Source organism: Actinokineospora globicatena (genome assembly GCF_024171945.1).
GTDB lineage: Bacteria > Actinomycetota > Actinomycetes > Mycobacteriales > Pseudonocardiaceae > Actinokineospora > Actinokineospora globicatena.
The window spans coordinates 516062-573732 of the sequence record NZ_JAMTCR010000005.1; the positions used below are offsets into that span (position 1 = coordinate 516062).

The 57671-nt window shown below is 71.6% G+C and carries 48 protein-coding genes (1 of these 48 cut by a window edge); 29 read left to right on the forward strand and 19 right to left on the reverse strand.

What is annotated here, in order from left to right; genetic code table 11:
* Nucleotides 1-14 precede the first annotated feature (14 nt).
* A complete protein-coding gene (mce, locus tag LV79_RS26115; protein WP_253840877.1) occupies nt 15-461 on the reverse strand; it encodes a methylmalonyl-CoA epimerase in 447 nt (148 codons plus the stop codon).
* Between the two features lie 132 nt (nt 462-593).
* Here mce and LV79_RS26120 point away from each other — a divergent pair, with 132 nt between their 5' ends.
* From LV79_RS26120 to LV79_RS26140, 5 genes are all read left to right on the forward strand, one after another.
* Nucleotides 594-1781, forward strand: coding sequence for an acetyl-CoA C-acetyltransferase (locus LV79_RS26120; protein WP_253840878.1), 1188 nt, complete (start codon nt 594-596; stop codon nt 1779-1781).
* A 3-nt stretch (nt 1782-1784) separates the two neighbouring features.
* Entirely contained in the window at nt 1785-2777 is a 993-nt protein-coding gene (gene meaB, locus LV79_RS26125; protein ID WP_253840879.1) for a methylmalonyl Co-A mutase-associated GTPase MeaB, read from the forward strand.
* A gap of 10 nt (nt 2778-2787) precedes the next feature.
* Nucleotides 2788-3702, forward strand: coding sequence for an ABC transporter ATP-binding protein (locus tag LV79_RS26130; RefSeq protein ID WP_253840880.1), 915 nt, complete (start codon nt 2788-2790; stop codon nt 3700-3702).
* On the forward strand, nt 3699-4748 hold the full coding sequence (locus tag LV79_RS26135) for an ABC transporter permease (protein ID WP_253840881.1): 1050 nt from the start codon (nt 3699-3701) through the stop codon (nt 4746-4748). The genes LV79_RS26130 and LV79_RS26135 overlap by 4 nt, the downstream gene beginning before the upstream one ends.
* A 174-nt stretch (nt 4749-4922) precedes the next feature.
* Nucleotides 4923-5273: a DUF3817 domain-containing protein gene (locus tag LV79_RS26140; RefSeq protein WP_253840882.1), complete on the forward strand. Its 351-nt coding sequence runs from the start codon at nt 4923-4925 to the stop codon at nt 5271-5273.
* A 111-nt stretch (nt 5274-5384) separates the two neighbouring features.
* On the opposite strand, the gene LV79_RS26145 is transcribed toward LV79_RS26140, so the two are convergent.
* Nucleotides 5385-5888, reverse strand: coding sequence for a MarR family winged helix-turn-helix transcriptional regulator (locus LV79_RS26145; RefSeq protein ID WP_253840883.1), 504 nt, complete (start codon nt 5886-5888; stop codon nt 5385-5387).
* A 79-nt stretch (nt 5889-5967) separates the two neighbouring features.
* Here LV79_RS26145 and LV79_RS26150 point away from each other — a divergent pair, with 79 nt between their 5' ends.
* From LV79_RS26150 to LV79_RS26160, 3 genes are all read left to right on the forward strand, one after another.
* Nucleotides 5968-6264, forward strand: a complete 297-nt coding sequence (locus LV79_RS26150) for an MTH1187 family thiamine-binding protein (RefSeq protein ID WP_253840884.1) — start codon at nt 5968-5970, stop codon at nt 6262-6264.
* A 50-nt stretch (nt 6265-6314) separates the two neighbouring features.
* Complete coding sequence (locus LV79_RS26155) at nt 6315-7223, forward strand: SCO6745 family protein (RefSeq protein WP_253840885.1); 909 nt, start codon at nt 6315-6317, stop codon at nt 7221-7223.
* Between the two features lie 97 nt (nt 7224-7320).
* On the forward strand, nt 7321-8283 hold the full coding sequence (locus tag LV79_RS26160) for a tetratricopeptide repeat protein (RefSeq protein WP_253840886.1): 963 nt from the start codon (nt 7321-7323) through the stop codon (nt 8281-8283).
* Nucleotides 8284-8934: 651 nt separating this feature from the next.
* On the opposite strand, the gene LV79_RS26165 is transcribed toward LV79_RS26160, so the two are convergent.
* The 9 genes from LV79_RS26165 to LV79_RS26205 all read right to left on the reverse strand — a co-directional run bounded on the left by LV79_RS26165 (nt 8935) and on the right by LV79_RS26205 (nt 22551).
* On the reverse strand, nt 8935-10422 hold the full coding sequence (locus LV79_RS26165) for a neutral zinc metallopeptidase (protein WP_253840887.1): 1488 nt from the start codon (nt 10420-10422) through the stop codon (nt 8935-8937).
* 85 nt (nt 10423-10507) lie between these two features.
* On the reverse strand, nt 10508-11911 hold the full coding sequence (locus LV79_RS26170) for a neutral zinc metallopeptidase (protein ID WP_253840888.1): 1404 nt from the start codon (nt 11909-11911) through the stop codon (nt 10508-10510).
* A gap of 17 nt (nt 11912-11928) precedes the next feature.
* Nucleotides 11929-12936, reverse strand: a complete 1008-nt coding sequence (locus LV79_RS26175) for a ParA family protein (RefSeq protein ID WP_253840889.1) — start codon at nt 12934-12936, stop codon at nt 11929-11931.
* Nucleotides 12933-14123, reverse strand: coding sequence for an RNA/DNA-binding domain-containing protein (locus tag LV79_RS26180; protein ID WP_253840890.1), 1191 nt, complete (start codon nt 14121-14123; stop codon nt 12933-12935). Before LV79_RS26180 ends, LV79_RS26175 begins: the two co-directional genes overlap by 4 nt.
* Nucleotides 14124-14189: 66 nt before the next feature.
* Nucleotides 14190-16478 (reverse strand): 1,4-alpha-glucan branching protein GlgB, encoded by a 2289-nt coding sequence (gene glgB / locus LV79_RS26185; protein WP_253840891.1) that lies wholly within the window; start codon nt 16476-16478, stop codon nt 14190-14192.
* A gap of 9 nt (nt 16479-16487) precedes the next feature.
* A complete protein-coding gene (locus LV79_RS26190; RefSeq protein ID WP_253840892.1) occupies nt 16488-16928 on the reverse strand; it encodes a CBS domain-containing protein in 441 nt (146 codons plus the stop codon).
* 131 nt (nt 16929-17059) lie between these two features.
* The gene (locus LV79_RS26195) at nt 17060-18418 is read right to left on the reverse strand and encodes a maltokinase N-terminal cap-like domain-containing protein (protein WP_253840893.1); all 1359 of its coding nucleotides are present in this window, start codon (nt 18416-18418) and stop codon (nt 17060-17062) included.
* Nucleotides 18415-20214 (reverse strand): maltose alpha-D-glucosyltransferase, encoded by a 1800-nt coding sequence (treS, locus tag LV79_RS26200; protein ID WP_253840894.1) that lies wholly within the window; start codon nt 20212-20214, stop codon nt 18415-18417. Before treS ends, LV79_RS26195 begins: the two co-directional genes overlap by 4 nt.
* Nucleotides 20215-20583: 369 nt before the next feature.
* Nucleotides 20584-22551: an alpha-1,4-glucan--maltose-1-phosphate maltosyltransferase gene (locus LV79_RS26205; RefSeq protein ID WP_253840895.1), complete on the reverse strand. Its 1968-nt coding sequence runs from the start codon at nt 22549-22551 to the stop codon at nt 20584-20586.
* Nucleotides 22552-22931: 380 nt separating this feature from the next.
* Here LV79_RS26205 and glgP point away from each other — a divergent pair, with 380 nt between their 5' ends.
* Entirely contained in the window at nt 22932-25472 is a 2541-nt protein-coding gene (gene glgP / locus LV79_RS26210; RefSeq protein ID WP_253840896.1) for an alpha-glucan family phosphorylase, read from the forward strand.
* 222 nt (nt 25473-25694) lie between these two features.
* Here the strand turns inward: glgP and LV79_RS26215 are convergent, their stop codons facing one another.
* Nucleotides 25695-26846 (reverse strand): hypothetical protein, encoded by a 1152-nt coding sequence (locus LV79_RS26215; RefSeq protein ID WP_253840897.1) that lies wholly within the window; start codon nt 26844-26846, stop codon nt 25695-25697.
* Between the two features lie 80 nt (nt 26847-26926).
* On the opposite strand from LV79_RS26215, the gene LV79_RS26220 reads away from it, so the two are divergent.
* Nucleotides 26927-27520, forward strand: a complete 594-nt coding sequence (locus tag LV79_RS26220; RefSeq protein WP_253840898.1) for a phosphoribosylanthranilate isomerase — start codon at nt 26927-26929, stop codon at nt 27518-27520.
* A 91-nt stretch (nt 27521-27611) separates the two neighbouring features.
* Here the strand turns inward: LV79_RS26220 and LV79_RS26225 are convergent, their stop codons facing one another.
* From LV79_RS26225 to LV79_RS26250, 6 genes are all read right to left on the reverse strand, one after another.
* Nucleotides 27612-28010, reverse strand: a complete 399-nt coding sequence (locus LV79_RS26225) for a rhodanese-like domain-containing protein (protein WP_253840899.1) — start codon at nt 28008-28010, stop codon at nt 27612-27614.
* On the reverse strand, nt 28007-28567 hold the full coding sequence (locus LV79_RS26230) for a cysteine dioxygenase (RefSeq protein WP_253840900.1): 561 nt from the start codon (nt 28565-28567) through the stop codon (nt 28007-28009). Before LV79_RS26230 ends, LV79_RS26225 begins: the two co-directional genes overlap by 4 nt.
* A 242-nt stretch (nt 28568-28809) precedes the next feature.
* Nucleotides 28810-30930: a glycogen debranching protein GlgX gene (gene glgX, locus LV79_RS26235; RefSeq protein WP_372495460.1), complete on the reverse strand. Its 2121-nt coding sequence runs from the start codon at nt 30928-30930 to the stop codon at nt 28810-28812.
* 81 nt (nt 30931-31011) lie between these two features.
* Nucleotides 31012-31626, reverse strand: coding sequence for a hypothetical protein (locus LV79_RS26240; protein WP_253840902.1), 615 nt, complete (start codon nt 31624-31626; stop codon nt 31012-31014).
* A gap of 79 nt (nt 31627-31705) precedes the next feature.
* Nucleotides 31706-33040, reverse strand: coding sequence for a hypothetical protein (locus LV79_RS26245; RefSeq protein ID WP_253840903.1), 1335 nt, complete (start codon nt 33038-33040; stop codon nt 31706-31708).
* Nucleotides 33037-33420: a WXG100 family type VII secretion target gene (locus LV79_RS26250; RefSeq protein WP_253840904.1), complete on the reverse strand. Its 384-nt coding sequence runs from the start codon at nt 33418-33420 to the stop codon at nt 33037-33039. Before LV79_RS26250 ends, LV79_RS26245 begins: the two co-directional genes overlap by 4 nt.
* Nucleotides 33421-33522: 102 nt before the next feature.
* On the opposite strand from LV79_RS26250, the gene LV79_RS26255 reads away from it, so the two are divergent.
* From LV79_RS26255 to LV79_RS26285, 7 genes are all read left to right on the forward strand, one after another.
* The gene (locus LV79_RS26255; protein WP_253840905.1) at nt 33523-34371 is read left to right on the forward strand and encodes an ABC transporter ATP-binding protein; all 849 of its coding nucleotides are present in this window, start codon (nt 33523-33525) and stop codon (nt 34369-34371) included.
* A 70-nt stretch (nt 34372-34441) separates the two neighbouring features.
* Nucleotides 34442-35221 carry an enoyl-CoA hydratase/isomerase family protein gene (locus LV79_RS26260; protein ID WP_253840906.1) on the forward strand — a complete coding sequence of 260 codons (780 nt, stop codon included), beginning with the start codon at nt 34442-34444 and terminating at the stop codon, nt 35219-35221.
* Nucleotides 35211-36167 (forward strand): class I SAM-dependent methyltransferase, encoded by a 957-nt coding sequence (locus tag LV79_RS26265; protein WP_253840907.1) that lies wholly within the window; start codon nt 35211-35213, stop codon nt 36165-36167. The genes LV79_RS26260 and LV79_RS26265 overlap by 11 nt, the downstream gene beginning before the upstream one ends.
* Nucleotides 36168-36315: 148 nt before the next feature.
* Complete coding sequence (locus LV79_RS26270; protein WP_253840908.1) at nt 36316-37062, forward strand: acyltransferase; 747 nt, start codon at nt 36316-36318, stop codon at nt 37060-37062.
* Nucleotides 37063-37108: 46 nt separating this feature from the next.
* On the forward strand, nt 37109-37852 hold the full coding sequence (locus LV79_RS26275) for a class I SAM-dependent methyltransferase (protein WP_253840909.1): 744 nt from the start codon (nt 37109-37111) through the stop codon (nt 37850-37852).
* Nucleotides 37849-39381: a 1,4-alpha-glucan branching protein domain-containing protein gene (locus LV79_RS26280; RefSeq protein WP_253840910.1), complete on the forward strand. Its 1533-nt coding sequence runs from the start codon at nt 37849-37851 to the stop codon at nt 39379-39381. The genes LV79_RS26275 and LV79_RS26280 overlap by 4 nt, the downstream gene beginning before the upstream one ends.
* A gap of 12 nt (nt 39382-39393) precedes the next feature.
* Nucleotides 39394-40644 (forward strand): glycosyltransferase family 4 protein, encoded by a 1251-nt coding sequence (locus LV79_RS26285; RefSeq protein WP_253840911.1) that lies wholly within the window; start codon nt 39394-39396, stop codon nt 40642-40644.
* 611 nt (nt 40645-41255) lie between these two features.
* Here LV79_RS26285 and LV79_RS26290 read toward each other — a convergent pair.
* On the reverse strand, nt 41256-42071 hold the full coding sequence (locus tag LV79_RS26290; RefSeq protein ID WP_253840912.1) for an SAM-dependent methyltransferase: 816 nt from the start codon (nt 42069-42071) through the stop codon (nt 41256-41258).
* Between the two features lie 146 nt (nt 42072-42217).
* On the opposite strand from LV79_RS26290, the gene LV79_RS26295 reads away from it, so the two are divergent.
* From LV79_RS26295 to LV79_RS26355, 12 genes are all read left to right on the forward strand, one after another.
* Nucleotides 42218-43093, forward strand: a complete 876-nt coding sequence (locus LV79_RS26295; protein ID WP_253840913.1) for a Sco1979 family transcriptional regulator — start codon at nt 42218-42220, stop codon at nt 43091-43093.
* A gap of 217 nt (nt 43094-43310) precedes the next feature.
* On the forward strand, nt 43311-43928 hold the full coding sequence (locus LV79_RS34650; protein ID WP_308208963.1) for a DUF397 domain-containing protein: 618 nt from the start codon (nt 43311-43313) through the stop codon (nt 43926-43928).
* 297 nt (nt 43929-44225) lie between these two features.
* The gene (locus LV79_RS26310) at nt 44226-45011 is read left to right on the forward strand and encodes an electron transfer flavoprotein subunit beta/FixA family protein (RefSeq protein ID WP_253840914.1); all 786 of its coding nucleotides are present in this window, start codon (nt 44226-44228) and stop codon (nt 45009-45011) included.
* Nucleotides 45012-45034: 23 nt separating this feature from the next.
* Nucleotides 45035-46003, forward strand: coding sequence for an electron transfer flavoprotein subunit alpha/FixB family protein (locus LV79_RS26315; protein ID WP_253840915.1), 969 nt, complete (start codon nt 45035-45037; stop codon nt 46001-46003).
* Nucleotides 46004-46170: 167 nt separating this feature from the next.
* Nucleotides 46171-46935 (forward strand): GNAT family N-acetyltransferase, encoded by a 765-nt coding sequence (locus tag LV79_RS26320; RefSeq protein ID WP_253840916.1) that lies wholly within the window; start codon nt 46171-46173, stop codon nt 46933-46935.
* Between the two features lie 4 nt (nt 46936-46939).
* Complete coding sequence (locus LV79_RS26325; RefSeq protein ID WP_253840917.1) at nt 46940-47809, forward strand: lysophospholipid acyltransferase family protein; 870 nt, start codon at nt 46940-46942, stop codon at nt 47807-47809.
* A gap of 214 nt (nt 47810-48023) precedes the next feature.
* Nucleotides 48024-49400 (forward strand): MFS transporter, encoded by a 1377-nt coding sequence (locus LV79_RS26330; protein ID WP_253840918.1) that lies wholly within the window; start codon nt 48024-48026, stop codon nt 49398-49400.
* A 49-nt stretch (nt 49401-49449) separates the two neighbouring features.
* Complete coding sequence (locus LV79_RS26335; protein ID WP_253840919.1) at nt 49450-50670, forward strand: cysteine desulfurase family protein; 1221 nt, start codon at nt 49450-49452, stop codon at nt 50668-50670.
* A gap of 3 nt (nt 50671-50673) precedes the next feature.
* Nucleotides 50674-51765: a tRNA 2-thiouridine(34) synthase MnmA gene (gene mnmA, locus LV79_RS26340; RefSeq protein WP_253840920.1), complete on the forward strand. Its 1092-nt coding sequence runs from the start codon at nt 50674-50676 to the stop codon at nt 51763-51765.
* Between the two features lie 525 nt (nt 51766-52290).
* Complete coding sequence (locus LV79_RS26345) at nt 52291-53994, forward strand: S8 family peptidase (protein ID WP_253840921.1); 1704 nt, start codon at nt 52291-52293, stop codon at nt 53992-53994.
* Between the two features lie 92 nt (nt 53995-54086).
* Nucleotides 54087-56678 carry a CHAT domain-containing protein gene (locus LV79_RS26350; RefSeq protein WP_253840922.1) on the forward strand — a complete coding sequence of 864 codons (2592 nt, stop codon included), beginning with the start codon at nt 54087-54089 and terminating at the stop codon, nt 56676-56678.
* A 79-nt stretch (nt 56679-56757) separates the two neighbouring features.
* Nucleotides 56758-57671, forward strand: the 5' portion of a protein-coding gene (locus tag LV79_RS26355; RefSeq protein ID WP_285470609.1) for an AMP-dependent synthetase/ligase. The gene runs 868 nt beyond the window's last position; 914 of the gene's 1782 nt are visible here — the first part of the coding sequence; its start codon is at nt 56758-56760; the stop codon falls past the right edge of the window.

The following is a 57671-nucleotide window of genomic DNA, read 5'->3' on the forward strand; positions in this document are numbered from 1 at the left end:
CCCGCTCCTGGGACTCAGTGCCCGGGGGCGGGCTCCACCAGTTCGACCAGCACGCCGCCCGCGTCCTTCGGGTGCACGAAGTTGACCCGGCTGCCACCGGTGCCGTGCTTGGCCGCGTCGTAGAGCAGCCGCAACCCGGCTGCCCGCAGCGCCGCCGCCGCGGCCTCCACATCGGTCACCCGGTAGGCGAGCTGCTGCAGGCCAGGACCGCTGCGGCCGATGAACTTGGCGATGGTGGAGTTCTCGTCGAGCGGCGCCAGCAGCTGCACCGCGGTGCCGGACCCGTCGTCACCGGGGGCGCGCAGCATCGCCTCGCGCACGCCCTGCTCGGTGTTGACCTCCTCGTGCACCGACTCCAGTCCGAAGTGCTCTCGGTGGAAGGCGATGGCCGCGTCGAGATCCGGCACGGCGATCCCGACGTGGTCGACGGCTACGACAAAGGGAGCGACTGCATCGCGCATGACGGGAGGATACGCCCTCTCTACTGGCGGGTAATGACGGCCTGTGCGGCTGCTCACACCGACGCGTGGCAAACCGCCCGGCCGCGAGTATGGTCCACGTTAACGCCCGTTCGCATCGCTTAGGAGACCGCTGTGTCCGGATCCGTCATCGTCGCCGGGGCCCGCACCCCGATCGGTCGCCTGCTCGGCTCGCTCAAGGACTTCACCGGCGCGCAGCTCGGCGGTGTCGCGATCAAGGCCGCGCTGGAGCGCGCGGGCGTGCGACCGGACCAGGTGCAGTACACGATCATGGGCCAGGTCCTCACCGCGGGCGCGGGCCAGATCCCGGCCCGGCAGGCCGCCGTCGCCGCGGGCATCCCGATGGACGTCCCCGCGCTGACCATCAACAAGGTCTGCCTCTCCGGCCTCGACGCGATCGCGCTGGCCGACCAGCTGATCCGCGCGGGCGAGTTCGAGATCGTGGCCGCTGGCGGGCAGGAGTCGATGACCCAGGCGCCGCACCTGCTGCCCAAGTCCCGCTCCGGCTTCAAGTTCGGCGACGTGACGCTGCTCGACCACATGGCGCACGACGGCCTGTTCTGCGCCTTCGACCAGGTCGCGATGGGCGCCTCGACCGAGAAGCACAACTCCCGCTACGAGCTGACCCGCGAGGAGCAGGACGCCTTCGCCGCGGCCTCGCACCAGCGCGCCGCCGCCGCCATCGCCGAGGGCCGCTTCGCCGACGAGATCGCCCCGGTGAGCATCCCGCAGCGCAAGGGCGACCCGGTCGTGTTCGACACCGACGAGGGCGTGCGGTCGGACACCACCACCGAGGGCCTGGCCAAGCTGCGCCCCGCGTTCGCCAGCGACGGCACCATCACCGCCGGGTCCGCCTCGCAGATCTCCGACGGCGCCGCCGCGGTCGTGGTGATGAGCAAGGCCAAGGCCGAGGAGCTGGGCCTGAGCTGGATCGCCGAGATCGGTGCGCACGGCGTCGTCGCCGGGCCGGACGCCAGCCTGCACGAGCAGCCGTCCAACGCCATCAAGGCCGCGCTGGCCAAGCAGGGCATCGCCGCGGGCGACCTGGACCTGGTCGAGATCAACGAGGCGTTCGCCGCGGTCGGCGTGGTCTCCACCCGCCAGCTGGGCGTCGACCCGGAGATCGTCAACGTCAACGGCGGCGCCATCGCCCTCGGCCACCCGATCGGGGCGTCCGGCGCCCGCCTGGTCGTGCACCTGGCCTACGAGCTCAAGCGGCGCGGCGGCGGCATCGGCGCGGCCGGGCTGTGCGGCGGCGGTGGCCAGGGCGACGCCCTGATCATCAGCGTGCCGAAGGCCTAGCCCTTGGTCCGGGACCTTCCGGTCGCCGACCTGGTCGACCGCGCGCTCGCCCGTGAGCCGCGCGCGGTCGCCCGGTTGATCTCCCTGGTGGAGGACGACAGCCCGCGCCTGCGCGAGGTCGCGCGGGCCCTGGCCCCGCACACCGGTCGGGCCAGGGTCATCGGGCTCACCGGCCCGCCCGGCGTCGGCAAGTCCACCACCACCTCCGCCCTGGTGTCGGCCTACCGCGCCAAGGGCCAGCGGGTCGGCGTGCTCGCGGTCGACCCGTCCTCGCCGTTCTCCGGCGGCGCGCTGCTCGGCGACCGGGTCCGGATGGGCGCGCACGCGGCCGACCAGGACGTCTTCATCCGGTCGATGGCCACCCGGGGGCACCTCGGTGGTCTCGCCGTGGCCACCCCGCAGGCGGTGCGCGTGCTCGACGCCGCCGGGTTCGACGTCGTGCTCATCGAGACCGTCGGGGTTGGACAGTCCGAAGTGGACATCGTGGCGCTCGCCGACTGCGCGGTGGTGCTGCTGGCCCCCGGCGCGGGCGACGGTGTCCAGGCGGCCAAGGCGGGCATCCTGGAGATCGCCGACGTGTTCGCCGTCAACAAGGCCGACCGCGACGGCGCCGAGACCACCGCGCGCGAGCTCAAGCACGCGATCTCGTTGGGGCGCAGGGAGATCCGCGGCCCGAGCTGGCGCACCCCGGTGGTCATGACCGTCGCCGCGCGCGCCGAGGGCATCGACGGGCTGGTCGCGGCGATCGAGTCGCACCACGAGTGGGCGGCCGCCAGGGGCGAGTTCGCCGCGCGCCGCCTCGCCAGGGCCCGCGCCGAGGTCGAGTCCGTCGCGGTCCGGGAGCTGCGCGCCCGGCTCGGCGAGCTGCGCGGTGACCTGCTTGACCGCTTCGCCGCCGAAGTCCGATCCGGATCGCTCGACCCCTACCGCGCCGCGGACGAGGTCATCGCGGCCGTTACCGGGGAAGGGTGGTTGGACCACCGCCGGGGGTACTAGGTTCGGCGGCATGACCAGCTCCGGTGCCGAGGCGATCGTCGTCGACGACATCCACAAGTCCTACGGCGACCTGCGCGCCGTGGACGGTGTGTCGTTCACCGTCGACCACGGCGAGTTCTTCGGCATCCTCGGCCCCAACGGCGCGGGCAAGACCACCGCGCTGGAGATCATGGAGGGCCTGCGCGAACCGGACCGCGGTTCGGTGCGGCTGCTGGGCATCGACCCGTTCCCGCGCAAGGTCGCCCTGCTGCCCAGGATCGGCGTGCAACTCCAGGCGTCGGCGTTCTTCGACAAGCTCACCGCGCGCGAACAGCTGGAGACGTTCGCGGCGCTCTACGGCGTCGGCCCCGCCCGCGCGGCGGAGATGCTGGAGCTGGTCGGGCTCACCGACAAGGCGAACACCCGCGAGGACAAGCTCTCCGGCGGCCAGCGGCAGCGGCTGTCCATCGCCTGCGCGCTGGTGCACGACCCGGACGTGGTGTTCCTCGACGAGCCGACCGCCGCGCTCGACCCGCAGGCCAGGCGCAACCTGTGGGACGTGCTGCGGGCCATCCGCGAGCGCGGCAAGACGATCGTCTACACGACGCACTACCTCGACGAAGCCGAGATCCTGTGCGACCGGGTCGCCATCATGGACCACGGCAAGGTGCTCGCCATGGACACACCGGCCGCCCTGGTGCGCGGCCTGGACGCCCCGGCGCGGATCACCCTCGAACGCGGCGCCCTCACCGAGTCCGACGCCGCCGCGCTGCCCGGGGCCGACGACGTCAGCGCCGACGAGCAGTCGCTGACCATCACCACCCGCACCCCGGCGCCGCTGCTGACCGCGCTCGCCGAGCGCGGCACCCTCGACGGCCTGCAGGTGCGGACCGCCACCCTGGAGGACGTCTTCCTCCACCTGACCGGACGGGAGTACCGCGCGTGAAGGGCCCCTTCAAGAGCCTGGCGATCGCGATGGCCAAGGGCTTCGTGCGCGACAAGGCCACCCTGTTCTTCGCCTTCGTCTTCCCGCTGATGTTCCTGGTCATCTTCGGCCTGCTCTTCCGCGACATCGGCGCCGAGAAGATGAAGCTCGGCGCGTACGGCGACGGCGAGGTGATCACCGCGCTGGAGCGCTCCGGGGTGGTGGAGCTGGAGCGCTTCGCCACCGCCGCCGAGGGCGAGGCCAAGGTCCGCGACGGTGACCTGCCCGGCCTGGTCGAGGCCACCGGCACCACCGTCGTGCTGCGCTTCGCTGCCAGCGACCAGGCCAAGGCGGGCACCGTCCAGGGACTGGTGGCGGGCGTCACCCAGCAGCTCAACGTGGCCGCCAGCGGTCAGCCGCCCAAGTACGACTTCCGGGCCGAGCAGGTGGAGGACTCCTCGCTCAAGTCCATCCAGTACCTGACCCCGGGCATCCTGAGCTGGGGCATCGCGGTCACCGCGGTGTTCGGCGCGGCGATCACCCTGGTCAACTGGCGGCGCAAGCAGGTGCTGCGCAGGCTGCGGCTGGCCCCCATCGGCATCACGCCGATCCTCACCTCGCGGGTCGTGGTCACCATCGGCGTCGCGGTCACCCAGGCGCTGCTGTTCATCGGGGTCGCGCTGCTGCCGGTGTTCGGGCTCACCCTCTCGGGCACCTGGTGGCTGTCGATCCCGGTGTTCCTCTCCGGCGTGCTCGCGTTCTTCGCCATCGGCATGCTGGTCGGCGCGTTCTGCAAGACCGAGGAGGCGGCCACCGGCGCGGCCAACATCGTCGTGCTGCCGATGGCGTTCCTGTCCGGCACGTTCTTCCCGATCGACCTGGCGCCCAAGTGGCTGCAGACGGTGTCGCAGGTGTTCCCGCTGCGGCACATGAACGACGGCGTGACCGACTTCCTGGTGCGCGGCAAGGGAGCCGAGGCCCTGCTGCTGCCCTGCGGCGTCCTGCTCGGCTTCACCCTCGTTGTGTCCTTCATCGCATCAAGGGTCTTCACCTGGGAAGAAAGTTAAGGGCACGCAACCTCAGGGGACCGTGACGGTAGCCGGCCACGGACGACCACGCGACGTGACTATTTCCCCGCTACGCCACCACACCAAAAATGCGGGGAGGCGGACATGTGGCTAGTGCCACTGTGGGGGTGGGGCTGACGGGGGGTGAGCGCGCTCACGCTCCACACTGGAGGCATGTTCACGCCAGCTGGTCGTTTCCGCGTCGTCGCGCTCGCCGAGGCCGTTTCCTGGATCGGTCTGCTCGTCGGCATGTTCTTCAAGTACGCCACCGGTCTCGGTGACATCGGGGTCAAGGTGTTCGGCCCCGTGCACGGTGTGGTGTTCGTCGCCTACCTCGTGGTGACCGCGGTCACCGCCCGGCAGCTGCGGTGGAGCCGCTGGACCGCCTTCTGGGCGCTGGCGGGCAGCGTCCCTCCATTCGCGACACTGGTCTTCGAGCGGTGGGCGCTGCGCACCGGCAAGCTCGACGACTCCGCCACCCCGGCGGGCATCGGCCTCGCGCTGCGCCTGCGCCCGGCCGCCTGACCCGGCCCTGATCCGCTTCTGATCCGTTCCTGATCCACCGCGGTGCGCCGGTCGGCGTGGCCCGGACACCGCTGGTGGATCCCCCCGGGACGTCCAGGGCCAGCCGTCGGTCTAGTCCTGGAAGTCGCCCGTCGCCCGGCGGACCTTGGCCAGCAGGTCGGTCAGCTGGGTGGTCTGGCGTTCGGTGAGCCCGCGCAGCCCGAAGTCCACCGCGGTCACCGCCTCGGTCGCCTCCGCCTGCCGCTGCCTGCCCGCGTCGGTGATCTCGGCCAGCGTGGTGCGCCGGTCGGTCGGGTGCGGGGTGCGCCGGACCAGCCCGTCGGCCTCCAGCCGGTCGACGATGTTGGTGACGCTGGTCGGGTGCAGCTGCAGCCGCTCACCCATCACCCGCATCGGCAGGCTGCCGCGCTTGGAGAAGGTCAGCAGCACCAGCGCCTCGTAGCGGGCGAAGGTCAGCCCGTGCGGCTTGAGCGCGGCGTCCACCGCGGACTGCAGGATCTGCTGCACGCGCATGACGCTGGTCACGGCCGCCATGGTGGTGGCGTCGCCGATGCGATCCCCCCACAGCTGCGCCGCGCGGGCGATCGGGTCGAACGGCAACGAGCGCGGCCTCATGGGAGTTGAAGCTACCAGTGGGGTTCGCCGGGGGTGCCCGGATAGTGTGCTGGCACCGCCCGCGTCCCGAGGAGTCCGCATGCTCATCGCGTTCAGCGTCAGCCCGCTCGGCGGGGAGTCCGAGACCGTCGGCCCCGCCGTAGCCGAGGCGGTGCGGGTGGTCCGCGAGTCCGGCCTGCCGCACCAGCTCACCGCCATGTACACCATCGTGGAGGGCGAGTGGGACGAGCTGATGGCGGTGGTGAAGCGGGCCACCGACGTGCTGCTCGCCGACTACCCCCGGGTCAGCCTGGTGCTCAAGGCCGACATCCGCCCCGGGCACACCGGCCAGCTCACCGCCAAGGTCGACCGGGTCGAGCAGTACCTCGCCGACTGAGGGTGACGCGCGATAGTCGGGCGTCCTACTATCGGACCACCTACGACTGGATGCCTACGACACGGGGAGCCGCTGTGGAGCCGCGCACGCTCTGGGAGTGCTTCGAGCCGTACCACGCCGTCACCTACTTCACCCCCGAGGCGATCGCCGAGACCGACGCGCTGGGCTGCAAGGGCCGGTGGATGGGCTACTTCGGCACCCGGGCCGCCCCGCTCGGCGCCGCGCCCGGGTGGTTGGCGACCAGCCTGTTCTACACGTTCCACCCCTCCCGGGTGCTGCGGCAGCTGCCCGCCGCCTGGTCGGTCGCCGAGCCCGCGGAGTTCCTCGCCGCCCGGCTGCGCGGGGTCGACGGGGCGCTGCGGCGGCTGCTCGGTGACGAGGTCGTCGAGGGGTCGGACGTGGCCGAGGCGGCCGAGTTGGCCCGCGCGGTCGTCGAGTGGATCCCGACCGCCGGTAGGCCGCTAGGGGCCGCCAACGCCGCTCTCGCGCTGCCGGAACAGCCGCACCTCGCGTTGTGGCAGGTCGCCACGACCCTGCGCGAGTCCCGGGGGGACGGGCACGTCGCCGCGCTGGTGACCGCCGGGCTGGACCCGGTCGAGGCCCTGGTGGCGTTCGCGGCGGACCGCGGTCTCACCGCCGGGTACCTGCAGGCCGCCCGGAACGTGCCGGAGGGGGAGTGGGCGGCGGCGGAGAACCGGCTGCTGGAACGCGACCTGCTGGCCGCGCCTGGGGTGCTGACCGAGTTCGGCGCCGAGCTGCGCCAGTCCGTTGAGGACCTCACCGACGAGGCCGCCGCCGCGCCGTGGCTCGAACTCGGCGACCAGGCCACCACCCGCTTCGCCACCCTGCTCGCCCCGCTCGCGCTGCGCATCACCCTGACCAACGACGTCATGCGCCCCAACCCGATGGCCCTCGCCCCGGAGCGGCGCCTGGCCGCGCTGGCCGGGGTCGAGCTGTAGGGCCGCCGGATCGGTCGCCACCAGGGCGGATGGCCCGGCCCGCCGGGGTTGGGCGGTAGGCCGGACGTGGTGCGGGCAGGCATGCCAGGATGAGGAGGTGACCAGGCCAGATCCACGCCAGACCGCCGCGCTGTCGGCCGCCCTGTCCAGGGCCGTAGACCTGTCCGCCCTCAAGGCGCGCGCCGACGCCGCGAAGACGTCCCCGCCCACGGCGGGCACCCACCCGTCCACCCCGGCCGCCACCAGCGCCGTCATCGACGTCACCGAGGCCAACTTCGAGTCCGAGGTCGTCGAGTACTCGACCCAGGTGCCGGTCGTCGTCGCCCTGGTCGCGGGCTGGTCGGCGCAGTCGACCCAACTGCTGGCCACCCTGGAGAAGCTCGCCGCCCAGGACAACGGCTCCTGGCGCCTGGCCAAGGTCGACGTCGAGACCAGCCCCCGCGTCGCCCAGCTCTTCGGCGCCCAGGCCGTGCCCATGGTGATCGCCATCGCGGGCCGCCAACCGGTCGACGCCTTCAACGACGTCCCCCCGGAAGACCGAGTCCGCCAGTGGGTCGACTCCATCCTCGACGCCCTCCGCGACCGCCTCCCCGGCATCCGCGCCGCCGAAGCCGCCGCCCCCGCTGGCGAAGAGCCCGTCGCCGAACCCGAGGACGAACGCTTCACCGTCGCCGAGAACGCCCTGGCCCTGGGTGACTTCACCGCCGCCGAAGCCGGCTACCAGGCCATCCTCGCCGCCGAACCGCACAACGCCGAGGCCAAGGCCGCCCTGGCCCAGGTCCAGTTCCTCGCCCGCGCCCAGGCCACGGACCCCTCCGTCATCGTCCGCGCCGACATCTCCCCGGACGACGTCGACGCCCAGCTGTCCGCCGCTGACCTGGAGGTCGCCGGCCAACAGGTGGAACAAGCCTTCACCCGCCTCATCGCCGCCGTCCGCCGCTCCGCAGGCCCCGACCGCGACAAGGCCCGAACCCACCTGGTCTCGTTGTTCGACCTCTTCGCCCCGGACGACCCCCGCGTGGCCAAGGCCCGCCGAGACCTAGCCAGCGCCCTGTTCTAACCCTCTCTCCACCCCCAGGCCCGCACCCTTCCCGGTGCGGGCCTTCGTCTTTCCCACCCCCCCCCCCACCAAGCCCAACCGCCTCCCCACGCCCCGCTCCACCAGGTCCCCACGCCCAGTCCCACCCCACCCGCCAACGACTGGCGAAGACCCCACAACGTTGGCCCCAGGACACCCGCCAACAACGTTGGCCCCCAAGCACCCGCCGACGACGTTGGCCCGCCCCGCGCTCCACCGAAGGCGCTGGTGCCAGGCCGGCTCGATGGGGTGGACTTGTTTTGTGTGGGGGAGGACCACCCGTAGCGTCGACAGGGGCAGGGGAGGGCCGCTCTGTGGCCCCCTGCTTTTAGCCCTTCCCAGGGTGGTCCAGGGGCCCCGCACAAAATAAGTTCACCCCATCGAGCTCTTCGCATTCTCGCGTCAAGTCGATGGCGCAGCCGAGGCGTCTACCGCAGCGAAGCGAAGGCCCGAAAGCCGGAGATCCCCAGCTCAACGCCTACCCGCCCACGGCAGCCAAGATCAACCCGCCCCAAAGACCCCCGAATACACAGCCTACCCAAGGGAACGCAAGGCAAGAGAGGCTGAAAGTCGACCCTGTGGACAAATCGGCCCGTTGTGGACAACCAGTCCGATGCCGGTGAAGCACACTGCCTAGCTGAACTGGTTCGCGCAGCCTTTGTCGCCTTCGAAGTAGCCGATGCGGAAGGCTTCTACTCGGGCGAAGCCGGAGGGGACCTGTTTGCCGTTGATGTCGGCCGCGATGAGGCTGTTGTCCTGCAAGAGTTCCGCGACCGCCTCGTCCAGGTCGCCCACCGCCAAGCGGAGTTTGCTCTGGTTGGAAGTCCCAGCGAGGTCAGTGAACTTCGCCCACGCCCCAGTCAGGCAAGCAGTCCGCAGCCCTGTCTTGTCGCCCTCCAGCGACACCCCCACCGCCTTCTGGATCGACAGCGAGTACCGCGAAGCGATTTCCGCGAACGCCGCGAAGTCCCCGATCCCGGCACCGTCCACACCGGGCTCCTGCCCGCGCTTCGGTGGGGTGGCGATCTTCTCCATGGCGTCCGGGTCGATGGCGACGGTGTTCGAGTCCGGGCAGAACGACACCGGTGGGGTGGAGTTGCCCTTCTTGCAGTTGGCGCCGTTGTAGGTGATGGCGGGCGGGTTGGCGCCGGTGCGCTTGAAGGCCTCGTCGAGGCTGGCCTTGAGGAGGTCCTGGACCTTCTCGTTGTCGAACTCCACGTCGCCGTTGCGGGAGTTCTCCATCTCGGTCTCGCCGCGTTCCTTCTCGGCGATGCGGGTGTTGATCTCGTCCTGGTTCATCCGCGCGCAGCGGGTGGGGCCCTCGGAGAACCCGGCCTGGAAGGCGAAGACCCGGTCGAAGGCCAGGCCGTGGGCGCCCTGCTTGCTGGCCGAGAGACCGGCGGGGTCGCGGATGAAGAACATGGTGGCCAGGACGTGGTTGAGGCCCTTGCCGGTGTTGACGTCGAAGTGCTCGGCCTTGCCCTCGGCGACCCAGCGGAAGAAGCCGCCCGCGTAGCAGTCGGCCTGCTGCTCCTTGATGATCGTCGGCGTCGTCTGGGTGATGCCGCTCTTGGCGCCGAGCCGGAACTGCACCGCGTGGCCCATCTCGTGGGCGAGCACCGCGACCACCGACATCGGGCCGAACTGCTTGTCCAGCATGGGCAGCAGCACGCCCCGGTCCCAGGCGACGCTGTCGTCGGCGTTGCAGTAGAACGCGTTCACCAGGTCCGCGGTGCTCTGGCCGCACAGCTTGATGGCCTTGCCCTTGGAGTCGTAGGACGCCAGCCGCTTGATCGGCTCGAACCGCTGGCCGTCGAAGTCGGCGGGCATCCGCTCGGACCAGTAGGCGTAGATGTCGGACAGGGCGTTGACCGCCAGCCGGTCCATCTCGCCGCCGTCGGCGTTCTCCACCTGCAGGGTCGCGTCCGCCGCGCCCTTCTTCGGGCCGGTCGGGCCGTCGTTGTTGACCGGGATCCCGGCCGCGGTGCCCGCGTCGATGTCGCCGACGCCGCGCGCCCTGCCCTGGATCGGCTGCCCAGCGCACCCGCCGAGCTGCACGAGGAGAACCCCGGCCACCGCAAGGGCGGCGACGACCCGCGCCCGCGCACCAAGAACCCGCACCGCAACCCCTACCCGAGCCGTCCGACCTGATCTCCGGGAGAGGGTAACCGGGCACCGGCCCGCCCCGTACGCGGTTCGCGCTAAGTCACGAAAGGCCGCACGTTTGAGCACCCTCCGTGAACCCCTGGCGGAACGCGCGCACCCGGTCGAAGCCCGCCGCAGGCGCCGCACCGTCCACGTCGCGGGCCGCGTAGTCGTAGTCCAGCAGCACCTGGACGGCCTCGTCGAGATCACCGGGGGACAGCAGCCGGGGCCGGGTGACGAACAGCGACAGGGTGAACGCGCCCGCCAGGCAATTCACCGAGCGCTGCGCGTCCGCGCCCTTGAGCGGCTTGCCCGCCGCGGCCAACGCGGCCAGCCCGTAGCGGCTCGCGATCAGCGTGCCGGTCGCGTAGTCGCCGATGTCCGCGTGCAGTTCCGGCAGTTCCTTGCGCACGTCGACCTGCACCGACTTGTCCACCGGGCAGTACGCCACCGGCCCCTGCTTGGTGCCGTCGCAGGTCGGCGGCCCGCTCGACTCGACCACCTTCGGCGCGGTCCACTGCTTGCCCAGCGTCGGCAGCAGCGCCGCGTAGAACCCGTCGAGGCCCAGCGTCACCGACTCCACCATCTGCGCGAACTCCAGGTTGCCGCCGCGCGCCTGGTCACCGGCGTCGATGAACCCGCTGAGGGTGAACACCCGGTTGTCCACGGTCATCTTCGAGCAGGTCGCCGCGCCCTGCTCGTAGCCGTCCTGGAAGGCCGAGACCCGGTCGAAGGCGTCGCCGTGCGCGCCCCGGTCCTGCTGCTCGGTGCCGATCGGGTCCCGGAAGCTGATCAGCGACTCCAGCGCGGTGTCCAGCCGGTCCTTGGCGATGGTCAGGTGCGCGGCCTTGCCGTCGACCACCCAGCGCACGAACGACCCGGCGTAGCAGTCGGCCATCGCCTCGATCAGGATCGTCGGGTACCTGGCCGGGTCCGCCTTGCGCTCGTCGATGCCGCTGCCGGTGCGGTCCTGCACCGCGTGCCCCATCTCGTGCGCCAGCACCAGCATCACCGCCGCCTCACCGAAGCGGTCCCGCAGCACCGGCAGCAGCGCCGCCCGGTCCCACGCGATCACGTCGGCGTCCGGGCAGTAGAACGCGTTGCCCTCGACCTCGGTGGCCTTGTTCGCGCACGGCGGCGCCTTGCTGTCGGCGTCGGCCGTGTCCACGGAGTAGAACCCGCCCTTGAGCGGCGCGTAGTCCTTGCCGAAGGTCGGCGGGAACGTCGCCGTCCAGTACGCCTGCACGTCGGTGACCACCGTCGCCGCCAGCCGATCGATGTCCCCACCGTCGGTGTTGTGCACGAAGGACACGTCGACACCGCTGCCGGTGCCCCCCTCGCCCTTGGCCACCCCGCCCTGGCCCACCGCCTGCCCCGGCACCGTCGTGGTGCACGCCAGCAGCGCGAACACCGCGATCAGGGCGGGCAACAACCGCGCCAGGTCCCCAGGGCTATGCGTGCGCACGGGACCAGTCTGCCCCCTCACGCCGGGTGCGTTTGGGTCACTTCGACAACCCGGTCCATGATGCGTTCGGCCATCATCGCGAAATCGCCGTGCGCGTCGCGCGCGGCCAGCAGGTGACCGCCGTACGCACCGTCGGCGTGGGTCAGGAAGAAGATCGGTTTGCGCGCCTCTTGAGCCAGTGGCACCAGGCTGCGGTAGTGCTTGAGTTGCCCGAGGCAGTACGGATCTTGGTCGATGTCGGGCACGGTGGGGTCGGGCGAACCGAGTACGGAGCCGCGGAACACCTCCGGGATCTGCCGAATCCACCGTTGGTACGCCTGGACCGGCCGATTGAGCCGGACACCGTGCTGGAGGACGACGTAGCCCAGGGCTGCCATCTCCCCCTCCGGCAAGGCGAGGTTCTCCGGGCGCATGTGCAGTCGTTGGCGCCACCCCGTGCGCCACTTCTGCAACGCGGGACCGAGGTTGCGCAATCCCTGCATGCTGAACAGGTCGGGAGCGACCGGGATCACCACGAAGTCCGAGGCCACGAGCGCCGCCCGGTTGATGGCACCGAGGCTGGGCCCGACGTCGACCAGCACGTAGTGCGCGTGGTGTTGCCTGGCCGCGTTCTGCAGCACTGACCAGAAGGCCGAGATGATGCGAAACGCCCGGGGATCACCATCCAGGCACTTGGGCCAGCTGGCGCTGAGGTCGTCCTCGAACGCCGACAGATCGAGATCACCCGCGAGCAGGCCGAGCCGGTCGTCGCCGGTGGGGGTGAGGGTGCTCGCACCGAGGCCGCCTTCGCCCTCCTGGAACGGCCGGATCGTGCCCCAGACCGTCAGTCGCGGACCACTTCCCGACCAGAGCCGCTCGATCTCGTCCTCGGTGAGGAACGCCGTGGTGAGGTTCGCCTGGGGGTCGAGATCGGCGACCACCACCCTCTTGCCGAGGTCAGCCATCATCCACGCGATGTGGTAGACGAGTGAGGTCTTGCCGACGCCGCCCTTGTTGTTGAAGAACGTGATGATCGGTGCGCTCACGACCTGCCTCGAATGGTCACGGCGACGTGCGATTCCGTCGCCTCGAACTCCGGTGGCGGGTTGCCGTTGTCGGCTAGGCCCTTGCGGGTGATCGGGATACCCGCGCCGAACCGCTGGACGTACCCAAGCCCGTGCATCATGTCCGCCAGGGTCGGATTGCGGTAGTCGGTGATCCCGTTGCCGAAAGTCGCGGTGGTGACCACGCCGAACGGACCGCCCGGGCTGACCACCTCGATCCGGTCCTGATACCACGTCATCCGGACCGGTGAGTGCGTGTACTCGTAGGTCCGGTGCATGACCGCGTTGCGGACGATCTGCTGGAGCGCGGCGACCGGGTAGTCTGGAGTTCGCGACTCCAGAGGCCCGCCGGTGATGTCGACAGCGACCCTGATGTTGATCGTGAGCAGTTCGTCGAGTCTGCTCAGCAAAGTAGGCAGTGGACCATCGAGCCGCTTCTCGTCGACGATCGGATCGGTGAGGTCCTGCCCGGCGACTCGGAGGAATTGGATGTAGGCGCCGGGAAGGAAGCCAAGAGGATCTCGCCCCACTGTGAGCAGACCAGCCGCGGTCGGCACCCCCTCCGCCGTGGTGAGCCTGAGCGCCGCCATGCGCTGTCCGGTCGTGCGACCGTTGGCCGCCAGCACCGCCGGTGGCACTAGCGACGGCACCAGGGTGTCAGTGAAGAGATCTTGATCGAGGTCGGTGAGGGTCGCGCCCGCCAGCGGTCGTACGTCGAACGGCGCGTCCAGTGAGCGTCGGCGTTCATTGAGCCTGCGCTCGTCATCCCCATTGGCCAAACCCCGGCGAGGGCCGACTCTGATCCAGATCTGCCCCTTGTAGCGGACCGGCGGGGCGGTGCTCGGCTCGACTTCCACCACCGCCAAGTCCCTGCCACCCAGTACGACCTTGCGCACGGTCAACGACGGTGGTGGGAGGAGATTTCCCTGGTCACGCAGCGAAGCGAGGTTCTGCAGCAGTTGGTCGGTGATGACGAGCCCCGCGTGGTCGCCGTTGTCCTTGACGCCGATGAAGAGCACACCACGCTGCCGGTGACCAGGAAGGTCGTTGGCGAAAGCGCACACTGCTTGGCCGATCTTGTCGACCGCGTGGGCTGACTCCTTGCGCTCCACTCGGTCCGATTCCAGGTCGGCGAACAGCCGTTCGAGTTCGTTGTCGGACAGCGGCATGCACTGATCCTACGGGCACGATCTCGCTGGACTACGAGATCGTGCCTGCCGCGTCGAGGGGCGCTGTCAGACCGCGGGCACGTCAGGGCCGACGTCCACCGCGTCACCCGGGAAGGGCTTGGGCGGGGTCGACTCCGCCTGGGCCGTGTCGGGCAGGGCGGCGTTGGGGAGAGCGCTGTCGGCCTCGGCGATGACCTGGTCGGCGGTGTCGCGGTCCGGGGTCAGCCAGACGACGCCCTGCGGGGGGAGTTGGAGGACGAGGGACGCGGGGCGGCCGTGCCAGGGCTTGTCGGTGGCGGTGACGCCGCCGAGGTTGCCGACGCCGGAGCCGCCGTAGGACTCGGCGTCGGTGTTGACGACCTCGCGCCACAGGCCGGTGCTGGGGACGCCCACCCGGTAGTCGTGGTGCGGGGAGCCGGAGAAGTTGGCGACGCAGAGCAGTTCGGTGTCGCCGCCCAGGCGCAGGAAGCTCAGGACGTTGCCCGCCGAGTCGTTGGCGTCGACCCAGGAGAAGCCTTCGGGGCGGCTGTCGTCGAGGTAGAGCGCGGGCTGCTCGCGGTAGACGCCGTTGAGGTCGCGCACCAGCGCCCCGATGCCCCGGTGCAGCGGCTGGTCGGTCAGCTCCCAGTCCAGCGACCGCGACTCCGACCACTCCCGGACCTGGCCGAACTCGCCGCCCATGAACAGCAGCTGCTTGCCCGGGTGCGCCCACATGAAGGCCAGCAGCGCGCGCAGGCCCGCCGCCTTGTTCCAGTCGTCGCCGGGCATCCGGGTCCACAGCGAGCCCTTGCCGTGCACCACCTCGTCGTGCGACAGCGGGAGGGTGAAGTTCTCACTCCACGCGTACACCAGCGAGAAGGTGATCTCGTTGTGGTGGTACGAGCGGTGGATCGGGTCGTGGCCGATGTAGCTGAGCGTGTCGTGCATCCAGCCCATGTTCCACTTGAAGCCGAACCCGAGGCCGCCAAGGTGCGTCGGCCGCGTCACCCCCGGCCACGCCGTCGACTCCTCGGCGACCATCACCACCCCCGGGTGGTGCTTGTAGACGGTCGCGTTCAGCTCCTGCAGGAACCGCACCGCGTCCAGGTTCTCCCGGCCGCCGTGCTCGTTGGGCAGCCACTCGCCGTCGTTGCGGGAGTAGTCCAGGTAGAGCATCGAGGCCACCGCGTCGACCCGCAGGCCGTCGATGTGGAACTCCTCGATCCAGTACAGCGCGTTGGCCACCAGGAAGTTGCGCACCTCGGAGCGGCCGAAGTCGAACACCAGGGTGCCCCAGTCGGGCTGCTCGCCGCGGCGCGGGTCGCCGTGCTCGTAGAGCGGGCTGCCGTCGAAGCGGGCCAGCGCCCACGAGTCGCGCGGGAAGTGCGCGGGCACCCAGTCCATGATCACGCCGATGCCGCGCCGGTGCAGCTCGTCGACCAGGTGCCGGAACTCGTCCGGGGAGCCGAAGCGCGCGGTCGGGGCGTAGTACGAGGTGACCTGGTAGCCCCACGACCCACCGAACGGGTGCTCGGCCACCGGCAGCAGTTCGACGTGGGTGAAGTTGTGCTCCACCAGGTAGTCACCGAGCTGGTCGGCCAGTTCCCGGTAGCCGAGGCCCTGGCGCCACGACCCGAGGTGCGCCTCGTAGACGCTCATCGGCGCCGCGCTCCACGACGTCGCGTCCCGGCGGGCCAGCCACTCGGCGTCCAGCCACCGGTACTCCGAAGTGGACACCACCGACGCGGTCGCGGGCGGCACCTCGGTGGCGCGGGCCATCGGGTCGGCCTTCTCGTGCCACGAACCGTCCGCGCCGTGGATGCGGAACTTGTACCGGGTACCCGGCGGTACCCCGGGCAAGAAGACCTCCCACACCCCGGACGAGCCCAGCGACCGCATCGGGTTCGCGCGCCCGTCCCAGCCGTCGAAGTCGCCGCACACCCGCACACCGCGCGCGGTGGGCGCCCACACCGCGAACGAGGTGCCCTCCACGACACCCTTGGCGGTGTCGTAGCGGCGCACGTGCGCGCCGAGGATCTCCCACAGCCGCTCGTGGCGGCCCTCGCGGAACAGGTGCAGGTCGAGCTCACCGAGCGTCGGCAACCAGCGGTACGGGTCCTCCACCAGTTCGGGACCCGCGCCGTAGTCGACCTCCAGGAGGTACTCCTCCGGAGCTTCCTTCAGGTCGACGGCGAACACGCTGTCGCCGACCTCGTCCATCTCGTGCCGCTGGTCGCCGAAGATCACCGCGACCGACTTGGCGTTGGGGCGCAGCGCCCGCACCACCGCCCCGCCCTTGCCCCTGGGGTGGATGCCCAGCAGGGAGTGCGGGTCGTGGTGCGCGCCTGCGATGAGCCGCTCGATCTCGTCAACCAACAAGAGGTATCAACCCTGGGATATGTAGGACTGGAGCTGGTCGCGGTCGGCTTCCAGCTGGCTTATGTGGCTCTTGACGACGTCACCGATGCTCACGATGCCCGCCAGCGCGCCCTGCTCGTCCAACACCGGCAGGTGCCGGATCCGGCGCTCGGTCATGGTGGCGGCCAGGCTGTCGACGCTGTCGGTCGGCAGGCAGGTCCGCACGTCCGCGGTCATGATGTCGGCGACGGTGACGCCGAGCAGCTCGGCACCGCGCGCGGTCAGACCCCGTACAACGTCCCGTTCGGACACGATGCCGACCACCTGGTCCCCGTCGAGCACCACGAGCGCGCCGACGTTGTACCTGGCGAGTTCGGCTATCAGGCCCTCGACAGTGGTACCCGGGTCCACCGTGGCCACGGCGGCGCCCTCAGCACCCTTGCCCCGCAACACATCCGCGATCCGCATGTCGCCACACCCCGATCCTTCAACCGGCGGCACCCCGAGAGCGGGCATTGTCGATCAGGTTAACCACGTTCTCGAATACCCGAAACTCGTGTTGCCCAAAAGTCGCAATGACGTCATGTCCGGATCCGGCGCTATCCGGCCGCGGCGACCCGGCTGATCGCGGCCAGCGGGATGGGCACCCAGTCGGGCCGGTTGCGGTGCTCGTAGCCCACCTCGTAGACGGCCTTGTCCAGCTCGAAAGCCCGCAGCAGCACCGCGTCCAACCGGGGGTCGGGACCCACGGTGGCGTACCCGTCGCAGAACGCGGAGCGGTTGCGGTCGGCCCATTCCGCGGCCCTGGTGAGCCGCTGGTGATCGGGTTCCTCGCCCGCCAGCAGGTGCAGCGCGGCGTAGTCGAACGAGCGCAACATCCCGGCCACGTCGCGCAGCGGCGACCGCGCCCTGACCCGTTCGGCCGGGGGCGCGTCCGGCTCGCCCTCGAAGTCGATGAGCACCCATCCGGTGGTCGTGCGCAGCACCTGGCCCAGGTGCAGGTCACCGTGCACCTGCTGGACCGTCGTCCCCGGCAGCCCGCGCACGGCGTCGAACGCCGCCCGCAGCACCGGTTCGTGCTCGGCCAGCGCGGGCACCTCGCGCACCGCCGCGTCCAGCCGGGCGTGCATCTCGTCGGCCCCGGCCATCATCTCCGCCGGGCCGACCGGCTCGGTGCCCAGCGCGGTGGCCAGCGCCGCGTGCACCTCGGCCACCGCGGCGCCCAACCGGTGCGCCTCGCCCGCGAAGTCACCGCCGACCTCGCCCGCGTGCAGATCGGCCTCCGCCAACAGGTCCCGCACGCTGGCGGTCGCCGTCGCCCAGCCCTCGGCGGCGTCACCGAGGAAGCGCTGGGCGAACCCGAGCACCGTGTCCTCCGTGCGCATCACCGCGACCGGCGCCGCGACCCGCGTGCTGCCCGCGCCTGCCAGCGCCCGGTGCAGCTCCACGTCCCGGCTCTCCCCGGGGACCGGGCGCCGGTAGACCTTGAGGATGTAGTGCTCGCCGAACACGATCGAGGTGTTGGACTGCTCCACCCCGATCGGCCGGGCGCGCAGCCCCGGGTGGATCTCCACCCCCGGCTCCGGCAGCCAGTCCACCCCGCCCGCCGCGGACCGGGTGGCGAACAGCTCGAGCAGCCCACCCATCAGCTCCGCGTCGTGCGTGGCGTCGTAGGCGAACGAGCCGTCCTCCAACCTGCCCACGGTCGCGCCGCGCAGGTGCTCCGGCACCTCCTCGACCACGCCGAGCAGCAGTTGGTAGCGCTCGCCGTCGGCGTCGACCAGGGCGTGCAGCAGGCTCGGGGCACCGGGGTCGGCGCCCTCCCACAGCACGGCCGCCCGCTCCACCTGCACGGTGCTGACGTCCCGGCCCTTGGCCGCGAACCAGCGCTGCGCGGGCAGCCAGGTCGGCAGGTCGTCGGCGAGGGAGGCCACCGCGGGCAGCGGTCGGGTGGTCACTGGAGCTCGCCCTCCTCGTGCGGTCGGGTGATCTGGAACCAGTAGAAGCCGTGCCCGGGCAGGGTCAGCAGGTACGGCAGCTCGCCGATCGCCGGGAACCGGACCCCGCCGGTCAGCTCCACCGGCACGTACCCGTCGTACTCCGACAGGTGCAGCTCCACCGGCTGCGGGAACCGGGACAGGTTGTTCACGCAGATCACCACGTCGTCGCCGTGCCTGCGCAGGTACGCCAGCACGCTCGGGTTCGACGAGCCCAGCTCGGTGAAGTCGCCGAGGCCGAACGCCGGGTGCTCGGTGCGCACCTGCAGCATCCGCCTGGTCCAGTGCAGCAGCGACGAGGTGTTGTTCATGTGCGCCTCGACGTTGACCGCCTGGAACCCGTACACCGGGTCGGCGATCGCGGGCAGGTACAGCCGACCCGGGTCGCAGCGGGAGAACCCGGCGTTGCGGTCCGGCGACCACTGCATCGGGGTGCGCACCGCGTCGCGGTCACCCAGCCAGATGTTGTCGCCCATGCCGATCTCGTCGCCGTAGTAGAGCACCGGCGACCCGGGCAGGCTCAGCAGCAGCGCGGTGAACAGCTCCTGCTGGTTGCGGTCGTTGTCCAGCAGCGGCGCCAACCGCCTGCGGATGCCGATGTTGGCCTTCATCCGCGGGTCCTTGGCGTACTCCGCGTACATGTAGTCGCGCTCCTCGTCGGTGACCATCTCCAGGGTCAGCTCGTCGTGGTTGCGCAGGAAGATGCCCCACTGGGCACCGGAGGGGATCGACGGCGTGTGCGCCAGGATCTCCGAGATCGGGAACCGCGACTCCCGGCGCACCGCCATGAAGATGCGCGGCATCAGCGGGAAGTGGAACGCCATGTGGCACTCGTCGCCGCCGATGGCCGGGTCGCCGAAGTACTCCACCACGTCCGCGGGCCACTGGTTCGCCTCGGCCAGCAGCACCCGGCCGGGGAACTCGTCGTCGACGACCTTGCGGCAGCGCTTGAGGAACTCGTGCGTGCGCGGCAGGTTCTCGCAGTTGGTGCCCTCCTCCTCGAACAGGTAGGGCACCGCGTCGAGCCGGAAGCCGTCGATGCCGATGTCGAGCCAGAACCGCAGCACGTCGAGCATCGCGTCCTGGACCTCGGGGTTCTCGTAGTTGAGGTCCGGCTGGTGGGAGAAGAACCGGTGCCAGTAGAACTGGCCGCGCACCGGGTCGTAGGTCCAGTTCGAGGTCTCGGTGTCGACGAAGATGATCCGCGCGTCGGCGTAGGCCTCGTCGGTGTCGGACCAGACGTAGTAGTCGCCGTAGGGGCCGTCCGGGTGCTGGCGCGACTCCTGGAACCAGGGGTGCGCGTCGGAGGTGTGGTTGAGCACCAGGTCGGTGATCACCCGGATGCCGCGCTTGTGCGCCTGGTCGAGCAGGTAGCTGAAGTCGTCGACGGTGCCGAACTCGGGCAGCACCGCGCGGAAGTCGCTGATGTCGTAGCCGCCGTCGCGCAGCGGCGAGGCGTAGAACGGGGGCAGCCAGAGGCAGTCGATGCCCAACCACTGCAGGTAGTCGAGCTTGTCGGCCAACCCGCGCAGGTCGCCGGTGCCGTTGCCGTCGGAGTCGTTGAACGCCCGGACGAGCACCTCGTAGAAGACCGCGCTCTTGTACCACTCCGTCTGCGGCGGCGCTGACCGCGCGTGGTGGAAGTCCTCGGCCTGCGGCTCGGTGAGGTGCCCGTCGGCGGTCACCCCCTCGCCGGTGTGCGGGATGCCCGCGAGGCCCAATGCCGCGTCGGGCGCGGTGGTGTCCTGAACCGTCATGCTTGTCGCCCTCGCCCCGTGTCTCGGCCGTGTGTCAGCGTGTCCCTGCCGGTCGCGTCCAGTGCCGGTGCGCCATGCGTACCACGTTTCGCCCCGGACGACCGCGCACCACCCCGCACCCTCCCGGTCTCCCCAGACTGTCCTGTGTGGGCGGTGCCCGCACGCTCGGTCCACCCGCTCACCGCTCGCGCGCGCCGCCAACAAAGGGATTACCCCCGAACCGGGTGATCCATGCCCGCCGGTGATCACCATCTCAGTCGGCGGGAACCGGGTGCTGGACCCGCGAAACCCTGCCCCCGCGCGCCAGCGGCACACCACCGCCGTTCGGGTGATGTGCCGCTGATTACGCCGTTCCGGGGTCGCGCGGGCTCAGCGTCGGATGTGGACGATGTGCGCGACGCTGCCCCACGGGTCGAGCCGCACGTAGTTCCCGTTGCCCCACCGCCAGGTCTGGCCGGACACCTCGTCGTAGGCGGTGTGCGTGGCCTCCGGGTCCAGGCCGAGCGCGGCCCAGTCGAGCCAGAGCACGCCCTCCTGCGGCGACCTCGGGTCCAGGGTGATCAGCACGACGACGGTGTCCCCGGTCTCCGGGTCGGTCTTGGAGTAGGCGATCAGCGCGTCGTTGTCCACGTGGTGGAAGCGCAGCGTCCGCAGCTGCTGCAGCGCGGGGTGCGCCCGGCGGATCGCGTTGAGCCGGGTGATCCACGGCTGCAGCGACCGGCCCTCGGCGAGCGCGCCCGCGAAGTCGCGCGGCCGCAGCTCGTACTTCTCCGAGTCCAGGTACTCCTCGCTGCCCGGCCGCACCGCCTCGTGCTCGTAGAGCTCGAAGCCCGCGTACACCCCCCAGGTGGGGGACAGGGTGGCGGCGAGCGCGGCCCGGATCGCGAACATCGCGGGCCCGCCCACCTGCAGCGACTCGTGCAGGATGTCCGGGGTGTTGACGAACAGGTTCGGCCGCGCCTCGTCGGCGTGCTCGACCAGTTCGACGCCGAAGTCCACCAGCTCCTGCTTGGCCGTGCGCCAGGTGAAGTAGGTGTAGGACTGGGTGAAGCCGAGCTTGGCCAACCCGTAGAGCCGCGCGGGCCTGGTGAACGCCTCGGACAGGAACAGCACGTCCGGGGCGACCGCCTTGACCTGGCGGATCAGCCACTCCCAGAAGTCCGGCGGCTTGGTGTGCGGGTTGTCCACCCGGAACACCCGCACCCCCTGCTCGGCCCACATCAGGACCACCCGGAGCACCTCCGCGTAGAGGCCCTCCGGGTCGTTGTCGAAGTTGACCGGGTAGATGTCCTGGTACTTCTTGGGCGGGTTCTCGGCGTAGGCGATCGTGCCGTCCGGGCGGGTGGTGAACCAGTCCGGGTGCTTGATCACCCACGGGTGGTCCGGCGCGCACTGCAGCGCGAAGTCGAGCGCGATCTCCATGTCCAGCTCGCGCGCCCTGGCCACGAACGCCCGGAAGTCCTCGAAGGTGCCCAGCTCCGGGTGGATCGCGTCGTGCCCGCCGTCGGCCGACCCGATCGCCCAGGTCGACCCGACGTCACCCGGCTCGGCGACCACGCTGTTGTTGCGGCCCTTGCGGTTCTCCTCACCGATCGGGTGAATCGGCGGGAGGTAGACGATGTCGAAGCCCATCGCCGCTACCCGGTCCAGCTCCTTGGTCGCGGTCTTGAACGTGCCGTGCACCGGCTTGCCCTCGGTGTCCAGGCCGCCGGTCGACCTCGGGAAGAACTCGTACCAGGAGCCGTAGAGCGCGACCTTGCGGTCCACCCACAGCTGCACCGGCTTGCTCTTGGTCACCAGCTCCCGCACGGGGTGCTGGTGCATCACCCGCCTGGTGGACTCCGCCAGCGCCTCGGCGATGCGCGCCGAGAGCGGCATGGCCTCGTCGCGCAGCGCCCGCGCCGCCGACACCAGCAGCTTGCGGTCGCTGCCCCGGTCCGGCCTGCGGCCGACCCGCTCCAGCAGCCGCGCGCCGATCTCCAGGTCGTTGGCCAGCTCGCCCGCTTGCTGCCCGGCGGCGACCTTCACCTCGACCGTGTGCACCCAGGTCGCCCACGGGTCGCTCCAGGCGTCCACCCGGAAGGTCCACAGGCCCTCGGTGTCCGGGACGATGTCGGCGATCCACCGATCGGGCTCGAGACCGTCGGGCCGCATCCGGGTGCGCCGCGCCTTGCTGTCGCCGGGACCCCGCCAGCTGACCGTCGCCGCGATCGCGTCGTGGCCCTCGCGCCACACCGTCGCCCGCACCGGGATGTGTTCGCCCACAACGGCTTTGCCGGGGTACCGGCCGCAGGACACGAGGGGGGACACGTCATCGATGCCAAGCCGACCGCTCACCGGTCAGGCTCCTCTCCGTCGGGTGCTTGCCCACAGTCTGCCCGGTGCGGCCGGATCCGACCCACCCGGGCGGGGGATGGATCTTGACAACGAGGCCTGGGATGACTGCTGGACCTGGGGGACCTCCGGGGTAGGTACCCAGTCAGGGTCAACGGGAACCGTCACCCGATCGACGGTGGTGTTGCCGGGGCGTGGCATCTTGGCCGCCCCGGTGCCCGGTTGGTCCTGTGTGGTCACCCGCCGCGCCCGGGCCGCTCGGCGACATTGCGACCATTCCCACCGGAGCGCACCCGCGCTGATCTGCGACAACTCCGGATCGGCGCGCACGGCGGCGCGCGCACGGCTTGCTCGATCCAGGCAGGCCAGTAGGGTCGGATTCCGTGAAAGCCGTACGTCGATTCACCGTCCGCGCCGGGTTGCCCGCGCCGCTCGCCGATCTCGGGGTGCTCGCCACCAACCTGCGGTGGACCTGGCACCCGCCGACCCAGGACCTGTTCGCCGAGGTCGACCGCGACATCTGGGCGGCGGTCGGCGGTGACCCGCTGCACCTGCTCGCCCAGGTGCCCGCCGAGCGGCTGGACCGGCTCGCCGCCGACCCCGCCTTCCTCGACCGGGTCGCCGGGGTCGCCGACGACCTGCGCCGCTACCTCGGGGAGCCGCGCTGGTACCAGCGCCACGACACCGGGCACAACGGCAGCAGGTTGCCCGCGTCCATCGCCTACTTCTCGATGGAGTTCGGCGTCACCGAAGCGCTGCCCAACTACTCCGGCGGCCTCGGCGTGCTCGCGGGCGACCACCTCAAGGCGGCGTCGGACCTCGGTGTCCCGCTGATCGGGGTCGGCCTGCTCTACCGCTCCGGCTACTTCCGGCAGTCGCTCTCGCTCGACGGCTGGCAGGTCGAGCACTACCCGGTGATCGACCCGAACGGGTTGCCGCTGGAGCCGCTGACCGAGCCGTCCGGCGCGCCGATCCTGGTGCACGTGGCGATGCCCGGCGGCCGGGTGCTGCGCGCGCGGATCTGGAAGGCCCAGGTCGGCCGGGTGCCGCTGCTGCTGCTCGACTCCGACATCGAGGAGAACGCCGACGACCTGCGCGGGGTCACCGACCGGCTCTACGGCGGCGACCAGGACCACCGCATCCGCCAGGAGATCCTGGCCGGGGTCGGCGGCGTCCGCGCGGTGCGCACGTACTGCGAGCTGACCGGGGTCGCCCAGCCGGAGGTGTTCCACACCAACGAGGGTCACGCGGGCTTCCTCGGCCTGGAGCGGCTGCGCGAACTCGTCTCCGGGCAGTCGCTGGACTTCGACCAGGCGCTCTCGGCGGTCCGCGCGGGCACGGTGTTCACCACGCACACCCCGGTGCCCGCTGGCATCGACCGCTTCCCAGTCGACCTGGTCCAGCACTACTTCGGCGACGGCACGCTGCTGCCGGGCATCGACCTGCGCCGGGTGCTGGCGCTGGGCGCCGAGGAGAACCCGGGCATGTTCAACATGGCCCACATGGGACTGCGGCTGGCCCAGCGCGCCAACGGCGTGTCGATGCTGCACGGCGCGGTCAGCCGGGACATGTTCGGCGGCCTGTGGCCCGGGTTCGACACCGACGAGGTGCCGATCAGCTCGGTCACCAACGGCGTGCACGGCCCCACCTGGGCGGCCCGCGAGATGACCGAGGTCATCGGCGACCCGACCGACGAGGGCTACACCGGCGTCGCCGACTCGGTGTCCGACGGGCAGCTGTGGTCGCTGCGCGGCCAGCTGCGCCGCCGGTTGGTCGACGAGATCCGCGAGCGGGTCCGCGCGGCCTGGCTGCAGCGCGGCGCCTCGGCGCTGGAGCTGGGCTGGACCGACACGGTGTTCGACCCGGACGTGCTGACCGTCGGCTTCGCCCGGCGCGTGCCGACCTACAAGCGGCTCACGCTGATGCTGCGCGACGCCGAGCGGCTGCGGGCGCTGCTGCTGCACCCGCAGCGGCCGGTCCAGCTGGTCGTGGCGGGCAAGTCGCACCCGGCCGACGACGGCGGCAAGGCGCTGATCCAGCAGATCGTCCGCTTCGCCGACGACGCCGGGGTCCGCCACCGCATCGTGTTCCTGCCGGACTACGACATGAACATGGCCCGCTACCTCTACTGGGGCTGCGACGTCTGGCTCAACAACCCGATGCGCCCGCTGGAGGCCTGCGGCACCTCGGGCATGAAGGCAGCGCTCAACGGCGGCCTCAACCTCTCCATCCGCGACGGCTGGTGGGACGAGTTCTACGACGGCAGCAACGGCTGGGCCATCCCCACCGCGGACGGCGTCACCGATCCCGTGCGGCGCGACGACCTGGAGGCGGCGGCGCTCTACGAGCTGCTCGGCTCCCAGGTCGCCCCGCTGTACTACGACCGCGACGCCGCCGGGGTCCCGACCCAGTGGATGGCGATGGTCCGCCACACGCTGTCCTCCCTCGGCCCGCGCATCCAGGCGACCCGCATGGTCGGCGAGTACGTGGAATCGGCGTACGCCCCCGCCGCGGCCGCCGGTGCCCTGGCCCAGGTCGACGACTTCCGGGTCGCCAAGGACCTGGCCGACTACCGGCACCGCCTGTTCAGCGCGTGGAACCGGATCAAGGTCGTCGACTGCGAACTGGCCGTCGAGGACAACCACTCCCCGGTGATCGGCGAGGTCGTCCGCGTCAACGCGACCGTCGACCTGGCGGGCCTGACCCCCGCCGACGTCGAGGTCCAGGCCGTCATCGGCCGCGTCGGCGACGCCGACGACCTCACCGACGTCGTCACGGCCATCATGACGCCGACCGAGAACGGGCACTACACAACGGAACTGGCTCTCCCGCACGCGGGCGCTCTCGGCGTGACAGCTCGGGTCCTGCCTCGGCACGGCCTGCTGGCCACGCCCGCGGAACTCGGCAAGGTCGTCCTGGCATAGGTGGGTTCCGGTGCACCCACGTCGGCTCGGTCGCGCGTGGGTGCACCGGAAGTCACGGTTTCCGGTGGACGAGGCGGCTGCGGGTCAGCCTTCGAGGTGGCCGCCTGGTCGGGGAGTCACGTCATGGACGACTCGACTGCCCTTGTGCGGCAACCGATCGTCGGCCGCGCGCGACTCCATTGCGTTGTCCGGCAAGCGAATCACGGTCTGCGGGCCGCTCGGTCAGGAGATGTCCAGCCTGCTGCGGGTTTCGGCGACGCGCGGCCACCAAGCGACGACCTGTTCGGCCTCGGCGAGGGCGGCGCGGGCGGCTGTGTTGTCGCCCGCGGCCATGTGTGCGCGGGCGAGGGTGGCGAGGTCGTCCGCGCGGCCGAGGCGGTCGTCGCAGGCGTCGGCGGAGTAGCGGGCGAGGCTGATGGCCTTGGTGGGGTTGCCGAGGATCAGTTCGCGCAGGGCGCGGCAGCCGTCGAGGCGGTGGGTGGGGTAGCCGAGGGTCTCGGCGTTCTCCAGGGCCTGGTCGGCGGTGTCCATGCCCAGTTCCGCCGCCAGCTGGCCGGATTCGACGGTCGCGTAGGCCAATCCGGCCAGCGCGGCGAAGGAGACGGCTGCCTCCTGGGGTGTCTGGGTGGTGTCGCCCGCGATCGCCATGGCCTGCAACAGGGCTTCGGCATAGCGGCCTTGTGCTTGCAGGACAAGGACTCTGGCCGCCGTCGCGGTGCGCAGGGCCGGGTAGCGGTCCGAGAGCTCCGCGGCCATCGCCGACGCGCGGGCGAGCTCGCCGTCCTGCACCGCGTCCACCGTCGCCGTGACCAGGGGTGCCGCGTCGAGCTGTTGCGCTTGGACGCCGGTCATGCGGGGCAGGTTGAGCACGAGCCAGCCCGTTGAGGTCGAGCCGGGGAGTTTGCGCGGCACCAGGGCGTGGGCGACTGCTGCCGCGCAGGCGATGGCGAGGCCGAGCGTGAAGCCGTTGGAGACCGACAGGGCCGTCACCGCGACCGTGGCCAGAGCGGCGACGGCCGAGCACAGTGCCGCGCCCCACATGCGTTTGCGGGCAGGCGCCTTGCCCGGGCCGACCGACACCGACATCAGCACCGGGACCGCTCGCAGCACGACCGCGCGGCGGGCAGTGGTCCAGTCCGCGACGCGGGTCCCGATGCCGAGGACGACCTTGTGCACCCGCGCCCCGAGCACCACCGCGCCGACCAGCATGCCGACCTGCAGCGACATCAACCCCAGCAGCAGCCCCACCAAGGCGCCGACGACGCCCCACCCGACCTCCCCGGCCGACCGGTAGCCGAAGCCGACAGCCGCGCACACGACCGCGGTCAGGATGGTGAGGGGGTGGCGGACCACCCGGGTGAGGCGCACGAGCAACAGACGCCCCGGGCTGGGGTGGGGTTCCGCAGGTCAGGGACGTGAGGAATCTGCGTGTTCCCAGTCGTTAGGCTCATGGCATGTTCGTCAAGGTCTGCGGGTTGCGCACCCCCGGCGACGTCGACGCCGCCGTCACCGCGGGCGCCGACGCGATCGGGTTCGTCTTCGCCAAGAGCGTCCGCCAGGTGGGGGTCGAGCAGGCCCGCGACCTGGCCGCCCGCGCCCCGGCACACGTGCTCACCGTCGGCGTCTTCAGCGGCATCGACGCCGAGGAAGCCGCCCGGCTGACCGTCGACGCGGGGCTCGGCGCACTCCAACTGCACGGCGACTACCCGCGCGCGGCCTTCACCTCCGTGGTCGGCGGCCCGTTCCAGGTCATCCGCGCCACCACCCTCACCCCGGACACCGACATCGACCTGTGGGGCGCGGACATGCTCCTGCTCGACTCCCCGACCGCGGGCTCCGGCGAACGCTGGGACCTGTCCACACTGGACACCAGGCGCCCCACCGGCCGCTGGCTGCTCGCAGGCGGCCTCCGCCCGGACAACATCGCCACCGCCATCCACGCCGCCCACCCCTGGGGCGTAGACGTCTCCAGCGGCGTCGAATCCACCCGAGGCACCAAAGACCCCGCCCTCATCCGCGCCTTCCTCGCAGCGGCCCGAGCCGCCTGAACAAAGCCCCAGAGTCAGCGAGCCAGTAAGGGACGCGCGGGTTGCCTGGTCAGGACCACGTGATCAGGCAACCCGCGCGAACTGGTGTGGGTCAGGGGACTGCGGGGGTGCCGCCGTCGCGTACGGGTAGGCCTGCGGCGTGCCAGGCGCGGAAGCCGCCGATGAGGTCGGTGGCGTGGGGGAGGCCTAGGGCCTTGATGTCGCGGGCCGCGAAGCTTGAGGCGTAGCCCTCGTTGCACAGGACGATCACGGTGCTGTCCGCGTCGAAGCCGGGGATCCGGTGGTCGCCTGCGGGGTCGAGGCGCCATTCGAGGTGGATGCGCTCGACCGGGATGGAGCCCGGGATCTCGCCCTCCTCGAGGCGGTTCACCACGGGCCGGATGTCGATGAAAACCGCCTCCCCGCGTTCGTGTAAGGCGTTGGCGGCGAGGGGGTCGATCCGGGTCAGGTCGGCGCGGGCGGCGGCGAGGTGGTCGTCGACGGCACTCATCCGGCGAGCCCGGAGAAGCCGGCGAGCCGCGGCGCCGGGAGGGCGGGGATCTCGTCTGGCACGTCGCGCAGGGTGGCGTACTCGCGGGTCGGCACCAGGGGCGGTGAGTAGGCGTGCACGCTGGCGGCCTTCACCTGGCCCAGGTTGCGGACCTGGTGCGCGCGGCCCTGGCCGAACCCGATCGACGCGCCCTCGGCGTGCTGGTGCTCGCGGATCGGGCCGGACGGGTAGCGGTAGGTCTCGGACAGGTCGCCGAACAGGACGGTGAACGACCCGGCCGCGCCGCCGTGGTCGTGCGGGGCGGTGCCCTGGCCGGGCAGCCACGACAGCAGCCACAGCTCCACCTCGTCGGTCACCGCGAGCTGGGTCCACCAGCGCTGCGGGCTGGCGAAGCGGACCACCTCGACCAACCGGGTGCGGAAGTCCGCGGCGACCGACGAGGTCAGCTCGCGCAACTCCCGCGGCGTCCACAGCGGATCGCGCGGGGCGATCAGCTCGTGCAGGCCGGGGTGGTCGAAGCGGGGGTGGACGTCCTTGCTCAGCGCTGGCGCGGTCATCTCTGGTCTCCTCGTCGGTGTGCGCGGGCTCACACGGGACGCGGCGGCACCAGGCCTAGTGGGACAGGGGGGTCCGCCGCGGGCGTCTACAGCCGCAGGAGGCGACGAGCAGCAGGTCGACGGTGCGGTCGCGCCACAGCGGCGGCGACTGCGTCGAGGACGGCTCTGACCGGGTCACGACGCGATCGTGGCATGGGCCAACCGGCCCAGCCACGGATCTCACGGACTGGTACGAACCCGGCTCAGGGGCTGATCCGGGGCGCCCGCAGCAGCAGTGTGCTCCGCCCGGGCAGGGTGATCCGCTTGCCCGGCGGCAGCGGGTCGGTGTCCTTCGGCACGCCCCGCGGCGTCCCCGAGTCCAGCACCGGGATGTAGCGGCGGCCGTACCGCTCGGACGGCAGCACCACCTCGACCTGGTCGGCGCCGGAGTGCAGCAGCAGCAACCACGAGTCGTCGGCGACCAGTTCCCCGTCGCGGTCGCGCGAGAGGCACTCGGACCCGTCGACCCACATGCCCAGCGTGCGGCGGGACTCGTCGAACCAGTCCTGCTCGGTCATCGGCTCGCCGTCGGGCCGCAGCCACAGCAGGTCCGGTTCACCGGATCGGGTGGGCCTGCCGTCGAAGAACTGCGGCTGGCGCAGCGCCGGGGACGCGGCCCGCAGCGCGATCAACCTGCGGGTGAAGGCCAGCAGGTCGTCGGCCCTGGGGTCGGCGCTCCAGTCAACCCACGAGGTCTGGTTGTCCAGGCAGTACGCGTTGTTGTTGCCGTGCTGGGTGCGCCACCGCTCGTCCCCGGCCAGCAGCATCGGCGTGCCGGTGGACAGCAGGAGCGTGGCCAGCAGGTTGCGCGCCTGCCGGTCGCGCAGCGCCAGCACCCCGGGGTCGCCGGTCTCACCCTCCGCGCCGCAGTTCCACGACCGGTTGTCGTTGGTGCCGTCCGCGCCGTGCTCGCCGTTCTCGTGGTTGTGCTTGTGGTCGTAGGAAACCAGGTCGCGCAGGGTGAACCCGTCGTGCGCGGTGACGAAGTTGACCGACGCCCACGGCCGCCTGCCCGCGTACAGGTCCGACGACCCCGACAGCCGGTACGCCAGGTCCCGCAGCCCGGTCCCGCCGCGCCAGAAGTCGCGGGCGCCGTCGCGGAACCGGCCGTTCCACTCGGCCCACTGCGCGCCGAACCCGCCCACCCGGTAGCCCTCCCCGGTGGCGTCCCACGGCTCGGCGATCAGCTTGCGGTTCGCCAGGACCGGGTCGGTGGTGATCGCGGTCAGCAGGGTCGCGTCGGGGTCGAAGGCCCCGGCGTGCGGGCGGCCCAGCGCGCTGGCCAGGTCGAGCCGGAACCCGTCGACGCCCAGCTCGGCGGCGAAGTAGCGCATCGAGTCGACCACCAGCCGCACCACCGTCGGCGACCCCGGGTCCAGGGTGTTGCCGCAGCCGGTGATGTCGCGGTCGCGGCCCTCGTCGTCGATGGCGTAGTAGGCGGGCGCGTCGAACCCGCGGAACGACAGCGTCGGCCCGGCCACCCCGCCCTCGCAGGTGTGGTTGTAGACGACGTCGAGTATCACCTCGATGCCGACCGCGTGCAGCGCGGCCACCATCGTGCGGAACTCCTCCACCTCGTGCCCGGCCCGGCTGGCGTACCCGGCGTGCGGCGACAGGAACCCGAGCGTGGAGTAGCCCCAGTAGTTGTGCCTGCCCGAGCGCAGCAGCATCGGCTCGTCGGCGTGGGTGTGCACCGGCAGCAGCTCCACCGCCGTAACCCCCAGCCGCACCAGGTGCTCGACGACCGCCGGGTGCGCCAGGCCCAGGTAGGTGCCGCGCAGGTGCTTGGGCACGTCCGGGTGCAGCTTGGTGAAGCCCTTGACGTGCAGCTCGTAGACGACCGTCTCCTCGAACGGCACGTCCGGGCGGCGGCCGGTGTCGGGGCCGCCGGGGGAGGTGACCACCGACAGCGGCACCCCGCCCAGGGAGTCGGTGCGCGACGGACCGCCGGTCATCGGGTCGCCCCGGTAGCCGCGGGTGGCGGCCAGGTCGGGCACCGCGCCGGTGACGCGCCTGGCGTACGGGTCGACCAGCAGCTTGTGCGGGTTGCAGCGCAAGCCCCGGCGCGGGTCGTACGGGCCGTGCACCCGGTAGCCGTACCGCTGGCCGGGGGTGACGCCGGGGACCACGCCGTGCCAGATGCCGAAGGTGCGCTCGGTCAGCTCCACCCGCTGCTCGACCTGCTTGCCGTCCTCGTCCTCGGCGACCAGGCACAGCTCCACCGCGTCGGCCACCGAGGAGGCGACGGCGAAGCGCACCCCACCCGCCTCGGGGTGGGCACCGAGCGGGAACGGGCTACCTGGGCGCGGGGCTGAGTGCGGCACCACCCCATCCTGGACCAGAGAGCCGACGCTATCGAGACGCGCGGACCCAACCAAGATCGGATCGAGACGTTCCCCCGCTGCTCAGAGCCCGAAGGTGTGGTGCTCGAACGAGTCATCCACCACCGGTTCGGCCGAGCGCGGCGCTACCCCGGATGGACTAGCCGAAGCGACCAGCTCGGTGAACACCGACTGGTGCGCCGCCCACCCGCGCGCGGACGGCGCGGACAGGGTGAGCAGCAACATCCGCCCCTCCCCGGGCTCCGGGACGAACGCCTGCAACTGCAACGCCACCGGCTGCCTCGCCCTGACCTGCTCAACCCCGGGAATCCGCTGCGCCACCACCACCGGCCCCAACGCACTCTCCACCAGGATCGTCTGCCGCACGTCCGGCCCCCCGACATCCTCCACCGAATCCCGCAGCGCATCGGCGGTCTCGATGTCCCACCCCTCCGGCACCTCCAGCGCCACGCCGGTGAGCAGCGCTGGGTCCGCCACCTCGGACACCACCACGGCCATCAGGAAGGCGCCTTGCCGGAGCACACCCTCTACCGCCTCGGCCGCCAGGGCCTCCAGGTCGGCTGCGGCACCTGGGGGAGCGTTTCTCAGGCGACCGATGATCTCGGCGTACTCCCGGACCGCTGCGGCGGGGTCGTGGAGGGGGAGCTGCCGGACTTGGGCGGGCATGGCGAGCCTCATCTGGCGTGCTCCTTCGGGCGCGCGGTTCCCGGCGGGAGGGTTGGTGGGGTCTCGCCGCGCGTGGTGAGAGTTGTGGGGGTCACTTGGCGTGCTCTCGGGTGCTGGCGGCGACGGTGTTGACCAGGGCGCTTTCGGCGCTGGTGCGGCCTGGGTTGCCTGCGAGCTTGAGCAGTTCGAGTTCTCGCCGTTGTTCTGGGGTGAATTGGACGCCTGCGGCTTGGGCGGAGCGGATGGCTGTGTCGATGCTGGCGGAGTAGGCCTCGCCCGCGGCTCGGAGGCGGCCGAAGGCGTCGCGTTGGGCGGGGGTGAACTTGGTGGGGTCCTGGAAGCGGGCGGCGATCTTGTCGCCCTTGTCGCGGAGGTCCTTGGCGGCTTTCTCGCGCAGGGCGGCGCCGGTGGAGCCTTGTTCGGCGGCGAGGCGGCGCAGGGTGCGGACGTCCTTGACGGCCTTGCCGATGCCCGCTGAGGTGAACCCCTCGACCGCCCCGTCGCGGGCGCCGGTGACCGTCCGCCGGACCCTGCTGCCCGCCTCCACCGCGTCGCCGGTCAGGCGTTTGCCCGCGCCGACGACCCCCGACGTGATGGTCCGGCCCGGGACCAGCCCGAGGCCGATGTCCACCCACGACGGCGCGTTCGACGAGCCCGCGGCCTTCTGCGCGAGCCCGGTCAGCGCGTTGATCCCGCCCGACGCGGCGGACACCGTCCCCGCGACCGGTGCCACCACCTCGCCGACCCCCGGGATCAACAGCGACCCCGCGGCGATCGCCGCCGAGGCGCTGGAGATGATCCCCGAGGTCTTGCCCACGCCGTCGAGTGTCTGCACGACCCAGCCGTCGTTCTCCGGCTTGAACACCTCGTCCGGCCCGCTGCGGATCTTCTCGGCGGCCTGGTCGGCTTCGTTGCGGTGCTTGCGTTCGAGCCGGTGCGCGTCGGAGATCACCTGCTCGAAGGCCGCCCGCGCCTCGCCTGCAGCCCGGACAGCCCCCAGGAACGCGTCGTACCGAGCGCCGTACGACGGGTGGCTCGCGTCGCGCGGGATCGCCCCGGCCGCCCTGGTCTGGGCGTCCCCGGCGTCCGCCATCCGCTCCTTGAGCCGCTTGGCCCGCGCCTCCAGCTCCTCGGCCTTGTCCTGGTTCGCCGTCATCCGGCCCGCCCAGGTGGTCAGCGCCTGGCTGACCTTCTGGATCGACTCGGCGCCCTTGGCGATGCCCCTGGGCAGGTCGTCGCCGTGGTCGCTGAACTCCTCTGCGGCCGACCCGCCCCACTCGGCGTCGTCGGTGATCTTGCAGGCCTCGGTCAGCCGGGGCCCGACGGCGGCGAGCATGACCTGCGCTTCCGCCAGTTCGACGAGCATCGCCTGGACCGCGGACCGCTCGCCGGGGGTCGGGTCGAACCCGAGCGTGGGGTAGTTCACGGCGTGCCCCCGGTCAGGTCGTTGAGCCGCGCCTGCTGGACGGCCGCGCCCCCGCGCAGCGCGTTGACCTGCGCCTCGGCCACACCCCGCTCGACGGCGAACCGCATCCGGTCCGCGCCGCCCTGCTCGACCTGCTCGTAGTTGGCCACCGCCGAGCGCACGTTGTCGGCGATCTTGCCGATCTTGTCCCGCATCGCGCCGAGGTCGTCGCGCCACTGGTCGGCCACCTCCTGGGCCGCCGCGGCGATGTCGCCGGGGCCCAGATCACCCGCCGACAGCGCCAGCCGGTCCGCCGCGACCTCGACCTCGTCGGCCAGTGCGCGCAGCTCACCGACCCGGATGGCCAGGCTGGTGGTGTCGACCGTGTACCCCGATGACATGGGCGCTCCTCTCGTGCCGGGCAAGTCAACCCCGTACCGGGCCGCGGGAGGAGCCGGGGTGCGCAGGGAGGCAAACGCACAGCACCGGTGGGCAAAGGCAGAATGACGGCCGTGACCTCGCGGACTCAGGCCGACACCGGACCCGACAGCACACCGGAAGACCTCGACGACCTCGTCCTGCACATGGCGGGGGTCGGGGTGCGACGCGGTACCTCCGACCTGCTCAAGGACCTCGACTGGCGGGTCGAGCTCGACGAGCGCTGGGTGGTGCTCGGCAGCAACGGCGCGGGCAAGACCACCCTGCTGCGGCTCGCGGGCGCCGAACTGCACCCCACCACCGGCGTCGTGCACGTGCTCGGCGAGCGGATCGGCCGGGTCAACGTGTTCGAGCTGCGCACCCGCATCGGCTTCGCCACCGCCGCGCTCGCGGGCCGGGTGCCCGCCGAGGAGAAGGTGCGCGACGTCGTCGTCAGCGCCGGGTACGCGGTGCTCGGCCGCTGGCGCGAGGAGTACGACCAGCTCGACACCGGCCGCGCCGACGAGCTGCTCAAGACCCTGGGCATCGCCGGGCTCGGCGAGCGGACCTTCGGCACCCTGTCCGAGGGCGAGCGCAAGCGGACGCTGATCGCCCGCGCGCTGATGACCGACCCCGAGCTGCTGCTGCTCGACGAGCCCGCCGCCGGGCTCGACCTGGGCGGCCGCGAGGACCTGGTGGCCAGGCTGACCGACCTCGCGCTCGACCCCGACGCCCCCGCGACCGTGCTGGTGACCCACCACGTCGAGGAGATCCCGCCCGGGTTCACCCACCTGCTGCTGCTCTCCCAGGGCGGCGTGGTGGCCCAGGGGCTCATCGACGACGTCCTCACCAGCGAGAACCTCTCGGCGACGTTCGGGCAGTCGCTGGAGCTGGAGCGCTCCGGCGACCGGTTCTTCGCCCGCCGCCGGGCCTGATCACCTACCGACAGGTAACCTTCCGGCTCCGCCACCAGCGGGGCCGGCTATCAGCAGGAGGGCACAAGCCGTGGGTGAGTTCGTAACGCTTGAGGTCGAGGACGGCATTGGCACCATCCGGCTGGGCAGGCCGCCGATGAACGCGATCAACCGGCAGCTGCAGGCCGAGCTGCGCGAGGCCGCGCACGAGGCGGGCACCCGCGCCGACGTCCGCGCGGTGATCGTCTACGGCGGCCCGAAGGTGTTCGCGGCAGGCGCGGACGTCAAGGAGTTCGCCGAGATGTCGTACACCGACATCGCCGACTACGCCCCCGAGCTCAGCGCCTCGGTCACCGCCGTGGCGCGGCTGCCCAAGCCGACCGTCGCCGCGATCACCGGCTACGCGCTCGGCGGCGGCTACGAGCTCGCGCTGGCCTGCGACCGGCGCATCGCGGGGGACAACGCCAAGGTCGGCCAGCCCGAGGTGCTGCTCGGCCTGATCCCCGGCGCGGGCGGCACCCAGCGGCTGGCCAGGCTGATCGGCCCGAGCCGCGCCAAGGACATCGTCTACACCGGGCGCTTCGTCGACGCCGCCGAGGCGCTGGCGATCGGCATGGTCGACGAGGTCGTCGCCCCCGATGACGTCTACGACGCCGCCCGCCGGTGGGCCGGGCAGTTCAGCCACGGCGCCTCGCGCGCGCTGGCCGCCGCCAAGGCCGCCATCGACACCGGCCTGGACACCGACCTCACCAGCGGCCTCGCCGTGGAGACGAACCTGTTCGCGGCGCTGTTCGCCACCGAGGACCGCACCACCGGCTTGCGCTCGTTCCTGGAGAACGGTGCGGGGAAGGCGCGTTTCGATGGCCGCTGACCCCGCGCCGAACCCGCACGCCACCGCCGAGCAGGTCCAGGCCGCCTACGCCGACCCGAAGCTGGCCAACGTCCTCTACCACGACTGGGAGGCGGGCACCTACGACGAGAAGTGGTCGATCTCCTACGACCAGCGCTGCATCGACTACGCCACCGGCCGGTTCCGCGCGGTCGCGGGGGACCAGGGCTGGCCGTACCCGACGGCGATGGAACTGGGCTGCGGCACCGGGTTCTTCCTGCTGAACCTGATGCAGGGCGGGGTGATCGCGAAGGGCTCGGTCACCGACCTGTCGCCCGGCATGGTCGAGGTCGCCCTGCGCAACGCCAAGGGCCTGGGGCTCGACGTGGACGGCCGGGTCGCCGACGCGGAGCGCCTGCCCTACGACGACAACAGCTTCGACCTCGTCGTCGGGCACGCCGTGCTGCACCACATCCCGGACCTGCCCACCGCGTTCCGCGAGGTCCGCCGGGTGCTCAAGCCGGGTGGCCGCTTCGTGTTCGCGGGTGAGCCCACTCGTATCGGCGACCGCTACGCGCGCAAGCTCGGCCAGGCGACCTGGTGGCTCACCACGAACCTGACCAAGCTGGCCCCGCTGCGCTCGTGGCGCCGCCCGCAGTCCGAACTGGACGAGTCCTCGCGCGCCGCCGCCCTGGAGGCCGTGGTCGACCTGCACACCTTCGACCCGACCGAGTTGGAGACCACGGCGCGCGACGCGGGCCTGGTCGAGGTCAAGGCCGAGACCGAGGAGCTCACCGCCGCCCTGTTCGGCTGGCCGGTGCGCACCTTCGAGGCGGCCGTCCCGCGCGAGAAGCTCGGCTTCGGCTGGGCGATGTTCGCCTTCCGCACCTGGCAGCGGCTCTCCTGGCTCGACGACACGGTGCTGCGCAAGGCCCTCCCGCGCGAGCTCTTCTACAACGTCATGATCACCGGTCGCAAGAGCGGCTGACGAGTCCACTCCGGACATCGCGCGGGCGGTTCGCCGATCAGCGCGGAGTTCGGCCACTGGTACACGGGTACCGCGTTCGCCGTTCCCGTGTACCAGTGGCCAACCCGTCCCGTTCGTGCGCCCCGGGGATCGGTTAGCGTTGCGGCTCATGACGTCCATGTGGGGTTCGCCCATCGCCAGTCGGGTGCGGTCCTGGTCGCGGCGGGACCCGGAGCAGGCCAGGTTCCTCACCGCGGCGTCGCTGCGCTGGGTGCTGCGCAACCGGGCGTACACCCCCTGGTACCTGGTGCGGTACTGGCGGCTGCTCAAGTTCCGGCTGGCCAACCCGCACGTGGTGCTGCGCGGCATGGTGTTCCTCGGCAAGGACGTCGAGATCCACGCCCGCCCCGGGTTCGGCCGCCTGGAGATCGGCCGCTGGGTGCACATCGGCGACGGCAACGCGATCCGCTGCCACGAGGGGTCGCTGCGCATCGGCGACAAGGCGGTGTTCGGGCGGCAGAACGTGGTCAACTGCTACCTCGACATCGAGATCGGCTCGGCGGCGCTGGTCGCGGACTGGGTCTACATCTGCGACTTCGACCACGTCACCGCCGACATCCACCAGCCGATCAAGGACCAGGGCATCGTGAAGTCCCCGGTGCGCGTCGGCCCGGACACCTGGCTGTGCACCAAGGTCACCGTCACCAAGGGCACCCGCATCGGCCGGGGCAGCGTCATCGGGGCGCACGCCGTGGTCCGCGGCGACATCCCCGACTACACCGTCGCCGCCGGGATCCCCGCCAAACCGGTCCGCGACCGCCGCGCCGCCTACGACGCCGACGCCACCCGCCGCGCCGCCGTCGCCGACATGGCCCGCAAGGCGAGCAAGGCGCTGCGCGAGACCCTGGAGTCCTGAGCACCCCGAGCGGGTACCAGCCAGTAGCCTCGGCTACCGTGCCCCCGTGTCCTCAGGTCCCACGCTCCCCCTGACCGGTGAACGCACTGTGCCGGGCATCGCGGAAGAGAACTACTGGTTCCGCAGGCATGAGATCGCGTATCGCCACCTGGCCCCGCTGTGCGACGGGAAGACCGTGCTGGAAGCGGGCTGCGGCGAGGGGTACGGCGCCGCGCTGCTGGCCGGGCGCGCGACGGTCATCGGGCTCGACTACGACGAGTCGGCCATCGAGCACGTGGGCGGGAAGTACCCGGATGTCCGTGCTGTGCGGGGAAACCTGGCCTCCCTGCCGCTGCGCGACGGGACGGTCGATGTCGTCGCGAACCTCCAGGTGATCGAGCACCTCTGGGACCAGGAAGGGTTCCTGCGGGAGTGCCACCGCGTGCTGCGGCCCGGGGGGCGGCTGCTGGTCACCACGCCCAACCGGATCACCTTCTCGCCGGGGCGGGACACGCCGCTCAACCCGTTCCACACCCGCGAGTTGGCACCGTCCGAACTGGACGAGCTGGTCCGCGCGGCCGGGTTCGCCACCGAGTACCTCGGCGGCGTCCACCACGGGCCCGCCCTGCGAGAGCTGGACGAGCGCTTCGGCGGCTCGATCATCGACGCGCAGGTCCAGGTCGCCGTCGCGGGGACCGGCTGGCCGGAGGACCTGCTGACCGCCGTGGCCGGTGTCGCGGCGGAGGACTTCACGGTGACCGAGCGGGATCTCGACGCCAGCCTCGACCTCGTCCTGGTCGCACGCGCGTGACCGGCTCGCCCACGACCGACGTCGGCGGGTTCGCCCTCGTCCTGCACAGCCACCTGCCCTGGTTGCCGCACCACGGGACGTGGCCGGTGGGGGAGGAGTGGCTCTACCAGGCCTGGGCGCACTCGTACCTCCCGCTGGTCGACATGCTGCGCCGCCTCGGTGACGAGGGTGCGCGCGACGTCCTCACCCTGGGCGTCACCCCGGTCCTCGCCGCGCAGCTCGACGACCCGTACGCGTTGCGCGCCATGCACGACTGGCTCGGGAACTGGAACCTGCGCGCCCAGTTCGCGGGCGTCCGGTGGCGCGGTGACGACCCGAGGCTGCGGGAGATCGCGGCCAGCGAGTACCGGGCGTCGTCGGCAGCGCTAACGGAGTTCGAGTCCCGGTGGCGGCATGGGTTCTCCCCGGTCGTACGGCCACTGGTCGACAACGGCGTCATAGAGCTGATCGGCGGCCCCGCGACTCATCCGTTCCAGCCGCTGCTTGACCCCCGACTGCGAGCGTTTGCGCTAAGGCTCGGTCTTGATGACACAGCGCTCCGGGTTGGTCGCGCGCCAGAGGGCATTTGGGCGCCGGAGTGTGGATACGCGCCAGGGATGGAGTCCGGGTACGCGGCCGCCGGGGTGCGCCGGTTCCTCGTCGACGGCCCGGCACTGCACGGTGACACCGCGTTCGCCCGCACGGTAGGCGACTCTGACGTCCTCTGCTTCGGCCGCGACCTTGAAGTCACCTACCGCGTGTGGTCGCCGAAGGCCGGTTACCCCGGCGACAACGCTTACCGCGACTTCCACACCTACGACCACCCGTCCGGTCTTAAGCCGTCACGCGTCACCGGTCGAAACGTCGCCCCGCACGACAAGAAGCCCTACGAGCCCGCCCTTGCCGCAGAGGCTCTTCAGCGTCACGTGCACGACTTCGTCGACACGGTTGTCCGGCGGCTCAAGGAACTCCGCGACCGCCACGGCCGACCTGGGTTGGTCGTGTCCGCTTACGACACCGAGCTCTATGGGCACTGGTGGCACGAAGGTCCCGCGTGGCTAGAGGGTGTGCTGAGGGCTCTACCTGAAGCGGGCGTGCACGTGACGACACTGCGTGGTGCCGTTGACGCTGGCTACGTGGGCGGCCGGGTAGATCTACCTGCGTCTTCTTGGGGCTCTGGCAAGGATTGGCGCGTGTGGGACGGCGCGCAGGTCGCGGACCTCGTCGACGCGGGCGCTCACCTGCAACGCGACTTGCTCGACCTCGTCGACACCACACCCGCGAGCGTTGGCCGTGACCTGGTGATGGACCAAGTCCTCCGCGAGGCCCTCTTAGCCCTGTCCAGCGACTGGGCGTTCATGGTCACGAAGGACTCGGCCGCCGACTACGCCCGCCGCAGGGCAGCGGTCCACGGCGAGCGCTACGCCGAACTCGCGGCGCTGGTCAGGGCCGGGTCGGGGCCCCGGGCACTGGCGCGGGCGGCGGCGTTGCGGCAGGTCGACGGTCCGTTCGGCGGACTCGATGCCCGCACGCTGCGTACCCGGAAGTAGGGTGGCCGGACCATGCGCGTGCTGATGTTGTCCTGGGAGTACCCGCCGGTGGTCGTCGGCGGCCTCGGCAGGCACGTGCACGCCGTCGCCCGGCACCTCGCGGCGCTCGGCCACGAGGTCGTCGTCCTGTGCAGGCACGAGGCGGGCACCGACGCGCACACCCACCCCACCGAGGACGGCGTGCGCGAGGGCGTCCGGGTCGTGCGGGTCGCCGAGGACCCGACGCACCTGGTGTTCGAGCAGGACCTGGTGGCCTGGACGCTGGCCATGGGCCACGCCATGGTCCGCGCGGGCCTGGCCCTGCTGCGCGACTGGCGCCCCGACGTCGTGCACGCCCACGACTGGCTGGTCACCCACCCGGCGATCGCCCTCGCCGAGCAGGCGGGCGTGCCGCTGGTCGCCACCATCCACGCCACCGAGGCGGGCCGCCACAGCGGCTGGCTCTCCCAGCCGCTCAACCACCAGGTCCACTCGGTCGAGTGGTGGCTGGCCAACCGCGCCGACGCGCTGATCACCTGCTCCTCGGCCATGCGCGCCGAGGCCGCCCACCTGTTCGATCTCGACCCGACCGCCGTCACCGTCATCCACAACGGCATCGAACCCCGCGACTGGCGCATCCCGGCCCGCGCCGTCCGCACCGCCCGCGCCCGCCACAGCCCCGACGACGCCCCACTGCTGGTCTTCTTCGGCCGCCTGGAATGGGAGAAGGGCGGCCACGACCTCATCGCCGCCCTGGCCAAGATCCGCCGCTCCCACCCTGGCACCCGCCTGGTCATCGCGGGCAAGGGCTCCCAATCCGACAACCTCGCCGACCTCGCCCGCAAACTCCGCGTCCGCCGCGCGATCGACTTCGTTGGCCACCTGTCCGACCGTGCACTCGTCGCCACGTTGTCGGCCGCTGACGCGGTGGTGCTGCCTAGCCGGTACGAGCCGTTCGGGATTGTGGCGCTGGAGGCTGCTGCTGCGGGGGCGCCTTTGGTTGCTTCGACTGCTGGGGGGTTGGGGGAAGTTGTGGTGGAGGGATCTACGGGGCTTTCCTTTGCACCGGGGGATGTTGACGCGCTCGCTGGTGCTGTCCGGCGGGTGCTGAACGATCCGGTGGGGGCTCGGCGGCGGGCTCGTGCGGCTAAGGCGCGGCTCCCGGAGGCGTTTGATTGGGGGCGGATCGCGGAGCAGACGGTGGGGGTTTATCGGGCGGCTGTTGTGGGGGAACGGGAACCGCTGGGACGCCCGAAGATCGCCACGGGGAATGCGTTCGGGTAGGTCTGGTTCGGGGCGTCCGTGGGGTGGTTATCCACAACGGCTTGAGTTGTCCACAGGCGCTGCTTTCAGCCTCACTGCGCTTGCGTGCCCCTGGGTAGGCTGTGTATTCGGGGGTCTTTGGGGCGGGTTGATCTTGCTGGCCGTGGGCGGCAAGGCGTTGAGCTGGGGGTCTCTGGCTTTCGGTGCCTTCGCTGCGCTGCGGTAGACGCCTCGGCTGCGCCATCGGACAGGCGCGAGTTTCGAGCGAAGCTCGATGCGGCGAACTTGTTTTGCGTGGGGCCCCTACGACACCCGTGGCAGGACCGCAAAGCAGGGGCCGAAAAGCATGGCCCTGTCCGCTACCGACGCTACGGGTATCGCTCCCCCACACAAAACAAGCCCGCCCCATCGAGCCGGCCTGGCACCAGCGCCGTGGTGGAGCGCGTGTGGGCCAACGTCGTTTGGCGGGCGACTCGGGGCCAACGTCGTCGGCGGGCGTCTTGGGGCAATGCGCTCGGGTCCTGGCCAGTCGTGGGTGGTGGGCTGGGACTGGGCGTGGGGACTTGGTGGGGCGTGGGTTGGCGGTGCGGTGGGGCGTGGGCCAGCACCGTGTGGTGTTGGGGTGCGGCGGGTTAGCGCTTGATGGCTAGGGCGCCTGCGATGCAGTACTGGACTTGGTCGAGGGGTTTGAGGCGGGGGCCGTCGGGCCACCATTCGGCGCAGAGGGTGAGGCCGGGGTCGATCATGTCGAGGTTGTGGAACATGGCTTGGATGGCAGGGCCGGTGCGGAAGAGGCCGGTGCCCATGGGGCTGTGCAGGAAGACGTCTTCCATGCGGCGGGCCAGGGCTGAGTGTTCGGTTGTCTCCGGGTCGTAGAAGTGGGAGATGCCGACCACTGAGCCTGGAGGTAAGGCGTCGATGTACACGGCCATGATGTCGGCGGGGGGGCGGGCGCCGTCGTAGTGGTGGATGGTGCCCATCTGGAAGAGGGCGATGGGTTCGGTGAAGTCGAGGTTGCGCTGGACGGTCTCGTTGGCCAGGACCGCTTCCGGCTCGAAGATGTCCTCGGCGATGAAGTGGGTGCGGTCGTTCTCCTCGAGCAGGGCGCGTCCGTGCGCGAGCACCACCGGGTCGTTGTCGACGTACACCACGGTCGAGTCGGGGCGGATGCGTTGCGCCACCTGGTGGGTGTTCTCCGCCGTCGGGAGGCCGGAGCCGCAGTCGAGGTACTGGCGGATGCCGGTCTGCAGCGCGATGAACCGGGTGGCGCGGATGAGGAACTCGCGGTTGTCGAAGGCCAGTTGGGCGGCCTCCGGGGCGACCCGCTGCACGCGGCGCAGGACCTCGCGGTCGATCTCGTAGTTGTCCTTGCCGTTGAGGAACGCGTCGTACACGCGGGCGATGCTGGCCTTCGTCGTGTCGATGTGAACCGGCTCGCGGGGGACCATCGTTCCTCACAGAACGTCGTAGATCGTGGACGTTGCGCACTCAAGGAGTACGCTCACCCTAGGGGTACCCGTGGTGTCGATGCCACGCTGGGTTCCGGCGCCGTGACCGGCGGTGGTGGGACGGAGAGCGGCGGGAGGGACAGGTCGTGGTCGAGGTTGGTGGAGACGGTGGGCAGGGTCCGGGGCCCACGGCGCGCCGGATCGTGCTCGGATCGCAGTTGCGCCGGTTGCGGGAGAAGGTGGAGATCACCCGCGCGGACGCCGGGTACCACATCCGCGGCTCGGAGTCGAAGATCAGCCGGATGGAGCTGGGCCGGGTCGGGTTCAAGGAGCGCGACGTCGCCGACCTGCTGACCCTCTACGGCGTGCACGACCAGACCGAGCGCACCCAGTTCCTCGACATGGTCAAGCAGTCCAACGAACCGGGCTGGTGGCACCGCTACAGCGACCTGATGCCGTCGTGGTTCAACGACTTCGTCGGCCTGGAGGAGTCCGCGGCGCGGATCCAGACCTACGAGCTGCAGTTCGTGCCCGGTCTGCTGCAGACCGAGGAGTACGCCCGGATGCTGGCCAGCCGCGGCAGACCGGAACTGCGCGAGGACGAGGTGGAGCGCCGGGTCGCGCTGCGCATGTCGCGGCAGAAGGTGTTGCAGCGCCTGGACGCGCCGAAGCTGTGGGTGGTCATCGACGAGTCGGTGCTGCACCGGCCGATCGGCGGGCCGCGGGTGCTGCGCGAGCAGATCGACCACCTGCTGGAGATGACCCGGCTGCCCAACATCACCCTGCAGGTCATGCCGTACCCGCTCAGCGGCTACGCGGCCGAGGGCTCGTTCACCATGCTGCGCTTCACCGAGGCGGAGCTGCCCGACATCGTCTACATCGAGCACCTCGGTGGCGCGATCTTCCTCGACCGGGTCGACGAGATCGAGCGCTACAGCCGGGTGGTCGACCGGTTGACCGTCGACGCCGAGACCCCGAGCCGGTCAAGGCAGCTGCTCAGCAAGCGCCGCGAAGAGATCTGAGAAGTCGGATTTCCGCGCCCACCGCCCGTTTGGGCTGGTGGGCGCTTTCGCGTGCGGCACAAGGACAAACCGTTGCCGCAGCAATCTTCTCGTGCGGTTGCCCCTTTCGGATGCACGTGCATTTGCCGGCCCGCTCGGTCGTGTTACGGTCGTCACGATCAACGCACGTGCACCTGCACTGAGTGACCGACTGAGTGACTGCCGAAGGCGAGGTCCAGTGTCTGAGTTTCGCAACGGAATGGCGGCTGACGGGGTGCCCGGGGCGCGGTGGCGCAAGAGCTCCCGTAGCGGCGCGGTGGGCAACTGCGTCGAACTGTCGCCTGTCGACGAGATCCGCACCGCGGTTCGCGACTCGAAGAACCCCTCGGGTCCCGCACTGCTGTTCCCCGGCGCGGTCATCGAGTCGTTCACCCGTGCGGTGAAGGACGGGCACGTCGCGACCACCGACGCCTCGCACGCCGCCGAGGCGTACCTGCGCAAGCTCGTCTCGCGCGGGTTCGAATTCCTGCACCCGCGCGACGCCAGCGGTGAGATCGCCGCCGTCGTCGGGGTGCGCGCCCACCACAACGTCATCGATGTCGTCCGGCTGCACGCCGAGGACGAGGTCATCGCCACCCGGTTGCCCGGGGACACCGACGACGTGCTCAACCCGGACGTGGTGCTCTGGCACCGCGAGGGCTGGGCCGCCGAGGTGCTGCGGCAGATGATCGACCTCCCCGACGACCGGACCCCGGGATCGCTCGGCCAGCTGCGCGACGGAGTGGAGACCGTCGTCAACGGCTGCTGGGTGCCCACGTCCCCGGGGCGGTCGAAGTGGCTGCCCGCCTCCGCGTGAGGCGGTCGGGTCACGGCAACGGCCGGGCGCTGTGATCGGACCAGCGCGCCCTGGTCAATCACACTCCTGAAGGCCACCCCCGCGTCCGGGGGTGGCCTTCAGGCGTTGTGGGCACCGTCACGGCCGCGCCCCGATCGCGCCGTCCACTACTGACTAGTAACATAGGGGTGGCAAAGCCCACCGTGCCCGGCGGTGCGACGGCATGGCAAGGTCAGCCGAACCGCACGAAAATCGGGCTCGCCGGCACACCCGTCGGCCGCCACCACGGTGCTCGTCCCAGGAGGTCGAACAAGACCCATGCCAAACATCGTTGTCCTGGTCAAGCAGGTGCCTGACACCTACTCGGAGCGCAGGCTCGCCGAGGCCGACCACACCCTGGACCGCGAGTCCGCCGACGCGGTGCTCGACGAGATCAACGAGCGCGCCGTCGAGGAGGCCCTGCTGATCAAGGAGGCCCACGGCGGCGAGGTCACCGTGCTCAGCGTCGGACCGGAGCGCGCCACCGAGGCCATCCGCAAGGCGCTGTCGATGGGCGCGGACAAGGCGGTGCACGTCACCGACCCCGCGCTGCACGGCTCCTGCCTGCTGCAGACCACCCGGGTCCTGGCCGCGGCGATCGGCAAGGTCGACGGCGTCGACCTGGTGATCGCGGGCAACGAGGCCACCGACGGCCGCGGCGGCGCCATCCCGGCGATGCTGGCCGAGGTGCTCGGCTACCCGCAGCTCACGCACGCCCGCAAGGTCACCGTCGACGGGTCGGCGATCACCGTCACCCGGGAGACCGACACCGGGCTGACCCACCTCTCGGCGACCCTGCCCGCGGTGGTCAGCGTCGGCGAGAAGATCAACGAACCGCGCTACCCCTCGTTCAAGGGCATCATGGCGGCGAAGAAGAAGCCGGTCGAGACCTTCACGGTCGCCGACCTGGGCATCGACGCCGCCGAGGTGGGCCTCGCCGCGGCGAGCACCACCGTCCTGGAGTCCACCCCGAAGCCGCCGCGCTCGGCTGGCCAGCGGGTCGAGGACGCCGGTGACGGCGGCGCCAAGATCGCCGAGTACCTCATCGGCCAGAAGCTCATCTGACAAGCAGCGAAGGAGGTACGACAGTGTCCGAGGTCCTGGTCCTCGTCGACGAGGTCGACGGCGAGGTCAAGAAGGTCACCTTCGAGCTGCTGACCGCGGCCCGCGAGATCGGCGAGCCCGCCGCCGTCGTGGTCGCCGCTCCCGGCACCGCCGCCAAGGTGAAGGAATCGCTCGCCGCCTACGGCGCGGCCAAGGTCTACGTCGCCGAGTCCGACGACGTGGCCACCTACCTGGTCACCCCGAAGGTCGACGTGCTCGCGAACCTGGTGGGCGCCAAGTCCCCGGCCGCGGTGCTCATCCCGGCCACCGCGGAGGGCAAGGAGATCGCCGGTCGGCTGGCCGTGCGCACCGGCTCCGGTCTGCTGATCGAGGCGATCGGGGTGGAGAGCTCCGGCGACGACGTCGTCGGCGTGCAGTCCATCTTCGGCGGCGCGTTCACCGTCAAGGCCAAGTCGACCCGGGGCACCCCGGTCGTCACCGTCCGCCCCGGCGGCGTCGAGGCCGTGCAGGCGCAGGGCGCCGCGGCCGAGGAGACCGTCGAGGTCCCTGCGGTCGACGCGGCCAAGGCCACCACCGTCACCGGCCGCGAGCCGGTCGTCGGCGGCGACCGCCCCGAGCTGACCGAGGCCTCCATCGTCGTCTCCGGCGGTCGCGGCGTCGGCTCGGCGGAGAAGTTCGAGGTCGTCGAGCAGCTCGCCGACGCGCTCGGTGCCGCCGTCGGCGCCTCCCGCGCGGCGGTCGACTCCGGCTACTACCCGGCCCAGTTCCAGGTCGGCCAGACCGGCAAGACGGTGTCCCCGCAGCTCTACGTCGCCCTCGGCATCTCCGGGGCGATCCAGCACCGCGCGGGCATGCAGACGTCGAAGACGATCGTCGCGGTGAACAAGGACGCGGAGGCGCCGATCTTCGAGATCGCCGACTTCGGCGTCGTCGGCGACCTGTTCGCCGTCGCACCGCAGCTGGCCGGCGAGGTCGCCAAGCGCAAGGGCTGATCGTCGCGTTCGCGGTGTCAGGGGCGGTCCCGAGGGGCCGCCCCTTTCCCTTTTCCGGCCCCGGGTACACCCGAGCGGACCGACGTACCGGCAATTCACTCACTTGCCACTGTCGCGTCATGGCAAAGAACACACCCCCGATGCCGACATCACCCTAATCTCCTGGTATGACGCAGGCCCAGGTGCTGGTCAGCACTGCGAAGCCCGGGATCGACACCCCCACGTACTCACTGCTCGTCGCGCACGACGGCGCCGAGGTCGAGGCCGCCCAGAGACTGCGCTACCAGGTCTTCGCCGAGGAGATGGGTGCGACGCTGCACACCTCCACCCCCGGCCTGGACATCGACCACTTCGACCCGTTCTGCGACCACCTGGTGGTCCGCGAGGACGCCACCGGTGCCATCGTCGGCACCTACCGGATGCTGCCGCCCGAGCGCGCGGGTGACGCCGGATCCCTGTACTCCGACACCGAGTTCGACCTGACCGAGCTCGCGGGCCTGCGCGGCGCGCTGGTGGAGACCGGCCGCTCGTGCGTGCACCCCGACCACCGCAACGGTTCCGTGGTCAGCTTGGTGTGGGCCGGGATCGCGCGCTACATGCTGTTGTCCGGCCACAGCTACCTCGCCGGGTGCGCCTCGGTCCCGTTGGCCGACGGCGGTTCCCTGGCGGCGGGCGTGTGGAACACGGTCAGCACCAAGCACTACAGCGCCGACGACCGGCGCGTGCGGCCCCGGACCCCGTGGGACTTCTCGGCCGTCGAGACACCCGCGCGGGTCGCGATGCCGCCGCTGCTCAAGGGGTACCTGCGGTTGGGCGCCAAGGTGTGCGGCCCGCCCGCGCTCGACGCCGACTTCGGGGTCGCCGACTTCTTCGTCCTGCTCGACCTGGCCAACGTCGACCAGCGCTACCTGAAGTTCTTCCTGGGGGAGTAGAGCCATGGCGCACGACTGGATGCCCACCTCGCCGTGCGGACCGACCTGCCTCACCACCGGTGAGGCCCGCGTCAGCCGCGCCCGCGTCGTCCTGCGTCTCACCGGCGCCGTCGGCGTGCTGCTCGTGGCCGCGCTGTCGGTCCCGCTGATGCCCGTGATCGGCCGCGCCGGACGGGAACTGCTCGCCAAGCGCATCTTCCGCGCCGTCCTGCGCTCCTTCGGCGTCCGGCTCGTCGTCCGCGGCGCCGACGCGCTGCGCGCGGGCGGCAACCGGGGTGCGCTGGTGGCCACCAACCACATCTCGTGGCTCGACATCGCCGCGGTCAACGCCGTCCGCCCGATGCGCGCCATCGCCAAGGTCGACATCCGCACCTGGCCGGTGCTCGGCCGGGTCGTCGCCGCGGCCGGGACCCTGTTCATCGACCGCGAGCGGCTGCGCACCCTGCCCGGCACGGTCACCGAACTGGCCACCACCCTGCGCGCCGGGTCGCTGGTCTACTTCTGCCCCGAGGGCACCACCTGGTGCGGCCAGGGCATCGGCAAGTTCCGCCCCGCCCTCTTCCAGGCCGCCATCGACGGCGGCGTCCCGGTCCGCCCCATCGCCCTGCGCTTCCACCTCGCCGACGGCCGCGAGACCACCACCCCGGCCTTCATCGGCACCGAGACGATCATCGAGTCCATCCGCCGGGTCGCCGCCCTGCGCGGCCTCGTCCTGGAACTCACCGTCCTCGACGAACTGGCCCCGGGGCGCGCCGCCAACCGCCAGGAGCTGGCGGCCCTGACCGAGGCCGCCATCAACTCCGCCCTCGACCGCGTCACCCCCCTCCCGACCCAACGCCGCCGCCCCCGCCAGGTCCGCGTCCCCGCGGCCTGACCGGGCCCCACACCCAGGAGCACCGTCCCCCCGCCGGGGACGGTGCTCCTTGCCGTAGGGGCCAGCTGAGGTCGACGGAGGACCGCCGGTTGGACGTGGAGCCGGTCCTGCACCGACGGGTGTGCGCATTTTGGGGGTGCTGTCGCTGGTGGGGAGGTGTGTGGTTGGCGAAATCACTGGACCTCCACCCCGGTCGAGGTCCGAAGATGGGTGGGTGACCGCTACCGAGACCGCTGATGAGTCCGCCCCCGGGAAGCACCTGTGGGGGGCGAGTACCCGCGCCACCACGTTGGGGATCTTGCTGCTCATCACGATCGCGGCGTTCGAGCACCTCGGGGTGTCGACGGCCCTGCCCAGGATGCTCGCCGAGCTCGACGGTGGTCACCTCTACTCCTGGCCGTTCACCGCGTTCCTCTCCGCCAGCGTCGCGGCGACGGTGTTGAGCGGTTGGGTGTGTGACCGGGTGGGTGCCAGGGCGGTGCTCATGGTCGCCCCCGCGGTGTTCCTGGCCGGGTTGCTGGTCGCGGGGACCGCCGAGTCGATGCCGGTGCTGCTGGCCGCTCGGGTTCTGCAGGGGATCGGGCTCGGTGGTGAGGTTGTCGCGATCTACGTGCTGGTTGCCGCTGTCTACCCGGAGCGGGTGCGGCCCGCGGCGTTCGGGTTGTTGGCGGCGGCCTGGGTGGTGCCCTCGATCGTCGGGCCGACGCTGGCGGGGGTGATCACCGAGCGGTTCGGGTGGCGGTGGGTGTTCCTGGGGTTGGTGCCACTCGCCGTGCTCGGTGTGGTGCTGCTCGTGCCCGCCCTGCGCGGACTGCCGCGGCCGGATCCAAAAGACGGCCCGACCCGCAAGGGGCTCCCGTTGGCCGCGCTGGCCGCCGCCCTCGGTATCCCCGCGGTCAGCTGGGCCGCGCAGCACCCGTCGCTCACCACGCTGTGGCTGGGGCTCGTGGGCCTGGCCGTCCTGGTCCCCGCCCTGCGCACGCTGCTGCCGCGCGGCACCCTCACCGGCAAGCCCGGCCTGCCCAGGGTGATCTTGTCCAGGGGCCTGTTCGCCGGGGCGTTCTTCGGGGTCGAGGCCTTCGTCCCGCTGACCCTCACCAGCGTGCACGGCCTCTCCCCGGCGCTGGCCGGGCTCCCGCTGACCGTCGGCGCCCTCGGCTGGTCCTTCGCCTCGGCCTGGCAGGGCAGGCGCCCCGACATCGAGCGCACCACCCTCATCCGCACCGGGTTCGCGTTCCTCGCCGTCGGGCTGTCCTCGATGGTGTTCGTCGCCGTGCCGTGGGGCTCGCCGTGGCTGGCTGGCCTGCTGTGGACGGTCTGCGGCGCCGGGATGGGCCTGGCGTTCCCCTCGGTCAACGTCCTCGCGCTGCGCCTGGCCCCGACCAACGAGCGCGGGTTCGCCTCGTCGGCGCTGCAGGTCAGCGACATGGTCTTCTCCGCGGCCCTGGTCGGCCTCGGCGGTGTCCTGCTCGCCGCGCTGGCCTCCACCGCGGCGCCGACCGCGGCCGTGGTCCCGATCGACCTGGTGATGGCGGCGGTGGCCGTGGTCGGCGTGCTGGTGTTCCGGCGGTCCACCGATGAGCGGGTGTGAGCTGGCCCGTTTCGGGACCGGGCGGGGTTCGGTCTACCCTGGTTGTGCGATGACCTATCTCGACCACGCGGCCACCACGCCGATCCTGCCCGAGGCGGCCGCGGCACTCACCGGGGCGTTGTCCGCGTACGGCAACGCCTCCTCGCTGCATTCCTCCGGTCGCCGGGCCCGGCGCGCCGTCGAGGAGGCCCGCGAGTCCATCGCCGCCGCCCTGGGCGCCCGGCCCTCCGAGGTCATCTTCACCTCCGGCGGCACCGAGAGCGACAACCTGGCGGTCAAGGGCATCTACTGGGCCCGCCGCGCCGCCGACCCCAGGCGCACCCGGGTGCTGGTCTCCGCCGTCGAGCACCACGCCGTGCTCGACGCCGCGCTGTGGCTGGCCGAGCACGACGGCGCCGAGGTCACCCTGCTGGAGGTCGACGACTTCGGCCGCGTGCACGAGGACACCCTGCGCGCCGCCATCGCCGAGGACCCGGAGGCGGTCGCGCTGGTGAGCGTGATGTGGGCCAACAACGAGGTCGGCACCGTCAACCCGGTGCGCGAGCTGGCGACGACCTGCGCCGCCGGCGGCATCCCGTTCCACACCGACGCCGTGCAGGCGGTCGGCGTGCTCCCGGTCGACTTCGGCCGCAGCGGGGCGGGCGCGCTGACCCTGTCCGGGCACAAGGTCGGCGGACCGTTCGGTGTCGGCGCGCTGCTGCTGAGCCGCGACGTGCGCTGCACCCCGGTGTCGCACGGCGGCGGCCAAGAGCGCGACGTGCGCTCCGGCACGCTGGACGTGCCCGCGATCGTGGCCATGGCCACCGCCGTCCGGGTCGCCACCGAGCAGCGCGCGCAGCGGGCCGAGCGGCTCGCCGGGCTGCGCGCGGAGCTGGTCAGCGCGGTCCGCGAAGTTGTGCCCGGTGCCGTGCTCAACGGCGACCCGGGCGAGTCCGAAGTGGACGGCGCGCCGTCGCGGCTGCCGGGCAACGCGCACTTCAGCTTCCCCGGCTGCGAGGGCGACAGCCTGCTGATGCTGCTCGACGCCAGGGGCATCGAGTGCTCGACCGGGTCGGCGTGCACCGCGGGTGTCGCGCAGCCCTCGCACGTGCTGCTCGCCATGGGGGTCGAGCCCGCGCCCGCCCGCGGGTCGCTGCGGTTCTCCCTGGGCCACACCTCCACCGCCGCCGACGTCGCCGCGCTCGCCGAGGCCATCGGCCCGGTGGTGGCGCGGGCGCGCAACGCCGGACTGGCCGGGCTGCGCCGGGGCGCGTCCCACGCGGAGGTGTAGACCATGCGGGTACTGGCCGCGATGAGCGGTGGGGTCGACTCGGCGGTGGCCGCGGCGCGCGCGGTGGCCGCGGGCCACGACGTGGTCGGGGTGCACCTGGCCCTCTCGGCCAAGCCGGGCACGCTGCGCACCGGCTCGCGCGGGTGCTGCACCGTCGAGGACGCGCACGACGCCCGCCGGGTCGCCGACCTGCTCGGCATCCCGTTCTACGTCTGGGACTTCGCCGAGCGGTTCACCGAGGACGTGGTCGAGGACTTCGTCGCCGAGTACGCCGCGGGCCGCACACCCAACCCGTGCCTCAAGTGCAACGAGCGGATCAAGTTCGAGGCGCTGCTGGACAAGGCGATCGCGCTGGGCTTCGACGCGGTCTGCACCGGCCACTACGCCCGGCTGGCCACCGTCGACGGCCGTCCCGAGCTGCGCCGCGCCGCGGACCTGGACAAGGACCAGTCCTACGTGCTGGCCTCGCTCACCCCGCACCAGCTCGCGCACGCCATGTTCCCGCTCGGCGACTCGGTCAAGGCCGCGGTGCGCGCGGAGGCGACCGAGCGCGGCCTCGCGGTGGCCGAGAAGCCGGACAGCTACGACATCTGCTTCATCCCCGACGGCGACACCAGGGCGTTCCTGACCGGCAAGCTCGGCGCGCGGCCGGGCACCCTGGTCGACGACGAGACCGGCGCCGTGCTCGGCGTGCACGCGGGCGTGCACGGGTTCACCGTCGGGCAGCGCCACGGCCTGGGCATCGACGCCCCCGCCCCCGGTGGGCGCCCGCGCTACGTGCTCGCGCTGGAGCCGGTCCAGGGCACGGTCCGGGTCGGCCCGGCCGAGCGGCTCGCGGTGCGCGAGATCGTCGGCACCGGTCCCACCTGGCCTTCGGGCGAGCCGCTGACCGGCACCGTCGACTGCGTGGCGCAGATCCGCGCGCACGGCGGCACCACGGCGGCCACCGCGTCGCTTGTGGACGGTGAGCTGCTGGTCCGCCCGGCCGAGGGCGTGCGCGGGGTCGCCCCGGGACAGGCCGTTGTCCTCTACCGCCGGGACCCGGCCGGAGATGTCGTGCTGGGCAGCGCCACCATTTCCCGGACCCGCCAGTAGCGCGTTTCCCGCCCCATTCGAACACGGGTGCGAATTCGCCAGTCCACTGACGCCGTCGCGCATTCCCGCCATCGGGTCCACAGTGGATTCTTCGACGATCAAGATCATTTTCGGTCGGACCGACCACGTGTTCGAACAATGTGGCCACCCACAGTGGACAACCGCACACGGTGTGCACTTCCGGCGGCACGTCTTACCCGATAGGGGCGTTGCGCGGGCTCGGATCTTGCTGTTCGCTACGTTCTGGTCCGCCCGTGCGGGCCGTCGATCCGGAATCGGCCGAGGCGCCGTTGGGCTGTCCGAGTGGACGTTGTTGGTTCCACCCCGGCCATTCGCTCACAGATCGTCACCCGGGTATCAGCGCAGAGTTGATCCCAAATGCTCGTTACGCAGCGGCTTTCCCAATCGACGTATCTGGTGACCCCGTTACTGCTCTACTACGGATGAGCAGGTCGGCGGGGCAGCGCGAACGCAGTGACACCGACCGTGACCAACGACTTCGGGGTGGGGTATTCGATGGCGGATGTGAGCGCCAACGGGGGGCAGCGGCATGACACGACCAATCCGGTGCCGACCGACCTGGCTCGGTTCCCGCAGGTGATCGGCCTGACCGAGGACATCCTCGTGCGGCACCGGGCCAGGGTGCTGAACCCGTCCACCGCCGTCCCCGGTGCCCGGGGCAGGCGCCCGGACTCCACGGCGTACCGGTCCAACACCCTGCTCGTGCCGCTCGCGGTGGCCAGGGACGCCAAGGCGATCGCCCGGTTCAACGAGGCGCTGGTCAAGGTCGGCGTGGAACTGGTGGTGCGGCTGCCCAAGACCCCGCGCTGGCGCGAGGCGGTCGACGGCTTCGACGGCGACTTCCCCGTCCCGGTCCTGCTGCACCTGCGCGACGACGCGGTCACCGAGGCCGCGCCGGACCCGTGGACCGTCCTGGCGAACCTGCGCCGGGTGCTGGGCCCCGATGCCACCAAGGGCATCGGTCTCGAGCACCTCGCGGTGGCCGCCTCGGTCGGCATGTACGGCGCCACCTACGGCAGCGGTGCCCCGTTCGGCAACGGCGTGCCCTTCGGCAACGGCGTCCCGTTCGGCAACGGGGTGCCCTTCGGCAACGGGGTCCCGTTCGGCAACGGCGTCGGCGGCGGCGCCATCGCGCTGGGCAACGGCGCGCGCAACGCGGTCCGGCTGTTCCTGCCCAAGCCCGCCCGGCGCGACCCGGCCACCCTCGCCCCCGGCCGCCGCCCGGTCGTCGCGGTGCTCGACACCGGCATCGGCGAGCACCCGTGGTTGACCGTCGGCGCGGCTGACACCGACCCGGTGGTCGAGGTGTCCGCGGAGTTCCAGGGCCTGCTGGCCGACCTGGAGACCACGCTGACCGACCAGAGCGGCGGCGCGCTGCCCTCGTTGGCCTCGCCCAACGACGAGCGCGACGTGCTGCAGCCGCTGCTGGGCATCACCGACTCGCACTCCGGGCACGGCACCTTCGTCACCGGCCTGGTCTTCCAGAACTGCCCGGACGCGCGCGTGCTGTCGCTGCGCGTGCTGCACACCGACGGCATCACCACCGACGGCTCGGTGCTGCTGGCGCTGGAGTGGCTGCGCGAGCGGGTCACCTCGGCGCTGGCCGAGAACCGCCCGCAGGACCTGGTCGACGTGGTGTCGATCTCGCTGGGCTTCTACCCGGAGCACACCGACCAGAGCACCGGCCTGCAGTTGGCCGAGGCGGTGCGCAAGCTGACCGACCTCGGGGTCGTCGTGGTCGCCGCGGCGGGCAACGACGCCACCACCCGGCCGTTCGTGCCCGCGGCGATGGCGCTCAACGCCGACGGGTCCAACACCGGCAACCCGCTGCTGATCGCGGTCGGCGCGCTCAACCCGTCCGGCAAGTCCGTCGCCGCGTTCAGCAACGAGGGCGCCTGGGTGACCAGGTGGGCGCCGGGCAACGCGGTGGTCAGCACCGTCCCGCTGTGGCAGGGCTCCGAGGGCCCGGACCTGCAGAACCAGGGCCCCGGCCCGCTGCCCCGGGCCACCCTCGACCCCGACGACCTCACCAGCGGCTTCGCCGTGTGGGCCGGGACTTCCTTCGCCACCCCGGTGGTGGCGGGCATGATCGCCAGGCGGCTCACCGAACTGGCCGACGCCACCTCCGTCGACGACCGGGTCAGCCGGGCGGGCAACGCCCGCGACCTCGCCGACGCCGACCTCACCGCGCTCGGCTGGCGCAGCTGAGCCAGCCGAGCACCCGCGCCGGGCGCGGGTTGCCGAGCGAGACCCACGTGCCGCGTCCACCACGGGTGGACGCGGCACGTAGGGTTTAGGCCATGCCCGCTGTCCGGCGTGCAGGCGCGCTCTACCGCCGCGGTCGCAAAGCCGTGTACGCCTACACCTTCGCCCGTGCGCGGGCACTGCTCGGTGACGCGCTCACCGTGCTGGACACCGCCCAGGTGCCGACCGCGCCCGAGGTCGTCGAGCTGCGCGTGCGGGTCCTGGTGACCCTGGCCTACGCCGAGACCGAGGGCGCCACCATCACCCAGGGCATCGCCCGGCTCTCCGACGCCGACGCCCTGCTCAACCAGCTGCCCGACGGCCCGCTGCGCGCCGAGCTGGCCGGGCTTTCGTTGGAGCAGCGCGGTTTCCTGCACATCCGGGCAGGCGACCACGACCACGCGCTCGACCTGCTCTCGGAGGCAGCCGAGCGGCTGCGCGCCGGTCTCGCCGACGGCGCGGGCGACCCGTACGTGCTGGCGAGCCTCTACCTCAACCGCAGCCTCGCCCAGATCGAGCGCGCGCACACCGCCGCCGCGATCGAGGAGCTCGACACCTGCATCGAGCTGTGCGAGCGCTACGGCCTGCACGACATCGCCATCAAGGCGCGGCACAACCGGGGCTACGTCGCGCACATGACCGGCGACGTGCCGACCGCGCTGCGCTACTTCGCCGAGACCTCCCGCGACTGCGCCGCCCGCGCCCCCGGCATGCTGCCGGTGGTCCAACTCGACCAGGCCCGCGCGCTGCTCGCCGGTGGACTGGTCGACGAGGCCGCCCGGCACCTGGACGACGCGCTGCCCCGGTTGCGCCGCCAGCGCGTCGGGCAGGACGCCGCCGAGGCCGAGATCGCCCGTGCCGCCGCCGCCCTGCTGCACGGTGACGCCGCGCAGGCCCGGCGCCGGGCCCGGCGTTCGGAGCGGATGTTCACCCGCCGCGGCAACGTCCGGTGGGCCGCCGTGGCCGCGCTCGCCGCACTGCGCGCCGACACGCTTGACGCGCTGGAGGGTAAGAACGCCAACGGGTCCCCCCGCCGAGGAGACGCCGCGTTGCCCGCGACGGCGGTAGCGCTGGCGGAGCAGCTGCGTGGTCTGGCGCTAGAGGACGAGGCAGCGCTGGCGCTGATGCTGGCCGTACGGCTGGAGATCCGCCGCGGCAACCTGGACACCGCCGGGAAGCTGCTCGACCAGGTGCCCGCGCCCAGGGTCACCACCCCGGTCGACCACCGGATGCTGCTGCGGTTGTGCCGCGCCGAACTCGCGGTCGCCGAACGGGACGTGCGGGCCGCGTTGGCGCAGGCGCGCGCGGGACTGTCTGAACTCGGGCACACCCGCGACCGCATGGGCGGCCTGGAACTGGTGTGCGGCACCGCCGTGCACGGGCGGCACCTGGGTGAGCTGGCGGTGCGGCTGGTGCTGGAGGGGCCGCGGCCGGACGCGCGCAGGCTCTTCGGCTGGCTGGAGCGCACCCGCGCGCAGGTGTACCGGTACGAGCCGATGCCTGACATCGCCGACCCGCGCGTCGCCGAGAAGGCGGCCGAGCTGCGGCTGGCCAAGCGGACCGCGCAGCTGGTGCGGTTGGCCGGTCGGTCGGCGGAGAAACTGGAGAAGCAGACCGCCGCGCTGGAGCGGGAAGTCGAGCGGCAGGGCTGGTACGCCAGCCCGTGGGGCAGGCCGCGCCCGGTCGCCACCCTTGAGGCGGTGTCGCCCGCGCTCGACGGCCGGGTCCTGGTGTCGTTCGCGACCTCCGAGGACCAGGTCGTGGCCGTGGTGGTGTGCGGCACCGGGGCGCGGATGGTGCGGCTCGGGTCCGCGAGCGCCGCCGCCGAGCTCGCCGCCCGCCTGCACGCGGACCTCGACGTGCTCGCCCCGGACACGCTGCCGCCGCCGGTGGTCGACGTCGTGAAGGCGTCCGCGGCACGCAGCGCGGGCGGGTTGGACAAGCAGCTGATCCAGCCGTTGCTCTCTCTTATCGGCGACAGCGAACTGGTCATAGTCCCCACCGGCGCGCTGTACGCCGTGCCGTGGGGGAGCCTGCCGTCGCTGTGGGGGAGGCCGCTGGTGGTAGCGCCATCCGCGACGGCTTGGCTTAGCGCCGCGACGGGCTCGTCCCCGAAGGGACGGACCGTGCTCGCGCGCGGGCCCATGTTGACGGGGTTGGTCGCGGAAGACGGACCGCTGCGTGAGGTCTACCCGGACGCGGTAGCGCTAGACAAGGAAAACGCGACGGTCGCGAGCGTGCTCGACGCGCTCGACGGCGCCGAGCTGGCCCACATCGCCGCGCACGGCGAACACGAGCCCACCAACGCCCTGTTCTCCCGGCTGGAACTGGCCGATGGGCCGCTGTTCGCCTACGAGGTCGCCCGGCTGCGCCAACCGCCCCGGCAGGTCGTGCTGGCCGCGTGCGAGCTGGCGCTCAACTACGTGCGACCCGGCGACGAGGCACTCGGGTACGCGGGCGCGCTGCTGGCCAGTGGGGTGCGCACCGTCGTCGCCGCGACCAGCCGGGTCGGCGACGAGGCCGCCGCGACGGCGATGGTGACCTACCACCAGCTGCTCACCGCCGGTCTCACCCCGGCCAAGGCGCTGGCCAAGTCCATCGCCGAGGACCCGTACCGGCGCCCGTTCATCTGCCTCGGCGCGGGCTGAGACTGTGGACAGGTAGGGCTGCCGACCCTACGATCCCGCTCACCTGTGTCGCAGACCACAGTGGTGAGAGGCGGTCGCCGTGGACGAGTACCCGACCTTATGCGCTGCTTTCCAAGACACCGCCCAGATCAACCCGGCGCAGGTAGCCCTACGCACGCCCGGTGGCGTTGTCTCCGTCAGTTGGCGTGAGTACGACCAGAGGGTCCGGACCATCGCCGCGGGTCTTGCCGCGCTCGGCGTCACCCGGGGCGAAGCGGTAGGGCTGATGCTCACGAACCGGCCCGAGTTCCACTTGGTGGACACGGCTGTCTTGCACTTAGGGGCCTTACCCTTCTCGGTCTACAACACCTCCGCGCCGGAGCAGTTGGCGCACGTGTTCGCCAACGCGGGCAACAGGATCGTGGTGACCGAACGATCGTTCGTACCCCTGCTCCGGGCAGCCGCCCCTGACCTCCGGCTGGTGTGCGTCGACGGCGCGGTGGACGGCGCCGAGTCCTTGGCCGAGGTCGAGGCGGGCGGCTCACCGGACTTCGACTTCGACGCCGCGTGGCGCGCGGTCGAACCGGACGACGTCGCCACCATCATCTACACCTCGGGCACCACCGGCCCGCCGAAGGGCGTGGAACTGACCCACGCCAACGTCATGGCCGTCGCGCAGGCGGTCAAGCAGGCCTTCGAACTGCTGCCCGGCGACCGGGTCGTGTCGTTCCTGCCGTCGGCGCACATCGCCGACCGGGTCGCCTCGCACTACGCGTCGATCCTGTTCGGCACCGAGGTGATCTCCGTCGCCGACCCCCGCGACCTGGCGACCGCGCTGCCCGACGCCCGACCGCACCTGTTCTTCGCGGTGCCCCGGGTGTGGCAGAAGCTCCAGCTGGGCATCCAGGCCGCCGTCGCCGCCGAACCCAGCGGGCTCAAGCGCGCCATCGCGACGTGGGCGCTCGACGTCGGCCTCCGGCACCTGCGCCGCCCCCGCTCCTGGTACCTGACCGG

What these genes read in the sequence shown, in the direction of transcription:
- mce (WP_253840877.1), bottom strand. Translation starts at nt 461, where the DNA reads ATGCGCGATGCAGTCGCTCCCTTTGTCGTAGCCGTCGACCACGTCGGG.
- LV79_RS26130 (WP_253840880.1), top strand. Translation starts at nt 2,788, where the DNA reads ATGACCAGCTCCGGTGCCGAGGCGATCGTCGTCGACGACATCCACAAG.
- LV79_RS26140 (WP_253840882.1), top strand. Translation starts at nt 4,923, where the DNA reads ATGTTCACGCCAGCTGGTCGTTTCCGCGTCGTCGCGCTCGCCGAGGCC.
- LV79_RS26145 (WP_253840883.1), bottom strand. Translation starts at nt 5,888, where the DNA reads ATGAGGCCGCGCTCGTTGCCGTTCGACCCGATCGCCCGCGCGGCGCAG.
- LV79_RS26150 (WP_253840884.1), top strand. Translation starts at nt 5,968, where the DNA reads ATGCTCATCGCGTTCAGCGTCAGCCCGCTCGGCGGGGAGTCCGAGACC.
- LV79_RS26155 (WP_253840885.1), top strand. Translation starts at nt 6,315, where the DNA reads ATGCCTACGACACGGGGAGCCGCTGTGGAGCCGCGCACGCTCTGGGAG.
- LV79_RS26180 (WP_253840890.1), bottom strand. Translation starts at nt 14,123, where the DNA reads ATGCCGCTGTCCGACAACGAACTCGAACGGCTGTTCGCCGACCTGGAA.
- LV79_RS26190 (WP_253840892.1), bottom strand. Translation starts at nt 16,928, where the DNA reads ATGCGGATCGCGGATGTGTTGCGGGGCAAGGGTGCTGAGGGCGCCGCC.
- treS (WP_253840894.1), bottom strand. Translation starts at nt 20,214, where the DNA reads ATGACGGTTCAGGACACCACCGCGCCCGACGCGGCATTGGGCCTCGCG.
- LV79_RS26220 (WP_253840898.1), top strand. Translation starts at nt 26,927, where the DNA reads ATGTTCGTCAAGGTCTGCGGGTTGCGCACCCCCGGCGACGTCGACGCC.
- LV79_RS26225 (WP_253840899.1), bottom strand. Translation starts at nt 28,010, where the DNA reads ATGAGTGCCGTCGACGACCACCTCGCCGCCGCCCGCGCCGACCTGACC.
- LV79_RS26230 (WP_253840900.1), bottom strand. Translation starts at nt 28,567, where the DNA reads ATGACCGCGCCAGCGCTGAGCAAGGACGTCCACCCCCGCTTCGACCAC.
- LV79_RS26240 (WP_253840902.1), bottom strand. Translation starts at nt 31,626, where the DNA reads ATGAGGCTCGCCATGCCCGCCCAAGTCCGGCAGCTCCCCCTCCACGAC.
- LV79_RS26250 (WP_253840904.1), bottom strand. Translation starts at nt 33,420, where the DNA reads ATGTCATCGGGGTACACGGTCGACACCACCAGCCTGGCCATCCGGGTC.
- LV79_RS26255 (WP_253840905.1), top strand. Translation starts at nt 33,523, where the DNA reads ATGACGGCCGTGACCTCGCGGACTCAGGCCGACACCGGACCCGACAGC.
- LV79_RS26265 (WP_253840907.1), top strand. Translation starts at nt 35,211, where the DNA reads ATGGCCGCTGACCCCGCGCCGAACCCGCACGCCACCGCCGAGCAGGTC.
- LV79_RS26270 (WP_253840908.1), top strand. Translation starts at nt 36,316, where the DNA reads ATGACGTCCATGTGGGGTTCGCCCATCGCCAGTCGGGTGCGGTCCTGG.
- LV79_RS26285 (WP_253840911.1), top strand. Translation starts at nt 39,394, where the DNA reads ATGCGCGTGCTGATGTTGTCCTGGGAGTACCCGCCGGTGGTCGTCGGC.
- LV79_RS26290 (WP_253840912.1), bottom strand. Translation starts at nt 42,071, where the DNA reads ATGGTCCCCCGCGAGCCGGTTCACATCGACACGACGAAGGCCAGCATC.
- LV79_RS26310 (WP_253840914.1), top strand. Translation starts at nt 44,226, where the DNA reads ATGCCAAACATCGTTGTCCTGGTCAAGCAGGTGCCTGACACCTACTCG.
- LV79_RS26320 (WP_253840916.1), top strand. Translation starts at nt 46,171, where the DNA reads ATGACGCAGGCCCAGGTGCTGGTCAGCACTGCGAAGCCCGGGATCGAC.
- LV79_RS26325 (WP_253840917.1), top strand. Translation starts at nt 46,940, where the DNA reads ATGGCGCACGACTGGATGCCCACCTCGCCGTGCGGACCGACCTGCCTC.
- LV79_RS26335 (WP_253840919.1), top strand. Translation starts at nt 49,450, where the DNA reads ATGACCTATCTCGACCACGCGGCCACCACGCCGATCCTGCCCGAGGCG.
- mnmA (WP_253840920.1), top strand. Translation starts at nt 50,674, where the DNA reads ATGCGGGTACTGGCCGCGATGAGCGGTGGGGTCGACTCGGCGGTGGCC.
- LV79_RS26350 (WP_253840922.1), top strand. Translation starts at nt 54,087, where the DNA reads ATGCCCGCTGTCCGGCGTGCAGGCGCGCTCTACCGCCGCGGTCGCAAA.